52 protein-coding genes, 2 pseudogenes and 5 CRISPR repeat arrays are annotated in these 56,797 nt (G+C 71.7%); of the genes and pseudogenes, 28 read left to right on the top strand and 26 right to left on the bottom strand.

Going from position 1 to position 56,797, the window contains the following annotated elements; translation table 11 throughout:
* Window positions 1–182 precede the first annotated feature (182 nt).
* The 3 genes from ACFV1L_RS21210 to ACFV1L_RS21200 all read right to left on the bottom strand — a co-directional run bounded on the left by ACFV1L_RS21210 (window position 183) and on the right by ACFV1L_RS21200 (window position 2,351).
* On the bottom strand, window positions 183–335 hold the full coding sequence (locus tag ACFV1L_RS21210) for a hypothetical protein (RefSeq protein ID WP_380367932.1): 153 nt from the start codon (window positions 333–335) through the stop codon (window positions 183–185).
* A gap of 899 nt (window positions 336–1,234) precedes the next feature.
* A CRISPR array of direct repeats spans window positions 1,235–1,451; the repeat unit is 31 nt; unit sequence GTCCTCCCCGCGCGAGCGGGGGTCAGCCGGA.
* 238 nt (window positions 1,452–1,689) lie between these two features.
* On the bottom strand, window positions 1,690–2,034 hold the full coding sequence (locus ACFV1L_RS21205; RefSeq protein WP_380367931.1) for a hypothetical protein: 345 nt from the start codon (window positions 2,032–2,034) through the stop codon (window positions 1,690–1,692).
* Window positions 2,031–2,351, bottom strand: a complete 321-nt coding sequence (locus ACFV1L_RS21200; RefSeq protein ID WP_380367930.1) for a hypothetical protein — start codon at window positions 2,349–2,351, stop codon at window positions 2,031–2,033. Before ACFV1L_RS21200 ends, ACFV1L_RS21205 begins: the two co-directional genes overlap by 4 nt.
* Before the next feature lie 1,519 nt (window positions 2,352–3,870).
* On the opposite strand from ACFV1L_RS21200, the gene ACFV1L_RS21195 reads away from it, so the two are divergent.
* Complete coding sequence (locus ACFV1L_RS21195) at window positions 3,871–4,344, top strand: N,N-dimethylformamidase beta subunit family domain-containing protein (RefSeq protein ID WP_380367928.1); 474 nt, start codon at window positions 3,871–3,873, stop codon at window positions 4,342–4,344.
* 277 nt (window positions 4,345–4,621) lie between these two features.
* On the opposite strand, the gene ACFV1L_RS21190 is transcribed toward ACFV1L_RS21195, so the two are convergent.
* The 10 genes and pseudogenes from ACFV1L_RS21190 to casA form a co-directional block, all read right to left on the bottom strand.
* Window positions 4,622–4,789, bottom strand: a complete 168-nt coding sequence (locus ACFV1L_RS21190; protein WP_380367927.1) for a hypothetical protein — start codon at window positions 4,787–4,789, stop codon at window positions 4,622–4,624.
* Between the two features lie 633 nt (window positions 4,790–5,422).
* A complete protein-coding gene (locus ACFV1L_RS21185) occupies window positions 5,423–5,563 on the bottom strand; it encodes a hypothetical protein (protein ID WP_380367925.1) in 141 nt (46 codons plus the stop codon).
* Window positions 5,564–5,677: 114 nt separating this feature from the next.
* Complete coding sequence (locus tag ACFV1L_RS21180) at window positions 5,678–6,544, bottom strand: pentapeptide repeat-containing protein (RefSeq protein ID WP_380367924.1); 867 nt, start codon at window positions 6,542–6,544, stop codon at window positions 5,678–5,680.
* Between the two features lie 425 nt (window positions 6,545–6,969).
* Window positions 6,970–7,486: direct repeats of the CRISPR family, unit length 22 nt; unit sequence CCCCCGCTCGCGCGGGGAGGAC.
* 12 nt (window positions 7,487–7,498) lie between these two features.
* Window positions 7,499–7,867: pseudogene (locus ACFV1L_RS21175) on the bottom strand (CRISPR-associated endonuclease Cas1); the annotation flags it as partial.
* A 68-nt stretch (window positions 7,868–7,935) separates the two neighbouring features.
* Window positions 7,936–8,589, bottom strand: a complete 654-nt coding sequence (gene cas6e, locus ACFV1L_RS21170; protein WP_380367923.1) for a type I-E CRISPR-associated protein Cas6/Cse3/CasE — start codon at window positions 8,587–8,589, stop codon at window positions 7,936–7,938.
* 41 nt (window positions 8,590–8,630) lie between these two features.
* A complete protein-coding gene (gene cas3 / locus ACFV1L_RS21165; protein ID WP_380367921.1) occupies window positions 8,631–11,480 on the bottom strand; it encodes a CRISPR-associated helicase Cas3' in 2,850 nt (949 codons plus the stop codon).
* 202 nt (window positions 11,481–11,682) lie between these two features.
* Window positions 11,683–12,435 carry a type I-E CRISPR-associated protein Cas5/CasD gene (cas5e, locus tag ACFV1L_RS21160; protein WP_380367920.1) on the bottom strand — a complete coding sequence of 251 codons (753 nt, stop codon included), beginning with the start codon at window positions 12,433–12,435 and terminating at the stop codon, window positions 11,683–11,685.
* Window positions 12,432–13,604, bottom strand: coding sequence for a type I-E CRISPR-associated protein Cas7/Cse4/CasC (gene cas7e, locus ACFV1L_RS21155; protein WP_380367918.1), 1,173 nt, complete (start codon window positions 13,602–13,604; stop codon window positions 12,432–12,434). Before cas7e ends, cas5e begins: the two co-directional genes overlap by 4 nt.
* A 23-nt stretch (window positions 13,605–13,627) precedes the next feature.
* Window positions 13,628–14,344: a type I-E CRISPR-associated protein Cse2/CasB gene (casB, locus tag ACFV1L_RS21150; protein ID WP_380367917.1), complete on the bottom strand. Its 717-nt coding sequence runs from the start codon at window positions 14,342–14,344 to the stop codon at window positions 13,628–13,630.
* Window positions 14,341–15,969, bottom strand: coding sequence for a type I-E CRISPR-associated protein Cse1/CasA (gene casA, locus ACFV1L_RS21145; protein WP_380367915.1), 1,629 nt, complete (start codon window positions 15,967–15,969; stop codon window positions 14,341–14,343). The genes casB and casA overlap by 4 nt, the downstream gene beginning before the upstream one ends.
* Window positions 15,970–16,466: 497 nt before the next feature.
* Between casA and ACFV1L_RS21140 the strand changes: the two are divergent.
* Window positions 16,467–16,791 (top strand): annotated as a pseudogene (locus ACFV1L_RS21140) (transposase); the annotation flags it as partial.
* Between the two features lie 32 nt (window positions 16,792–16,823).
* Here ACFV1L_RS21140 and ACFV1L_RS21135 read toward each other — a convergent pair.
* The 3 genes from ACFV1L_RS21135 to ACFV1L_RS21125 all read right to left on the bottom strand — a co-directional run bounded on the left by ACFV1L_RS21135 (window position 16,824) and on the right by ACFV1L_RS21125 (window position 18,710).
* Window positions 16,824–17,237, bottom strand: coding sequence for a hypothetical protein (locus ACFV1L_RS21135; protein WP_380367913.1), 414 nt, complete (start codon window positions 17,235–17,237; stop codon window positions 16,824–16,826).
* Window positions 17,227–17,661 carry a hypothetical protein gene (locus ACFV1L_RS21130; protein ID WP_380367911.1) on the bottom strand — a complete coding sequence of 145 codons (435 nt, stop codon included), beginning with the start codon at window positions 17,659–17,661 and terminating at the stop codon, window positions 17,227–17,229. Before ACFV1L_RS21130 ends, ACFV1L_RS21135 begins: the two co-directional genes overlap by 11 nt.
* Before the next feature lie 488 nt (window positions 17,662–18,149).
* Window positions 18,150–18,710: a Uma2 family endonuclease gene (locus ACFV1L_RS21125; RefSeq protein ID WP_380367910.1), complete on the bottom strand. Its 561-nt coding sequence runs from the start codon at window positions 18,708–18,710 to the stop codon at window positions 18,150–18,152.
* 300 nt (window positions 18,711–19,010) lie between these two features.
* Window positions 19,011–20,809: a CRISPR direct-repeat array (repeat unit 29 nt; unit sequence GTCGTCCCCGCGCGAGCGGGGGTCAGCCG).
* A 937-nt stretch (window positions 20,810–21,746) separates the two neighbouring features.
* Window positions 21,747–23,603: direct repeats of the CRISPR family, unit length 29 nt; unit sequence GTCCTCCCCGCGCAGGCGGGGGTCAGCCG.
* Between the two features lie 245 nt (window positions 23,604–23,848).
* Between ACFV1L_RS21125 and ACFV1L_RS21120 the strand changes: the two genes are divergently transcribed.
* Window positions 23,849–24,982 carry a methyltransferase domain-containing protein gene (locus ACFV1L_RS21120; RefSeq protein WP_380367909.1) on the top strand — a complete coding sequence of 378 codons (1,134 nt, stop codon included), beginning with the start codon at window positions 23,849–23,851 and terminating at the stop codon, window positions 24,980–24,982.
* A gap of 343 nt (window positions 24,983–25,325) precedes the next feature.
* A CRISPR array of direct repeats spans window positions 25,326–27,031; the repeat unit is 29 nt; unit sequence GTCCTCCCCGCGCGAGCGGGGGTCAGCCG.
* 32 nt (window positions 27,032–27,063) lie between these two features.
* On the opposite strand, the gene ACFV1L_RS21115 is transcribed toward ACFV1L_RS21120, so the two are convergent.
* Complete coding sequence (locus ACFV1L_RS21115; protein WP_380367907.1) at window positions 27,064–27,351, bottom strand: hypothetical protein; 288 nt, start codon at window positions 27,349–27,351, stop codon at window positions 27,064–27,066.
* 752 nt (window positions 27,352–28,103) lie between these two features.
* On the opposite strand from ACFV1L_RS21115, the gene ACFV1L_RS21110 reads away from it, so the two are divergent.
* Complete coding sequence (locus ACFV1L_RS21110; protein WP_380367906.1) at window positions 28,104–28,622, top strand: hypothetical protein; 519 nt, start codon at window positions 28,104–28,106, stop codon at window positions 28,620–28,622.
* A 114-nt stretch (window positions 28,623–28,736) separates the two neighbouring features.
* On the top strand, window positions 28,737–29,054 hold the full coding sequence (locus ACFV1L_RS21105) for a hypothetical protein (protein ID WP_380367904.1): 318 nt from the start codon (window positions 28,737–28,739) through the stop codon (window positions 29,052–29,054).
* Window positions 29,055–30,100: 1,046 nt separating this feature from the next.
* Here ACFV1L_RS21105 and ACFV1L_RS21100 read toward each other — a convergent pair.
* The 9 genes from ACFV1L_RS21100 to ACFV1L_RS21060 all read right to left on the bottom strand — a co-directional run bounded on the left by ACFV1L_RS21100 (window position 30,101) and on the right by ACFV1L_RS21060 (window position 40,214).
* Window positions 30,101–30,679: a hypothetical protein gene (locus ACFV1L_RS21100; protein WP_380367903.1), complete on the bottom strand. Its 579-nt coding sequence runs from the start codon at window positions 30,677–30,679 to the stop codon at window positions 30,101–30,103.
* Window positions 30,680–30,683: 4 nt separating this feature from the next.
* A complete protein-coding gene (locus tag ACFV1L_RS21095; RefSeq protein WP_380367902.1) occupies window positions 30,684–31,367 on the bottom strand; it encodes a hypothetical protein in 684 nt (227 codons plus the stop codon).
* Window positions 31,364–32,470, bottom strand: a complete 1,107-nt coding sequence (locus tag ACFV1L_RS21090; protein WP_380367901.1) for a DUF6083 domain-containing protein — start codon at window positions 32,468–32,470, stop codon at window positions 31,364–31,366. Before ACFV1L_RS21090 ends, ACFV1L_RS21095 begins: the two co-directional genes overlap by 4 nt.
* Window positions 32,471–32,756: 286 nt before the next feature.
* Window positions 32,757–35,090 carry a hypothetical protein gene (locus tag ACFV1L_RS21085; protein WP_380367900.1) on the bottom strand — a complete coding sequence of 778 codons (2,334 nt, stop codon included), beginning with the start codon at window positions 35,088–35,090 and terminating at the stop codon, window positions 32,757–32,759.
* Between the two features lie 406 nt (window positions 35,091–35,496).
* A complete protein-coding gene (gene dnaB, locus ACFV1L_RS21080) occupies window positions 35,497–36,990 on the bottom strand; it encodes a replicative DNA helicase (protein ID WP_380367899.1) in 1,494 nt (497 codons plus the stop codon).
* A gap of 109 nt (window positions 36,991–37,099) precedes the next feature.
* Window positions 37,100–38,185 carry a hypothetical protein gene (locus ACFV1L_RS21075; RefSeq protein ID WP_380367897.1) on the bottom strand — a complete coding sequence of 362 codons (1,086 nt, stop codon included), beginning with the start codon at window positions 38,183–38,185 and terminating at the stop codon, window positions 37,100–37,102.
* A 2-nt stretch (window positions 38,186–38,187) separates the two neighbouring features.
* Window positions 38,188–38,394: a hypothetical protein gene (locus ACFV1L_RS21070; RefSeq protein ID WP_380367895.1), complete on the bottom strand. Its 207-nt coding sequence runs from the start codon at window positions 38,392–38,394 to the stop codon at window positions 38,188–38,190.
* A 259-nt stretch (window positions 38,395–38,653) separates the two neighbouring features.
* On the bottom strand, window positions 38,654–39,892 hold the full coding sequence (locus ACFV1L_RS21065; protein WP_380367894.1) for a helix-turn-helix domain-containing protein: 1,239 nt from the start codon (window positions 39,890–39,892) through the stop codon (window positions 38,654–38,656).
* Window positions 39,893–39,899: 7 nt separating this feature from the next.
* Window positions 39,900–40,214 (bottom strand): putative quinol monooxygenase, encoded by a 315-nt coding sequence (locus ACFV1L_RS21060; RefSeq protein ID WP_380367892.1) that lies wholly within the window; start codon window positions 40,212–40,214, stop codon window positions 39,900–39,902.
* Between the two features lie 400 nt (window positions 40,215–40,614).
* Here ACFV1L_RS21060 and ACFV1L_RS21055 point away from each other — a divergent pair, with 400 nt between their 5' ends.
* From ACFV1L_RS21055 to ACFV1L_RS20945, 23 genes are all read left to right on the top strand, one after another.
* Window positions 40,615–41,292: a hypothetical protein gene (locus ACFV1L_RS21055; RefSeq protein ID WP_380367890.1), complete on the top strand. Its 678-nt coding sequence runs from the start codon at window positions 40,615–40,617 to the stop codon at window positions 41,290–41,292.
* A 171-nt stretch (window positions 41,293–41,463) separates the two neighbouring features.
* Window positions 41,464–41,868: a hypothetical protein gene (locus ACFV1L_RS21050; RefSeq protein ID WP_380367888.1), complete on the top strand. Its 405-nt coding sequence runs from the start codon at window positions 41,464–41,466 to the stop codon at window positions 41,866–41,868.
* Between the two features lie 5 nt (window positions 41,869–41,873).
* Complete coding sequence (locus ACFV1L_RS21045) at window positions 41,874–41,996, top strand: hypothetical protein (protein WP_380367887.1); 123 nt, start codon at window positions 41,874–41,876, stop codon at window positions 41,994–41,996.
* Window positions 41,993–42,115: a hypothetical protein gene (locus tag ACFV1L_RS21040; protein WP_380367885.1), complete on the top strand. Its 123-nt coding sequence runs from the start codon at window positions 41,993–41,995 to the stop codon at window positions 42,113–42,115. Before ACFV1L_RS21045 ends, ACFV1L_RS21040 begins: the two co-directional genes overlap by 4 nt.
* 8 nt (window positions 42,116–42,123) lie before the next feature.
* Entirely contained in the window at window positions 42,124–42,261 is a 138-nt protein-coding gene (locus tag ACFV1L_RS21035; RefSeq protein ID WP_380367883.1) for a hypothetical protein, read from the top strand.
* Between the two features lie 67 nt (window positions 42,262–42,328).
* Window positions 42,329–42,454: a hypothetical protein gene (locus ACFV1L_RS21030; RefSeq protein WP_380367882.1), complete on the top strand. Its 126-nt coding sequence runs from the start codon at window positions 42,329–42,331 to the stop codon at window positions 42,452–42,454.
* Window positions 42,455–42,560: 106 nt separating this feature from the next.
* On the top strand, window positions 42,561–42,923 hold the full coding sequence (locus ACFV1L_RS21025) for a hypothetical protein (RefSeq protein WP_380367880.1): 363 nt from the start codon (window positions 42,561–42,563) through the stop codon (window positions 42,921–42,923).
* Window positions 42,924–43,023: 100 nt separating this feature from the next.
* The gene (locus ACFV1L_RS21020) at window positions 43,024–43,461 is read left to right on the top strand and encodes a hypothetical protein (protein WP_380367878.1); all 438 of its coding nucleotides are present in this window, start codon (window positions 43,024–43,026) and stop codon (window positions 43,459–43,461) included.
* A 110-nt stretch (window positions 43,462–43,571) separates the two neighbouring features.
* On the top strand, window positions 43,572–44,165 hold the full coding sequence (locus ACFV1L_RS21015) for a hypothetical protein (protein ID WP_380367877.1): 594 nt from the start codon (window positions 43,572–43,574) through the stop codon (window positions 44,163–44,165).
* 25 nt (window positions 44,166–44,190) lie between these two features.
* Window positions 44,191–44,760, top strand: a complete 570-nt coding sequence (locus ACFV1L_RS21010; protein WP_380367875.1) for a hypothetical protein — start codon at window positions 44,191–44,193, stop codon at window positions 44,758–44,760.
* Between the two features lie 129 nt (window positions 44,761–44,889).
* Window positions 44,890–46,602 (top strand): DUF2637 domain-containing protein, encoded by a 1,713-nt coding sequence (locus ACFV1L_RS21005; RefSeq protein WP_380367874.1) that lies wholly within the window; start codon window positions 44,890–44,892, stop codon window positions 46,600–46,602.
* 301 nt (window positions 46,603–46,903) lie between these two features.
* Window positions 46,904–47,173 (top strand): hypothetical protein, encoded by a 270-nt coding sequence (locus ACFV1L_RS21000; protein WP_380367872.1) that lies wholly within the window; start codon window positions 46,904–46,906, stop codon window positions 47,171–47,173.
* 261 nt (window positions 47,174–47,434) lie between these two features.
* Window positions 47,435–47,971, top strand: a complete 537-nt coding sequence (locus tag ACFV1L_RS20995) for a hypothetical protein (protein ID WP_380367871.1) — start codon at window positions 47,435–47,437, stop codon at window positions 47,969–47,971.
* A gap of 14 nt (window positions 47,972–47,985) precedes the next feature.
* Window positions 47,986–49,143: a hypothetical protein gene (locus ACFV1L_RS20990; RefSeq protein WP_380367869.1), complete on the top strand. Its 1,158-nt coding sequence runs from the start codon at window positions 47,986–47,988 to the stop codon at window positions 49,141–49,143.
* 40 nt (window positions 49,144–49,183) lie between these two features.
* Window positions 49,184–49,558, top strand: coding sequence for a hypothetical protein (locus ACFV1L_RS20985; RefSeq protein ID WP_380367867.1), 375 nt, complete (start codon window positions 49,184–49,186; stop codon window positions 49,556–49,558).
* Between the two features lie 153 nt (window positions 49,559–49,711).
* Entirely contained in the window at window positions 49,712–51,820 is a 2,109-nt protein-coding gene (locus tag ACFV1L_RS20980) for a hypothetical protein (protein WP_380367866.1), read from the top strand.
* Between the two features lie 257 nt (window positions 51,821–52,077).
* Complete coding sequence (locus tag ACFV1L_RS20975) at window positions 52,078–52,755, top strand: hypothetical protein (protein WP_380367864.1); 678 nt, start codon at window positions 52,078–52,080, stop codon at window positions 52,753–52,755.
* 14 nt (window positions 52,756–52,769) lie between these two features.
* Window positions 52,770–52,907 (top strand): hypothetical protein, encoded by a 138-nt coding sequence (locus tag ACFV1L_RS20970; RefSeq protein ID WP_380367862.1) that lies wholly within the window; start codon window positions 52,770–52,772, stop codon window positions 52,905–52,907.
* A gap of 226 nt (window positions 52,908–53,133) precedes the next feature.
* Window positions 53,134–53,718 carry a hypothetical protein gene (locus ACFV1L_RS20965; protein ID WP_380367861.1) on the top strand — a complete coding sequence of 195 codons (585 nt, stop codon included), beginning with the start codon at window positions 53,134–53,136 and terminating at the stop codon, window positions 53,716–53,718.
* 106 nt (window positions 53,719–53,824) lie between these two features.
* Window positions 53,825–54,985: a DNA polymerase III subunit beta gene (gene dnaN / locus ACFV1L_RS20960; RefSeq protein ID WP_380367859.1), complete on the top strand. Its 1,161-nt coding sequence runs from the start codon at window positions 53,825–53,827 to the stop codon at window positions 54,983–54,985.
* Between the two features lie 91 nt (window positions 54,986–55,076).
* Window positions 55,077–55,883, top strand: a complete 807-nt coding sequence (locus ACFV1L_RS20955) for a hypothetical protein (protein ID WP_380367857.1) — start codon at window positions 55,077–55,079, stop codon at window positions 55,881–55,883.
* Between the two features lie 72 nt (window positions 55,884–55,955).
* Window positions 55,956–56,204 (top strand): hypothetical protein, encoded by a 249-nt coding sequence (locus ACFV1L_RS20950; RefSeq protein ID WP_380367855.1) that lies wholly within the window; start codon window positions 55,956–55,958, stop codon window positions 56,202–56,204.
* A gap of 112 nt (window positions 56,205–56,316) precedes the next feature.
* Window positions 56,317–56,769: an NUDIX domain-containing protein gene (locus ACFV1L_RS20945; protein WP_380367854.1), complete on the top strand. Its 453-nt coding sequence runs from the start codon at window positions 56,317–56,319 to the stop codon at window positions 56,767–56,769.
* Window positions 56,770–56,797: the final 28 nt, after the last annotated feature.

Genomic DNA, 56,797 nt, shown 5'->3' with positions numbered 1-56,797 from the left:
CGCCGACTCCCCGTCCCGGCCGCGCCATGGCCTCGTCACGGTCCAGCGACAACCGCACCGCCGCACCCTCGCTGCTGACACCGTGTCAGTCATGAGACTCCGACTTCTCACAGTCGGCCTGACCGTCGCCGCACCTCTCACCCTGACCGCCTGCGACGACGACGGCAGCGGCAGCGCCTTCGCTACCAGCCCTTCGGGACGGCCGCCAGCACCCCTGCGGCAAGCTCCCGGCTCGATGGCTTCAGGGCCCGCTGCCCGTCGGTGAACTGGCGGGAGACGTCGATCTCGACGGTGGTGTTGACGTGGGTGGTGAGGGTGACGCGGTAGCGGGGCATTGGGGGCTCCTTGTCGGCCGGTGGCGGTCGGTGGGCGATGGGCCGCAGCGGTCCGGCGGGGCGGGGCAGGTGCAGCGGACTGCCGTGGTGCATTCGCCGGCTGTTGGCGCGGCGGGCGTCAGTCGGCGGCGGCCGGCGAGGACGCAGCGGCGCGACGAAGTACGACGGTGGGGCTTCTTCCCGTAGCCCTTGCAGGCCGGTCCGTAGTCGCCCCGATGGACGGGCAGACGTCCGCGCTTCGTCAGCTGGAACAGAGCCAGCAGTCCGGACGGGCACCGGAGTCGTGCGGGGGCAGAGGGCGCGGCCGACGGCGAACTCGTGACCGGTGGTACCCGTGCGCTCCATGTCCTCCATCACGGCCAGCCTCTTGAGGGCGCCCTGATCCACCGGAGGCGGCGGCACCGGGCCGAGGAACACCCCAGGACTGACCCCGCCCGACGACAGCAGTCCCGGGCCGGCACGCGCCTCCACGGCCGGGAGCAGCAGAACCTGCCGGGCCCAGGCAGGCTCTGCCCCAGGTCCAATACAAGATCGCCCCCGGACGGTCGCCGGCCCCCGCGCGACCTCGGCCCGGTCCGGCCGCCCGACGACGAAGCAGGCGAAGACGACCACAGCGCCGGCGGTACGCCGAGTCGGCCGTGCGGCGTACCGGTTCTGTGCCACTCGTCGGCGGTGGGGTCTAGGGTGCGGTGCCGTGGACGCCGCTGATCTTGATCGTCAGGCCAGGACCCTGTCCGGTTGCATCCCGCCCGACCTGGTCGCGCAGCTCCTTGAGCGTGGCCACGAACGCGAGGTGGCGTCGCAGGCCGGCCAGGGCGAGTGGTTCTGCGCACGGGCATGGGCCCAGCTTCTTGGCGAGCGCAGCCGCCGACCCGGGCACAGATCGAGCGCAGCACCGTGTCCTCCCCGCGCGAGCGGGGGTCAGCCGGAGAAGGTCTCCGAGGGGCTGGCCCGCGTACGGTCCTCCCCGCGCGAGCGGGGGTCAGCCGGACTCCTCCGCGACGCGCTCGAAGAGTTGGCCGTCCTCCCCGCGCGAGCGGGGCTCAGCCGCTAGAACGGGTTGCCGCCGAGGAGGCCTGGCTCGGTAGTCTTCCCCGCGCGAGCGAGGGTCAGCCGCCAGCTTCCGGCAGTTCCGCCATCGGGTCGTCGACGGCGGCCAGGTTCGCGCCCTTGTCGGTCAGGCCGTCGCCGACACCGGCCGCGAACAGCCCGCCCTCCTTCGAGACGATGTCAAACCGGTTCGCAGCCTTGCTGCCCGGGTGCAGGTTCAGGCCGAGCTGGTCGCCACACTCGGTGATCGCGTCCCGGATCCACCGGCCGTGGTCGTCGGCCAGGTCGGAGGAGTACGAGGCGATCATGATCCGGTGGTCCGGGCGCTGCGCCAGTACCACAGCGGCGCCCACCGGGCCGCGCGCCGCGACTTGCCGTGCCGGGGCGGCATCGTCAGCAGCAGCCGGATCGGCTCCCCCTCGGCGATCCGCTGGAACGCCTGGTCGATCAGGTCCAGGTGCGGGGCCTGCATCTCCCGGCCGTCGGTGAGCAGCGCGGCGAGCGCCCCGGGCGAGTGCCGCATCGCCAACTCCCGCTCCACCGCGGCCAGCCGGGTGCGCAGCGCCGGCGACACCCGGGCGGCGATCTCCCTGCGCCGCTCCACCGACAGCTTCCGGTACTGCTCGACCAGGCGCTCGACGCCGCTCACCCTTCGCCCCGCTCGGCGTCCGGGTCGGTCAGCGCCGCCAGCTCGTCGACGGTCGCGTCGGTAACCTCGATCGGGCCGCCGTCCGGCCCGCTGATCTCCGTGCGCAGCGGCCGGTCCAGGCCCCGCAGCCGGGCCCGGCGCTCCATGATCCGCAGCGCCCGGTCGATCGCGGGCAGCTCGCCGTCGCGCACCGCCCGCCGGTATGCGACGAGGAACAGCCGGTCCAGCCGGGCGTCCTCCAGGGCCCGCAGCGCCTCCACGTCGGCCTGCGACGAGGCGATCCGCTGCTCCAGGGTCTCCGTGATGTCCCGGTTCACGGACCGGATCAGGGTCTCCTCGTCCGGTGCCGGGCGGCCCTTGGCGTACAGCTCGTGCCCCTATCCCCAGCGGGTACGCGATCCGGTCGGAGTTCAGGGTCGGGTCGGCGGCGAGCTTCCGGCCAACGGTCAGCGGGTCGGCGCCGGCCAGACGCAGTTCGCCGGCGTCCGCCCGCCACTGAGCGATGGCGGCGCGCTGAGCTCGGGTGGGGCGGGGCACGGGCGCTGGTCCTCCAGGGATGCGCCCCCGCGCCACCACCCATGATCCCTTATCACGCCCCCCGGCCGGAGCCCTTCCCGCGCCCGAGCGTCCGACCGGCTCGAACGGCCGTCTGCTCCGGCCAGGTCCGTTCAGCACCTCCGACACCGCTGTGTGACTGCTGTCGGAACAGGCTGCCGCACCATCGTCAGCGACCAGCGCCGTGCCCAAGCAGTCGCGATCTGACAGAGATAGACCGCGTCCGATCACATACGGCCCCAGGGCCCGGATCTCACCTGGACCAGCCGCGGAAAACCGAAGCACCGTCAGAGATCTGACGATGCCCAGCCCGCTTGGGGAAGCCCACCACTTCGGCGGCGGTCCTCAGGGACGGTCGGCGGATCCGTTCCAGGCGGCGCGATCAGCGGGCGCCTGCGACGCTCAGCGACGTGAGGTGCGTGGAACGTTCCCGCTGACCTGTAGGCCGTTGCATCCACCACCTACTCACGTGAGTAGGTGGCCCGTCTAGCGCCAACGCCCTCGTGGAACCTGCTACGTATCCCACCCGCGAGTGCGCACGCAAGGGGTTCGACGTATTTTGAGGAACCCCGCCGTGAAAAGCCCTGCCGGAAAGTTGCAACCGGGTACTGTTCGAGACGGCTGCATTGCGGGACTTGCGATGAGGAGCTTGCAGTGCGGCACCTGAATTTAATGGATTAGATTCAGGGATTTTGAGCTTCTCCCTGCCCTCGGGCGGAGAAGGCGAAGGCCGCCCGATCCGTGGAAAGAGTGGGCGGCCCTCGTTGTGGTCGGTCCCCGGCTCAGAGCCAGTGGTCGTAGATCCACATCGCGATGCGGAACACGAGCCAACTGGCCTCTCGGCCGGGGCCCTTCCAGCGGTGGCGTTTACCGTGACGGCCCACTTCTGCTCCTCTCAGCCCGCCGCGAGAGCGCCGTGCTGGCGACATGGCCCACGGCAGGCAGGAAGGAGCAGCGGGCCCGAACGGGCACTGAGCCACCGTGCTGCTGATCCTATGGAGCCCCCGCTCGCTGACTGCACGTCAGGCCAAATCCGCCCGCTGACCGGGGCAATGTGATAGGGACGCAGAGAACCATAAGATCGGTCACACCCAGCAGGACTGTGTCACGCAGCGCCCGTTGCACCCGTGCGCTGCGCAGCGGCCAACCCCAGTCGTCGCGCCGAGGCCGACTCGTGACTCAAGGCGCCGAGCACCCCGCCGAGGACGTCACAGAGGAGGCGGCGGCAAGGTCCGCGCCGTTCAAGGCGTGACAGCGTCAGCGGGTCGCTGAACAAGGCCCGTGCCCGGCACCGCCGCCCTGTTGAACGCGGCGTCGCCACTGTCAAGTTGGCGCCTCCTCCGACACGCCCGCTGCAGCCCTAATTGGCTCACGTCAGCCGCCAACGCGGTCCTCACCCGGTCTGCCCCCCGCTCCAACCAGGTCAGCTTCGACCGGCCCTATCAGTACGACGACGGCGCGGGCCTGTTCCTGGTCTACGAGGCGCCGCTGATCGCGCTCGCCGAGAAGCTCGGCATCCCGCTGTCGTACACCACCTGCATCGACGTCGCCGCCGACCCGAACCTGCTGCACGGCGCCAAGGCGGTGCTCTCGCTCGGCCACGACGAGTACTGGTCGCCCGAGCAGCGCGCGCACATCCGGCCCGCGACGCCGGCTGGGCAGATTCCGGCCAACGGTCTCCGCGCGCAGATCCACGCGGCCTGCGGGACCCGCTCCCGCCAGCTCGGTACAGGCACCGACACCGCCGCGCGCTGACCTCCCGTCATCGGCGAGAGCCAGTTGCCGACTTGAGGCGGCCTGGCGGTGTTGCCCTCGGGAACACCGGGCGCCGAACCTGGCCCGCGCACTCCATATGGGCACGGCCTGAACCCGGCCCTAGCCGTCCCCGCAGACCCTCAGGCCGTCCCGAGGCACCCCAATCCGTGGCTGAACACGTCCCCTGAGCCCCTTTCAATTTCAGGTGACCCCACGCCCTGGGGAGGGGCGCGGGGTCCTGTGGGCCGCTCAGGGAGGCATATAGCAGCTAGAACGGCTACTGCGGAGGCAGGAAGCGCGAAGCGCGGTTGAGGAAGGGAAGCAGCATCGCCAGCACCTTCACGGCACGAGCCCCCCGCTTCTCATCAGGGTGCAGCACGGCAACGAACACGCAGAGAGCAATCAGCGCGAGGAGAACGAAAACAACAATCTGGAACGTAAGCACGGAGTTACCCCAAAGAACTGGTGGTAGCCCGCCGCCTACGTCTCGCCAACCCGAACCGGCTTCGTAGTGCTGGGAATTACGGCTTCAGACTAGGGTCTCGACAGCATCGCCAGGGCTCGGGTCAAACCCATAGTGCGCGTGCATCGTCAGCTCTCACTCAGCTGCTGTTCCCACTGTACCTGGTTCAGCCGCCTCGGCAGCCGCCGGCGGTCCTCGGTGCCGCCGCGGCGGCCGGGTTGTCTCCGAGGTTCAGCCGGTGCAGCCCCGAGATCCGTACCGGGGGCATCGTCGTACCGCCGTGACAGGATGCACCACGCCGCCCTTTGACATCTGAACCGCCCTCAGCCACCAGTCCCGGCAAAGAAAGTGCAAAGCCGCCAGAACGATGCAGGTCGCGAAGTCCTCCCCGCGCAAGCGGGGGGTCAGCCGTCGGCGAGGTCGTGCGCACAGACGCTCCGCCCGTGCGCGCGCCGACCGCCGACTCCCCGTCCCGGCCGCGCCATGGCCTCGTCACGGTCCAGCGACAACCGCACCGCCGCACCCTCGCTGCTGACACCGTGTCAGTCAGAGCAATGCTCGGAGCCTGTGGATCGGCTCGGCAGGGCATACCTTCCCGGGTGATTGATCGATAGGTCACCGAGCAAGGCCGACGTTGCAGTCGGCGACCGCGCGCTCCTCCACGTCGCAGACGGCCAGCTCGGGCCCGGCCCACGTCAGCCGTTCTTCGGCCAACAGCGACTCGACGAGCTCGACGGCACGGTCCTTGGAGATCACGCCCTCATCATTCACCACAGGTCAACCCGGTTTTCGACCGCACCGGCGCACCACCCCGTGAGATCTCAAACGCGGTCTCACCTGGTCACCGGGCGGCTGTGCCCCGAATCTGCGCTAGTCCCTCGGTGCCTCGCCCGCATGATTTGGGCAGGGGGTCCTGGCCAGCTGGTCGAGGCGCTGCTTGACCCTGGGGTCGGCCGAGATCGCGGGAGGCAGTTTGGTTTCGGGGCTCGGGCAGGCGGCGACGACCTGCTCCACGGTGATGGTGGCCTCGGTGAGGTCGGACCATTGGAGCTGGGTCTCGGTCATGACGGCGCCGGGGAAGCTGGCGTACTTGAGGTTGCTGCCGCCCAACTCGGCCCCAGTGAGGTCGGCGTCGCGGAAGGACGCGCCAGCGAAAGGCTCCTTGCCGTACCTGGGGTTGTCCGGTTCGCCGGCCCCGCCCAGGGTGGCTCCCGTCAGGTCGGCTCCGACGAACTGCGCCCCCATCAGGTCGGAGAAACTCAAGCTGGCGGCGGTGAGGTCCGCACCGCTGAAGTCCGCTCCGGACAGGTCGAGGTCGTGCAGGTCCACCCCGTGCACGTCGGCGCCGTGGAAGTCGATGGTGCCTGGATCCAGGTGCCCGTCACTTGGAGTCCTGAGCACCTTGAGGGCCGTGGCGATGTCGACCGGAAGCTCGCTCTTCTTCGCCGGGGCCTTCTCCGGCCGCGGGGAGTGGACACGAACGTAGGCGCCGAGGATCTCCACTACGGCCTGCCGGTCCCGGCCCGAGTCGGTCATGATCCGCTGGAGTGCGTAGATTCCCCCCAGCCGCAGCTCCATCGTCTCCGATCCCAGGTTGGTGATCGCCGCGTTGAAGCGGTCGGTGATCTGCCCCTGCTCCGTGACCGCCAGGGTCTCCTGGGTCTGCATCACCTGCGCGAAGGTGAAGATCAGCGCGATCACGGCGGCCAGTCCCGGCAACCCGGTGGCGAACGCCATGGCCCACTGCATGCGCTCTGCCCGGCGCTCCCGATCCGACGGACCGGCCGCAGGCCCCGCCGGGGGAACAGCGGCCTGGATGGGTACGACGGGAGCAACCGGGCCGGGCGAAACACCCGCGGCCGCCGCTGCGGACGGTGCCTCTTCTGTAGCCGCTGCTCCTTCGTCCGCGAGCGCCGACGCGTGTTCCACCGAACCTCCACCGCTGCCGAGGAAACGCCGCGAACGGCGGCCCCCCGTGTGAACAAGATCCGTAGAGTCTTGCGCATCCCTGCCTCTCCGCGAGGGCGTTTGGAATGGCTGGAACTGATCCGCGACGGTCCGGAGACACGCCCGTTGCCCCACCCGGCCGGGCCCGCTGGGCAGCTGGCCGCGAGCTGGACGCTGCGGCAGACGGGCTGGACGCCGAACCATCGGCCGGCCATCCGGTCCTCCCCGCACGAGCGGGGGTCAGCCGTCGGCCTGACGGAGAGCCAGGAGGGCGATCGGGTCCTCCCCGCGCGCGCGGGGAGGACCTCCTGTCGCACCCTTGCCGCGCCCCTGTCAACGGCAGGCCCCCGCTCGCGCGGGGAGGACATCTCGGCGATCGTGCCGCCGCCGTACACGGCCGGCAGACCCCCGCTCGCGCGGGGAGGACCCGAGATCGCCCGCCGGTTCGCCGCGCTGGGAAGGCAGACCCCCGCGCGCGCGGGGAGGACCTGAATCCCGACTCGACGACCAACTCGATCGGCGGCAGACCCCCGCTCGCGCGCGGAGGACCCTGGCGGGCGATCTCCGAAGCGTCGGAATCCCGGCAGACCCCCGCTCGCGCGGGGAGGACCACCACTCCGCGATCGTGGTGATCGCAGTGGACGGCAGACCCCCGCTCGCGCGGGGAGGACGCCATCGTGATGAGGCCCTCGCTCTCCAGCGCCGGCAGACCCCCGCTCGCGCGGGGAGGACCATCTCGGTGTTGCCGAAGCGCTGGCGGTACATGGCGATGGCGATGGCCATCCGCTGCCGGTCGTCGGCCCAGGCGCGGGCTTGGCGTTCGAGCCAGGTGGTGCTGAGGGATTCGGGGAGGGTGGCGGCGTAGCAGCGGACGCCGCCGGAGCCGGCGATGACGACGGTGGTGCCGTGGCGGGCGAGGGTGGCCAGGGCGCGGGCGGTGATGGAGGTGCCGGGTCCGAGCAGGACGCAGCTGAGGGCGGCGGTGGGGAGGTAGAGGGTTTCGGTGCCGCGCTGGGCGGTGGTGATCTCGGCGCAGACGCCGGTGTCGTCCTGGACGATCCGCACGAGGTCGAGGTAGAGGAAGGAGAGGGAGTCGGCGATGCGGGGCAGCATCGCCACGGTGGGTGCGGCGAGTTTGCGCCGGGCGCCGGCCGGTGTGCCGGAGCGTTGGCGCGGGGGCGTCACCACGTTTCCCTGTGGGGGGCGATGCTGAGCATGCCGCAGCCGTAGGCCTTGCCGCGGCCGATGCCTTCGCGGATGCGGGTGCGCAGGAGGTCGGGGTCGGTGATGTGGGCGGTGCCTTCGAAGAGAGTGCGGGCGTGCTGGACGCGCTGCTTGTCGTGGCGGTTGCCGATGGCGGCGTCCAGGGGGGTCGAGTGCAGGGTGGTGAGGGCGAGGCCGGCGGCTTCGGCCTGGCGGGTCCACCAGTCGTCGGCGTGCGGGCCGTTGAGGGGGACGACTTCGGGGAGGTTGTAGAGGGCGCGGGTGGTGGCGCCGGGTTTGCGGACGGCGTTGGCGGCAATGCGGTAGCGGACGGGCAGGCCTTTGCGCAGGGCGTCGAGGAGCGGGGTGAGGGGTTTGGCGGCCGTGGTGCCGTAGCCGGCGGGGAGTTGGGTGAGGTCGGGTTCGCGGTTGCTCTGCAGCAGGATCCGGTCGCCGTCGTGGCTGGTCTCGGTGCGGAAGAGGATGCCGAGGTGGCGGCGGGGTTCGGTGCTGGGGATGTCGTCGGGGAACAGCGACATGATCCTGTGGTGGAGGTTGACGGCGTCGTCGCCGTCGCGGTGGACGTCGCGGTTTCGCTGGTCGGGGATGATGCGGGTCAGCCAGAGGGTCATGAGGTCTTCCTGGGTCGATCCGAGTCGAGGGCTGGTTGGTATCAGTCATTTCCGCGTTCACGGACGAGGCCGTAGGCGCGGTGGGCGTGGAGGGTGTGGCCGGTTGGGGCTTGGTACTTCCATGTGGCCGGGGTGCCGGTGCGACGGTGCGGCAGGAGCCTGAGGTCGCGTGCGACGGGAGTGCTGCTCCATTCCTCCGGAGTGTGGGTCCGGGAGTCGTCGGAGGGCAGGTAGTGGGCGGGTGCCTGGATGCTGCGGCGCACCAAGTCCTTGACGGTGGCGCGGTCGAGTTGTTGGCCGCCCGAGGGCTCGGGCAGTGGCCTGGTGCGTTGGCGGTTGAGCCAGGCCTTGTCGTTCTCGTCGATGTAGACGGGCAGGAGCCGGACGGTGTCGGCGCCCAGGCGGGTCGTCAGGTCGTCCTCGTCGCCGTCGTAGGTGGTCAGCGGGTAGAGGTCGGTGACGGTGTCGGGACGGGGAATGGTGCGGATGTCGGCGGCGGCCTGCTTGGCAGCGTCACGGCCGGCGAGTTGGCGGTCGTCGTGTTGGGCGAGGGCCTGTTCGGCGAGGGTGTTGTAGTCGGCGTAGACGGTGTTGATCGCCGCGGCGACGTCTTCGGGGACGCGGATGCCGTGGGCGGGCAGTTGGGCGAGGTGTTCTGCGGTACGGCGCAGGAGCGCGGCTTCGTACACCTGCTTGTCGCCGTGGCCCCAGGCGCGGGGCGGGAGCTGTCCGGTGGGGACGAGCACGGTGAGCGAGGGGAGAGGTGCCCAGGCGGGGCGGGTGCCGCGGCCGGTGATGTCGTGGCGGTGGCAGCGGCCGGCACGCTGGAGGAGCTGGGCGAGCGGTGCGAGGTCGGAGACGACGAGATCGGCGTCGATGTCGAGGCTCTGTTCGGCGACCTGGGTGGAGACGACGATGACGGGCCTGGTCGGGCGCGGGCCGGACTTGCCGAGGAGCTTCTTCAGCCTGTCGGTGCCCCTGTCGCGGCGGCGTTCGCTCATTCGCGCGTGCAGCAGGAGCACCCTCGGCCTGCGGGTGCCGTACTTGTGGGTGGTGAGGACCTTGTAGGTCGCCTGGGCGTCACCGACGGTGTTGCACACGACGAGGACGCTCCCGGTGTCGGCCGTCGCGTCGTACAGGGGTGCGAGATGGTCGAGGAGGGCGTGGGCACGGCCGTCGCGCTGCTTCGGGTCGTGGGTGTGCCGGGCGGTGATGGTGGTGATGGGAAGGTCGCGGGCGCGGGTGGTCTTCAGGGCCTCGGAAGCGGTGACGTCGCCGGTGCGGGCGTCCGCGAACAGCCAGCCCGGGTAGGCGGGTTCGACGGTGCTTGGAGTGCCGTGGCCGGCGCCGAAGCGGTAGGCGTTGACGAGGCGTCGGGCGATGCTGCCGGCGAGGGTGGCGGAGAGCAGGACGACCGGGGCTCGGAGTTGTCCGAGCCATTCCAGGAGCCGGACAGTCAGGGCGTGGCCATAGGCGTCGTAGGCGTGGGCCTCGTCGATGATGATCGTCTTGCCGGACATGCCGAGCCAGCGCATGCAGCCAAACCGGGTCGGCAGAGCGGCGATGGCGCCCTGGTCCCAGGTCGCGACGGTGGCGCCGGCGAGCCAGCCGCGGTGACGGCCCCGCAGCCAGTCGTTGGGACGGGCGCAGCCGCAGCGTTCGGTGAGGACGGTGTCGTCGGCGGGGCCCTCTCCGGGGGCGTAGTCGGGGCTGAGCCAGGCCATGGAGTACTGCAGTGTCACGGCGATGGCGTTCGACGCCTGCCTGCCGACGTATTCGGTGACGCGCTCCCACATGGCGTTGGTGGTTGCCATCGTGGGAAGCAGCACGGCCAGCCCAGGGCGGTGGGACAGGGAGGCAAGGACGAGTGCTGCGTACAGCGCGGACTCGGTTTTCCCGTCTCCGGTCGGGGCCGTGATCAGCACGAGCCCGCTGCGGTTGTCCTGCTTGTCGTCGGGCTTGCCGCAGGCGCGGATGATGTCGGGCAGGCGGTCGAGGTCGGCCTGCAACGGGTGGGGGTCTTCGATGTCGGGGAAGGCGTCGCGGAAAGTGGCGGCCGGCTTCCAACGCGGTGCCGACAGTTGGGCCCGGGCCAGTTCCTTCGGGGCGTATGCGGCGGCCCGTTCGTAGTGGGACTGCCAGTCGCTTCGGTCGCTGCGCTCCCACTGGGCCCGGCGTGCCTTCAGCCAGCCGAGGCGGGAGGCGAGCCAGTCCGCAGTGACGATCAGACCGGTCACCACGACCGCGACAGCCGGCTTCGCGATGCAGCGCGGAGCGACGGGCTTGCCGGTGAGGCTGTACAGCAGGTCGGCGATCTCCTGCCGCTCGCGCGGCCAGCCCGGCGCGGTCCCGACCCGGACATCGCCGCCGGACGGATCGGCCAGGTGCTCCCGGTCGAGGGCCCGCCCGTACACCCCGTGGTGGCCGCCGAGGATCTGCGCGACCTGGTGTGCCGAGGACTTGCTCGGCCGGGAGGTACTGTCGTAGCCGTAGCGGGCGAGCAGGTGCGGGGCGACAAGGTGAGTGACCCGTTCGTGAGCGACTGGATCCTGGTTCATCCAGCCTGTGGGCGGTGCGAAGTCCGGGTCGGAGAGGAAGGCCGGGGCGGGCCCGCCCGGTTGGCCCTGGAAGCAGGGGCAGGCCTTGCCGATGTCGTGCAGGCCCGCCCAGAAGCGCACCATGGCGCCCGCTTCGGCGACGTCGACGCCGAAACTCTCGGCGATCATCTGGCGCTGCCCCTCGGACAGGTAGCAGTCCCACAGCTCCCCGGCCATCGCGGCCGTGTCGATCAGGTGACCGCGCAGGGGATAGGGCCTGGTCAGAGCGTCGTCCAAGCCCTTCGACTTCGCCCACGTGCCGCAGTACCCACTGTCGTGCCGTCGAACGGCCACAGCCTCTCTCCTCACTCGAACTTCAGAACTGCGAACAGCGGCACCCCCGCCGCCCCGCCCCGGCAGGACACGCACCAGCAGGGCCCTGCTCCACCGCCCCAGCAGTTGACGAATCACCCGGCTGACGACCCGTTGGCCGGACCGGGGCCTGTCCCGGACCGGGACAGACCCCGGTCCGGAACAGCTCTGCGGGAGCCGGGCCTCACGCGATCGCGCGCCGCCACTCGGTGAGCGCCGCCACGAACTCCGTGCCGTACCCGGCGCACTGCTCGGCCGGATGCAACCTGCTGCTCTCCCACACCGAACGGCTCGTCCACGAACGCCCGACCAGCCCGACATCCGGCACCTGCCGCGTCGCAGGCCGGCCGGGCTCCGCCACCGGCGCCCGCTCCGCGACGTACACCACCTGCACCGGCTGCGCTTCCTGACCCCAGAGCGCTTCCGGCCGGGGCCGGTGCAGCGGCATTCGCAGCAGCAGCTCCTCAACGCCGACACCGTCGGCAATCAGCACCGGTGTCGCCGGCGGGCAGGAACGCCGCCCCAGATAAGGAGGAAAGTGCGGGCACCGCAACGCATCCGCGACCCGCGCGATCGTCACGTCCGGTCCGGTGAGCGCGACCGTGAACGCCGCGTCCGCCAGGTACCAGCTGTCGAACAGCAGCGCGTCACCGCGCCGGCCGCCGCCCGCCGTCACCACCGTCCGCTCCTTCGGCAGGCCACCGCCGACCGTGTGGAAGTCCCGGACCCGCTTCCCGGGCCGGTCCACCCGCACCAGGTGCACCAGCTCCTCCAGGTCCCCGATGTCCGCACCACGCGGACGCCCGAGCACCGCGGCCAGCATCCCCGTGACCCCACTGCGCGTCGGCACCGAATGCGTGCCGCGAACCCTGCCGCCTTTCGGGCCGCCCCACGACTGCAGCGGCCCGGACAGGTGCAGCAGAACGCCACGGCTCAACGCGCCAACTCCAGTTCCAGCTCCAGCGCCCGACGGGTCGTCCGCTCCACCAACTCCCCCAGACTCGCGATCCGCTCCCCCAGGTTCTGCACCCCCGACAAGTCCGCCGTGCCGGCATGCCCGTGCTCGACCAGCGACTCCTTGTCGAAGAAGTCCGCGACGGCCTTCGCGTGCACATCCAGCCGCTCGATGCTCGGCGCCGTCCACCCACTGCCCGCCTTCGCCGTCACCGGCGCCTCGAACGCCCCCGACAGGTTCACCGGCTGATCGGTGCGCACCGTCAGGTACACCAGCGCCGGCGGCGTGAACGGCGCCGTGCTGCGCTGCTTCGCCGTCGGCACCAGCACCGCCAGCTCCCGCAGGAACGCCTGCAGAAACTCCTCCGCGGCCTCCCGGTCACCGCCCATGTTCCCCACCAGCTCGCTGACGTTCACCGACCCGTACCGGTAGTAGGTCCCCGACGTGTGGCCGGCCGACCCCATGTGCGCCGACCCCGTGTCCTCCCCCGGGATGTCGTCCACCGCGGTGAAGAAGTCTGGCTGCTCCACCAGCGCGTGCGTCGTCAGCGTGTGGGCCACGCTCACCGCGCCGTCCACCGTCGACTCCGAGCTGTTCGCCAGCATTCGCCCGAACGCCGCGATCGACGCGTTGCGGCTCGAGAGGATCTCCCGCACCTGTCCCTGCAGCTTCTTGACGAGGGCCTTGTCCTCCTTCGACAGCGACGGCGCCTTCGTCTTCTTGCTCTTGTCGGCTGCCGCCTTCGCCACCGCCTCCGCGTGCGCGGCCACCTTCAACACCGCGTCCCGGTCCGCGACGACCAGGTCCGCCAGCTCCTGTGCCACCTGCTGCGGGACGTACAGCATGACGCTCGTCATCCCGCCCTCGCCGATGCTCAGCCCCTGGATGCCCGACGCCATCACCACGGCCTGGCCGGCCGCCACCGCCTCCTCCTCGTCCCAACCCCGCTCCCGCAGCAGCGCTGCGACCTGCGACGGCAGCCGCCGCGTACGCAGCGCCTGATTTCCGAGCTTCTCCTCCACCCGCACCCGGGTCACGCGCTTCGTGTTCTGCGACGACGTCCGCCCCCGCAGCGCGCCACCGAACTCGACCGTCTTCGGGCTGCCCAGGTCGTCCCTGTTCAGGTTCGACAGCGGGTAGTCGTGCACCACGTGCGCGCAAATGTGAACAGCCATCAGAAAGCCTCCTCGAAATCGAAATCGTCCATGCCACCAGCGGGCACCGCACCGGCGTCGCCGCCCGGCCCGGAACCCTCACCACTGCCGTCGCCGTCCGGCGCCACGCCGTGGGCGAAGCTGAAGAACCAGTCGTTCGCGACCTCCACCCGCCGCTCCGGCCAGCGCCGCACATCCCGCAGCAGCAGCGGCCAGTTCAACGGCACTCCCTCGCCGGCCACCCGCGCCACCAGCGGCCGGCACTGCACCACCAGCGCACCCAGGTCCGACAGCCGCGCCAACCGCTGCAGCCGCTCCTGCGCCGAGTCCTCGTGCAGCACCCCCGAGAGCACCGCCATCCGCAGGGTCCACCCCAAGTTGCCCCGCCCCGGACGCCACACCCCCGCCGCATCCGGCCCGGCCTCCTTGCGGCCGGCCGACACCGACGGCGACTGGGCCGCGAACATCCCCGCGACAGCCCCGTACGCCAGCCGTCCCTCCGAATTCCGCGGCACCAGTCGGGCTACGGGCACCGGCAGCTCCCAGCCGGAGACCATGCCTGCCGACGACAGCACCCGGCGCAGCCGGGCCCGCCCCGCCGGCGTTCCGCACGCCCGCGCGACCGCCTCCATGTATCCGACCTCGTAGGCGATCCACTTCGGCGGCCCCTCCGACCCGCCCGCGCACACATCCTCTGCAGACAGCGCTTCCGTGTCCGCATCGATCACGTCCGTCACGACGCCACCACCCTCTTCTCGCTCGTCTTTCTGCTCTTGCCTTTCGTGTGCGCCCGCTGTTCGGGCACACCCGCCAGCGGGCCTCGCGCCAACTGCACGGCCGCCATCCCCCGCACCGTCGCCGAGCGCACCCCCACCGTCACCTCGTCGAACACTCCGAGGGCCAGCCGCCGAAACTGCGGGGCCTGCCCGGCCGGGTCGGCCACCACCCGCCAGAACTCCGTCTCAGCCCGCTCCATGAACAGCGCGATCCCCGGACCGACGAACCCCTCCCGGTCATCGCTCCTGCGACCGGGGTTCAACAGGTGCCACACCCGGGCCAGCGACTTCCCCAACAGCGACGCCGCCTTCTCCGCCGAAAGCCGAGCCGCGGACACCGCGGACGCCCCGTCAGGGCTGCACTCCTCCACCAGCTCCAGCACCGGCGGCGTCTCCGCCAACACCCAGGCGCTGTTCTTGTCCTGCTTGTCCTGATCCCAGCCCAGCGCCCGCACCCGCAGCGCCCTCCGCACGTCGACCGGGAGGTCCTTCACCGTGTCGAAGACCCGCGGCCGCCGGGTCGTCACCTTCTCGCCCGTCCGCTCCTTCAACAGCAGCGCATCCAGGTCCCGCCACACCGCCCGCCAGTGCTTCGCACGCGCTGGGCCACCGGACGAGCGGTCGATCACATAGGGGTCCACCGCCGCAGGAAGGTCCACGCTCGTCCCCCACGCGATCCGACACCCCACCGTCTGCTCACCGCCCGCACCGGGCGCAAGCAGCACCGCGTGCGCGGACCGGCCGGTCAACAGCGACACCACCCCGCACGGCGCCGCCGGCGCCAGCGGATCCGGCAACTGCTCCGTCTCCCATGGCGCCAGGTCCTCACCCGGACCCGACGGCCACGCGTCGGGTGGCGGCACCGACAGCACCAGCGACTCGAACAGGTTCCTGCCCCGCGGGAACCACCGCATCAACGACCGCGCCGGCCCCGCCTTGCAGGACTTCGACGACCGCCCGCCGTGCGAACGCACCGCTCCCGTTCCCGACGGGCCGAACGCCCGCCACGCCAGCACCCACCCCAGCGCTTCCCCCGACGCCACCGGTGTCGACTCCGGGACCCGGCCGCTCCACATCGCGTTCGCCCCCGACGGGCGATCCATCACCAACCGCCCCGGAGGCACTACCTCGCCCGCCTCCGACGCGAGCCGCGGATCCTGCATGAACGGCCGCACCTCGTCATAGAGACCCAGTCCCGCCGACTCCTTCTCCAGATACGCGAGGACCTCCTTCGGATCGAACCGGCCTTCGGCCAGGACCGTCTCCAACCGGTCCAGCCATCGCTCACCCACGCCAGGTCCTGCAGGACCGAGCTTGCGGCCGTCGAGCCCTGTCACCCGCGCGGCGAACGCCGCCAGCACCGGACGCACTGCCGACTCCACCGGCACCGCGCTGAAGTCCAGCTCACTCAGCAGATGAGCCGCCAGCAGCACGCCCCCCACACCGGTGACCGACTGCCCGCCCGGCACCGCGCCCGGCAGCACAGCCCTCAGCTCGTCCCGCTCCGGATTAGACAGATCGGCCCGCGCGAGAACGCGGATCCACCCACCCGAACTGACAGGAAACCCATCGTCAGCCACCAGCACGCACCTCTCCCGATTGGAAGGCAATCCCAGGGAGAAGGAGTAACAGCAGCCACTGACAGTAAGGGATTTGTGACGCCATGTGATCGAAGTTGTCTCGCGGAGCTCCTTTTTGATCGTTACATCCCCGAGCGCGTTGGTGTTGGCTGTCCGCCCCGCCCAGCACACCCAGGCGGGGACCGCTCAGATGAAGGCGGCCAACCCAACGTCGTGCTCCAGAGCCGGGCACGCTGAGCCGCAGCCACTACGACGCTGTAGTTCATGAAGAATTTCTCCGCGCAGGCAGCGGTCAGCCGTAGTCCAACTCGATGTCGGTGCCATGCGTCGTGCCTTCCCCGCGAGCGGGGGTCAGCCGCAGCTGCCCCGCAAGCCGCAGCGAAGGCAGATGTCGTCCCACGAGTCGTCCCCGACCAAGCGGGGGTCAGCCGAACGACTACGAGATGACCGGCAGCAAGGTCACGTCCTCCCCGCGCAAGCGGGGGTCAGCCGGGCACGCCCTGGTGGGCCCGGTTGACCGTGGAGTCGACGGCGACGGTCCACTCCACCTGGCCCACGTGTACCGCTCTGGGAGATCGCGCCACGGCGCCCCGGTCCGCGCCGCCGGTGCCCGTAAAAGGGGCCGCAGACGGGGACGAACTGGAAGATCCGGGCCGCTCGCAGGCGCGCCAGGCGCTCGGCCGGTCCCGGGGAGGACTGACCGCCAACCTCGCTGCGGACGGCCAGGGCCTACCCCTTTTGGCCGTGCTCACGCCTGGCAACGTCAACGACGCCACTGCCTTCGGTGAGGTTATCGACGGGATCCGCGTCCGTCGCGCCGGCGCCGGTTGCCAACCAGCCGGATGATCATTCAGAAGCCCCTAGCAGGCTCCGGACAACGCAAAGGTCTGAATGTCTACTTGCGGGTTTGCCCAGTTCATCTTGAACACGAAGCGAGGGTTCTGCTGAGCCTCGGCATGACGATAGAGCATGCCGATGGTGCTGGTGCCGCCGACTTCTTCCTTCTGATCCTCAGAGGCAACTTCCTGGGAGGGGGAGAAGGACGTGAACTTGAGCGCCCCTGTGTCAGGCCAGTAGATGGCTACGACTACAGGCGGAGAGTATCGGCGAAGCCTGGCAAAGACATCTTGGATGAGATCCGACTCGAGCGCGGTTACGACTTCGTCCCCTGAGCGGTAACCGTGCTGCTCGAAGAGCTTCCGCATGTCGCGATCGCCGAGGGCCTTGGCCAGAGCAAATCCGGCCTTCAGCCGCAGGGCCCGGTCACCGGCCATCTCGCCACCTCTGCACGTTCGTCTCCCACTCTTCGTACATCACTGCCAACGCTTTGTGGTAGCCGTCGTTCACCACGCTCCAGCGTTCCCCGCCGTCGGGCGGGATCTCAACGATCAGCTGGTGATCGTGGATATCGCGGCCGTCAGGAAGGACAAACTGATGCCGGTGGATCGTGCTGTGGCAGCAGTCGATCCGGGCGACTTCCTTCCATTCTCCGTCATCCCACACCATCTGCATGATGGCGAAGAACGTGATCAAATCCTTGTAGACCTGCATGCGGATCCGGAGTTCATCCGTGTCCGTGATCTCGATGCGGATGTTGGACTCGACCGCCGGTGGGCATGGAGGCGGCTTGTAGTGTGCCGGTTCGCCCGCACTCATGTCCACGACGCGGCCGCGCCGCTTGCCGCCGTTGTTTGCCATCCCACCGCCTGCCCTTGCACGTGAAGCTGGTGGGTCCTTGTTACACCGGGATCCAGTGCCCTTCCGGCAGTTCACCCAATCGTGACGAACGACTCACCCCTTCGAAGGTGCCGTCGAGCTTGCGTTCTAGACCTGAGCATCGGCTATCCCCACGCGAGTGGGGGCGGCCGCTTCCGACTCGGTGCGTCACCAGCCGGGTCCGGTCGTCCCTGTGATTCAGCCAGCGCAGCCCTCGAGGCCCGTAGTCCTGGGGGTATCGCGTCGTACTGCCGTAACAGGATGCCCCGTACACCGCTCCTTGATGTCTGCCACCTTCTTCAAGGCCAGGTATGGCCAGTCCCCGCGCCATCACATGACCGTCCTCCCCGCGCAAGCGGGGGCAGCCGCAGGACTCGCCAGCACGGTCGGCCTTCTCGCGGTCGTCCCCACGGGAACGGGGCCGTCCGGGTTCTGCCCCCGGGCTCAGCTCACTCTCTGGCCAGCCTGATTCACCGGCGCAGTCGTGCCGGGTCGAGGTCGAGGGGGAAGGGGTCGGTGAGTTGGGTGGTTTCGCCGCTTTGGACGAGGCGGTCGGTGTAGTGGCCGCGTTCGAGGTGGCCGAGGTAGAGGCGTGGGGCGGGTTCGAGTTCGAGGCGCCAGTAGTGGGGGATGCCGGCTGCGGCGTACAGCGGCGGTTTCATCTTTTTGTCGGCGACCCGGGTGGAGGGTGAGGCGATTTCGATGGCGACGATGATGTCGTCGGCGTTGAGGGTGGTGCCGGCGTCGGCGGCCGCGGTGGCGTCGGTGATGACGAGGTCGGGGATGAGCAGGCCGTCGGGCACGATGACGTTGACGGCTTCGAGGACCTCGAGTGGGGCTTCGGCGTTGTCGATGGCCAGGCTCAGGAGCATGGCCAGGCGGAGGCTGGCGCGCTGGTGGGGGACGCCGGGGCTCGGGCTCATCAGCAGTGCTCCCCCGACGAGTTCGATCCGGTGGCGGGGGTCTTCGGGCAGGGCCAGGACGTCCTGGACGGTCCACGGTCCGTGGTGCTCGGTAACTGCAACGCTCACGGTCTCCTTCGCCTCCTCTGGTGCCGTCCTCATTGTCCCTGGCGCGGGCTTTGCGCGGTACCGGCTCACGAAGTCTCCCGATCGGGACTGCCTCGTCGCACGCGGCCTGGCGGGCGGCGGCGTCCTCGCGTATCCGGAGGCGTAGCTCCGGCGCAGGCCTCGAGCTCCGCACCGTGGGGCATCGTCGTGCCGCCGTGACACGATGCATTCGCCCATCGGTCCTTGATACCTGAATCTCCCTCAACCACCAGACGTGGCAAAGAAAGTGCAAAGCCGCTATAACGCTGCAGGTCGCGAAGCGTCGTCCCCGCGCGAGCGGGGGTCAGCCGGCGTGCCGGACGGCGTCCAGGAGCAGCTTGCGGTCGTCCCCGCGCGAGCGGGGGTCAGCCGAGCGCGTGGCCATGCTGCGCCAGGTGCTGGACGTCGTCCCCGCGCGAGCGGGGGTCAGCCGTTGTCTCCGCAACCGAGGCGGTCGACGTCCGAGTCGTCCCCGCGCGAGCGGGGGTCAGCCGGCGCGGAACGCGCTGATCACGCTGGTGCTGATGGTCGTCCCCGCGCGAGCGGGGGTCAGCCGAGCAAGGTCGCCCTCGACGACCCCGCCCAGCCGTCGTCCCCGCGCGAGCCGGGGTCAGCCACCCCGGTTGCACCCCGCCGGCGGCCGGGTGCGGTCTTCCCCGCGCGAGCGGGAGTCAGCCGCTCGTCGACATGGCCGCGCACTACGGTGTGGCGTTTTCCCCGCGCAAGCGGGGGTCAGCCGGTCTTCAGGGCCGGTGAACCGCTGCCCCTTGAGTCCTCCCCGCGCGAGCGGGGGTCAGCCGGGGCCGGGCGCAGCCCGCGGATGGGCGGCGCCGTCCTCCCCACGCAGGCGGGGGTCAGCCGTCGGCGCCGGACTCCGCAAACTTGCCGAGCCTGTCCTCCCCACGCAGGCGGGGGTCAGCCGTCGTAGGCGTCGGCGAGCTGTTCGGCCAGCATGTCCTCCCCGCGCAGGCGGGGGTCAGCCGCCGTCGAGGAGGTCAGCCACCGGTGCCCCCTCGTCCTCCCCGGGCAGGCGGGGGTCAGCGGTCACAGCGCCGGCACGCGCGTTCCAGGCGCTCGTCGTCCCCGCGCAGGCGGGGGTCAGCCGCACGGCGTCGCCCCCAGGGCGCACACGCTGGCGTCGTCCCCGCGCAGGCGGGGGTCAGCCGGTGCCCATGGCGCGGTTCATCAACGCGTCCATGTCCTCCCCGCGCGAGCGGGGGTCAGCCAGCCGAGGCCGAGGCGGAGACTCGAAAGGCCGCGTCCTCCCCGCGCGAGCGGGGGTCAGCCGTCCGGCCGCACCGGCGCCAGGGCGGAGGCGAGGTCCTCTCCGCGCGAGCGGGGGTAAGCCGGTCTACGGCACCCAGCCCGGTGCCCAGCCGTCGTCGTCGCCGTGCGAGCAGGGGTAAGCCGGCCCCGATGTGGCGCCGCGGATGCCCGGACGAGTCGTCCCCGCGCGAGCGGGGGTAAGCCGGAGCAGCCCGTGAAGCAGGACGACCACGGCATGTCGTCCCCGCGCGAGCGGGGGTCAGCCCGGGCTCCGCGGCGTCGTAGTCCTCGCCGTAGGGTCGTCCCCGCGCGAGCGGGGGTCAGCCGCCGCCGGCGGCCGGGGCGAACGCGGCGACCCCGCCCTCCCCGCGCGAGCGGGGGTCAGCCGGGGTGTGGCCGCCGAGCATCCACGCCTTGGTAGTCCTCCCCGCGCAAGCGGGGGTCAGCCGAACGTGGAGGCCGTCGTGCTGGAGTGGCTCCGGTCCTCCCCGCGCAAGCGGGGGTCAGCCACTCCCAAGGCCAGTAGTCACCGCCACTACATAGTCGTCCCCGCGCGAGCGGGGGTCAGCCGCGGGCCTCGGCGTCGAGGTCGGCGCCGGACGGGTCGTCCCCGCGCAAGCGGGGGTCAGCCAGAGCACGTCCCTTTGCTCGGAATGGACACCAAGTCGTCCCCGCGCGAGCGGGGGTCAGCCGGCGCCCCGGTGGAACTTCTTCGGCGATGTCGCGTCCTCCCCGCGCGAGCGGGGGCCGGCCGGCCGCCGGGAGCGGCACCAAGGCGGCCGACACGTCGTCCCCGGGCAAGAGGGGGCCAGCCGACCAAGCGGGGCCGCCGCGGAGGCCGGATTGTCTCCGAGGTTCAGCCGGTGCAGCCACCGAGATCCCCGCCGGGGGCATCGTCGTACCGCTGTGACAGGATGCACCACGCCGCCCTTTGACATCTGAACCTCTCTCAGCCGCCAGTCACGGCAAAGAAAGTGCAAAGCCGCCAGAACGATGCAGGTCGCGAAGGGCCCTCCCCGCGCAAGCGGGGGTCAGCCGGGAGAGGTTCTTGCCTATGACCCGGAGGCGGGGTCCTCCCCGCGCAAGCGGGGGTCAGCCGGCGGCACGGCGGCCCCGTTTCGGTCGTGCCGAGTCCTCCCCGCGCAAGCGGGGGTCAGCCGCCGCAGCCGAGGGCGACGAGCACCGTCACCGTGTCCTCCCCGCGCGAGCGGGGGTCAGCCGCCGCGACCGCGCTCCGGGAACAGTTCGCCCGCGTCCTCCCCCGCGCGAGCGGGGGGCAGCCGGCGGCTCCTGCCAGGGAGCCGGGTACTGCGAGGTCCTCCCCGCGCGAGCGGGGGTCAGCCGAGCGTCACCGTCCTGATCTCCTGGCTCGCAGGGTCGTCCCTGCGCGAGCGGGGGTCAGCCGGAGCCCGACCGATGCCGCCCAACCGCGCCGTCGTCCTCGCAGGTGGGGGTCAGCCGCGCCCGGAGCTGCTGGCCAAGCTGGGCATGAGGTCCTTCCCGCGCGAGCGGGGGTCAGCCTGTGGGCCCGGTGTGCGAGCAGGGGTCGGCGGTCCTCGGTGCCGGCGCGGCGGGCAAGTCGTCCCCGTGGTTCAGCCGGGGCGGGCCTCGAGGTCTGCACTCACCGAGGGCATCGTCGTACCGCCGTGACACGATGCACCCGCACACCGCACCTTGATATCTGAACCTCCCTCAACTGCGAGGCATAGCAAAGAAAGTGCAAAGCTTCCCTAACGCTGCAGGTCGCGAAGCGTCCTCCCCGCGCAGGCGGGGGTCAGCCGCGGCCCGGGGCGCAGTCAGGGCGTCCGGAGCCGTCCTCCCCGCGCAGGCGGGGGTCAGCCGGGCAGGCGGCCCTCGCCGATCGGCTACTACCGGTCCTCCCCGCGCAGGCGGGGGTCAGCCGGATCCGGCGCTGCCGGCCCGGTCGCGCCTCTTGTCCTCCCCGCGCAGGCGGGGGTCAGCCGTTGGCGCTGCTGGTGCCGGTCGCGCTGCTGCTGTCCTCCCCGCGCAGGCGGGGGTCAGCCGTCGATGTCCGGCGTGTTCGCGGTCGCGGATGCGTCCTCCCCGCGCAGGCGGGGGTCAGCCGTCGGCCTGACAGCACACCTCAGACATGGGTCGGTCCTCCCCGCGCAGGCGGGGGTCAGCCGCCGCTCAGCGCGCAGCTCGTGGACCCGGAAGCGTCCTCCCCGCGCAGGCGGGGGTCAGCCGCCGTCGGACGGATGCTGCAGCTGGAGCTTCCAGTCCTCCCCGCGCAGGCGGGGGTCAGCCGTCCGCGTCCGCGTCATCGAGGAGCGGCTCGGCGTCCTCCCCGCGCAGGCGGGGGTCAGCCGAATGCTCCGTGGCCGGCGTTGAAGAGGCCGACGTCCTCCCCGCGCAGGCGGGGGTCAGCCGGACGTCGAGCGGGCGATCCTCGTCCGGGACGGGTCCTCCCCGCGCAGGCGGGGGTCAGCCGCGTCCAAAATGCACATATGGCGACCATCTCGGGTCCTCCCCGCGCAGGCGGGGGTCAGCCGTACGTGATCAAGGGCGTGCTGCTGGCGGCGAAGTCCTCCCCGCGCAGGCGGGGGTCAGCCGATCGTGCTCTTGCGGGCGGTGTTGGAGACCGGGTCCTCCCCGCGCAGGCGGGGGTCAGCCGAACGGCTTGGCCACCCGGTTGAACGTCGCGAGGTCCTCCCCGCGCAGGCGGGGTCAGCCGGCCCTTGTGCTGCGCGAGGGCCTGGAGGGTGGGTCCTCCCCGCGCAGGCGGGGGTCAGCCGCGCCTGCGCCAGGCGTACCTGGACACGATGGCGTCCTCCCCGCGCAGGCGGGGGTCAGCCGCTCAGCTCCTCCGGGAGGAGCGACGAGGAGGCGTCCTCCCCGCGCAGGCGGGGGTCAGCCAGCCGGCGTCGCGGACGACCGGGAAGCGGCCGTCGTCCTCCCCGCGCAGGCGGGGGTCAGCCGCAGCCGCCCGCGAACGAGCGGCCGGCCGTGGAGTCCTCCCCGCGCAGGCGGGGGTCAGCCCGAAACGCCATCGTTCACCGCGGTACTGGAGGTCGTCCCCGCGCACGCGGGGGGCAGCCGCCGACCATGCCGAGGCGGCTCATCGCCGCGTAGCCCTCCCCGCGCGAGCGGGGGTCAGCCGGGCTGGAGTGAGCGTGCTGGTGACGCCGCATGGTCCTCCCCGCGCGAGCGGGGGTCAGCCGGGAACGCCCGTGCCGAGCACTGCCATGCAGCAGTCCTCCCCGCGCGAGCGGGGGTCAGCCGTACGAGCCGCTCCTCGGGTGGAGGATCTTCTCGTCCTCCCCGCGCGAGCGGGGGTCAGCCGATGATGCCGTCCGCGGTGTTCCTCACCCCGGCGTCCTCCCCGCGCGAGCGGGGGTCAGCCGCCGAGCGGGGCGGAGAGACTGACCTTGAGCGGGTCCTCCCCGCGCGAGCGGGGGTCAGCCGCTGGCGTTCGCCGGTCCGCTGCTGGTCGCCCGGTCCTCCCCGCGCAGGCGGGGGTCAGCCGCCCAGTTCGGCCAGGAGCAGTAGGTCCAGCGGATCGTCCCCGCGCAAGCGGGGGTCAGCCGGTGCCGGCCTGCTGCCACTCCCTGCTGATGTAGTCGTCCCCGTGCGAGCGGGGGTGGCCTCGATCATCGGCAGGCCCGTTGACCTGACTAGCCGTCAGCACGCCCTCTATTGCTGCCGACTCCGGGCAGGCACAATCGGGAGCACCTTGAGGAGGCTCGTATGGACAGCACCATCGACGTGGAGAACTCCGGTGGGGAGGGCGGTGGCAACGGGGGCGACGGGCATCCGGGGACGCCTTGGACTCCGCCGCCCACGCCGCCGTCGCCGGACGGCACCACCCCGCCTGGTGACGGCGGGCGTCGCAAGTGACCCTGGCCCCCGACTGGATGGGCCGCTCCGGTGCGGGGCGGCCCTTCCCTGTCTCCGAGGCGTGGGCCCCGTCGTTCGACGCCGTCCCCCGCGCACTGTTCCTGCCCGACCTGGTGTGGGCGCATGACATGCGCAGTGGGACAAGCCGGACCGTCGACCGGAACGCGGATGAAGCCGATTGGCTGGCGGCCGCGGCCGCGGACATCCCGATCGTGACGCAGTGGGACGACGGCAACCACCACGGCGCGGAACCGGGAACGGTGCCCACCAGTTCCGCCTCCCAGCCCTCGCTGGTAGCGTCCATGCTCGACGACCTCCAGGTTGAGCCCGGGATGCGGGTCTTGGAACAGGGCACCGGGACCGGATGGAACGCCGCGCTGCTGAGCCACCGGCTCGGCGACGCCAACGTGACCACCATCGAGATCGATCCTGCGGTGTCCGCCCAGGCTCGCACCGCTCTTCACGCCGCTGGCTTCCACCCCCGCCTCGTATGCGGTGACGGCGCGCTCGGCCACCCGCCCGGCGCCCCCTACGACCGGATCATCGCCACCTACGGCCTGCGCCAGGTCCCTCCGGCCTGGATCGAACAGACCCGCCCCGGCGGCCTGATCCTCGCCCCATTCGGCACCCACTACTCCAACGCCGACGCCCTGCTCCGCCTCACCGTGACCGACGACGGCAACGCGTCCGGACCGTTCCTCCAGCCGGCGGAGTTCATGAAAATGCGCTCCCAGCGCCTCACCTGGCCCGAGAACCCACCCGCCGGCGGCACCGTCACCGAGACCACCACCACCGCCACCATGCCCCCACACGGGAAATTCAACCCCTTCCCGTTCGCCGCCGGCCTGCGCCTGCGCGACGTGGTCCACGCCGTCCAACCCCATCCGGACGGCGCCCGGACCCTGTGGCTGTACTCCCTCACCGCCCCGGCCTGGGCCGCCGCGACCTTCCACGACGGCGAAAGGGCCCACCCCGTACGCCAGTACGGCGCCCGCCGCCTCTGGGACGAATTCGAGGACGTCCTCGACTGGTGGCACCGAGCAGACCAACCACGAGTCGAACGCCTCGGACTCACCGTCACACCCACCGGCTGGCACGCCTGGCTCGACAACCCCGAACAACCAATCTGACCAAACCGAACGAACAACCCTCAGAACACAACCCGCGACAGCCGGGCCCCACACCCGCCGTCTACTCCCCGACGCGCAGGAACGACCCCCGCACGTCCCAACCCCGCCCGTGCTTGCCGAAGCAAGAGCCAACCCCCGCACGGTCGGCCGCGTCCTCCTACCTCCCCGCGAAGGCACGCGCAGGCCGCATCCGCACCAACCACAGGCAACCACGCCCGGCGGTAGCGTCGCACCGCCGTGACACGATGCACCCACACGCTGCTCCTTGATATCTGAAGTGCCATCAACAACCGGACACGGCAAAGGAAGTGCAAAGGCGTCATAACCCTGAAGGCCGCGAAGCGTCCTCCCCGCGCGAGCGGGGGTCAGCCGTGGCCGGGCCGGTACCTGCGGAACCCGGGGCCGTCCTCCCCGCGCGAGCGGGGGTCAGCCGCTGGCCGACACCGTGGACCAGTTCATCGCGGGGTCCTCCCCGCGCGAGCGGGGGTCAGCCGTCGAAGCGCGCGTTCATCGCCACGATGGGCAGGTCCTCCCCGCGCGAGCGGGGGTCAGCCGCGGGTCGAGGCCATGAACTGGTCGCACCGGGCGTCCTCCCCGCGCGAGCGGGGGTCAGCCGGGCGGACGGGCCGCCCGGCAGAAACCGAGGAGGTCCTCCCCGCGCGAGCGGGGGTCAGCCGGGTCTCCAGCGGAGCCATCACAGCCGGAACACGTCCTCCCCGCGCGAGCGGGGGTCAGCCGTCCTCCTGGCTCGCGCCGAGGACGTAGCGCTGGTCCTCCCCGCGCGAGCGGGGGTCAGCCGATGCCGCGGGTGGTGCTGGTGACCGCGGTGTGGTCCTCCCCGCGCGAGCGGGGGTCAGCCGTCCCGGGAGGTGCGGGCCGTCCTCCAGGGGACGTCCTCCCCGCGCGAGCGGGGGTCAGCCGGCCGTGGACGGCCAACTGCGGCTCCTGGACGAGTCCTCCCCGCGCGAGCGGGGGTCAGCCGCAGACCGCTCGATCACTGTGCTAGACAGTGCGGTCCTCCCCGCGCGAGCGGGGGTCAGCCGCTGGCCCGCTACATGGTGGATGTGCAGCAGATGTCCTCCCCGCGCGAGCGGGGGTCAGCCGCCGAGGGACAAGACCGTGCAGCGGTTCAGCCGGTCCTCCCCGCGCGAGCGGGGGTCAGCCGGCACGGGCCCGCACGGCGGCGGCCTGGCTGGAGTCCTCCCCGCGCGAGCGGGGGTCAGCCGTGACCACGCCGACGCTGGAACTCCAGGAAATGGTCCTCCCCGCGCGAGCGGGGGTCAGCCCCAGGCCGCGGCCACGGTGCCGATGCTGTCGACGTCCTCCCCGCGCGAGCGGGGGTCAGCCGCCGGCCGACTTCATCCCCCGGTGGAGCAGGCCGTCCTCCCCGCGCAGGCGGGGGTCAGCCGGCCGTCTGGCGCTGCAGCTTGAGCCTCCCGGAGTCCTCCCCGCGCAGGCGGGGGTCAGCCGCTGACGCAGAGCCTGCAGAACGGCAGCCTGACGTCCTCCCCGCGCAGGCGGGGGTCAGCCGTCCGGAGACGGCCAGCGGAGTCAGATCCTTGGGTCCTCCCCGCGCAGGCGGGGGTCAGCCGCTGGCCCACAGGTCTACCAACTTCTCGCGCCAGTCCTCCCCGCGCAGGCGGGGGTCAGCCGGGGGAGTTCGCCGCGCTGGGCACCCCGGCGCAGTCCTCCCCGCGCAGGCGGGGGTCAGCCGAAGGTCTACGTCATCAGCACCGACACCCTGGTGTCCTCCCCGCGCAGGCGGGGGTCAGCCGGTGGCGAGCTTCGCGCCGGTGCGCTTCTTCCGGTCCTCCCCGCGCAGGCGGGGGTCAGCCGCGGATCCGCGGGGAGGTCGTGGCCGCCCTGGCGTCCTCCCCGCGCAGGCGGGGGTCAGCCGCCAAGAAGCTCACCTGCACCGAGGAGGAAGCCGTCGTCCCCGCGCAGGCGGGGGTCGACCAGATCCTCCCCGCGCGAACGGGGGTCAGCCGCCCTGTCTTTCGGTCCGTCAGGGGACGTTGCGGCCCTCCCCGCGCGAGCGGGGGTCAGCCATTGAGCATGAGGTGTGCTTGGGGCGAGGGTAGTTAGCCCGGGTTCACGGCAGAAGGATGTTGGTGGCCGCACTCCAACTCCGACCCGTTGCTGTCGACGACCGTGTAGTCGGCGATTACGTTCATGGGATTGCCGCCTTCGAAGATCCACACAACCAGGCGGTCTGGGGCGGAGACGACGGTGAACTGGGGATCCGGCGCGTCGTCAGTCGGCACAACGGTGAATTCATCCCCGGGCTTCAACCAGAAGTCCTCGCCGTACGGTTCGATGAAGAGGCAGACGAGATCCTCGCCGCCGTTCTGTACTGGGAGTCTGTTCACTGGAGCCGTCCTGGTTGGTGCCGCTCGAGGAGCGCTCAGGATAGTGACCGGGCGCCTGGCCGACCAGAGCCCGCCGGAGCGGCAGGCCGTGCCGCCGCGTCCCCGCGCGAGCGGGGGCAGCCGTGCTCCCTTGACGTGAGCGTGCTCCTGGACGCGTCGTCCCCGCGCGAGCGGGGGTCAGCCGCCGGGCCGTCGGCCGGCCGCCCCTTCGGCGGGGTCGTCCCCGCGCAGGCGGGGGTCAGCCGGTGCCGCCGCTTCGTAGCGGCGTAGAGCGCATGTCGTCCCCGCGCAGGCGAGGGCCAGCCGTCTTGTCGACGTCGATGCCGTCCGTCACGTTCACCATCCCCGCGCAGGCGGGGATCAGCCACTACACCCCGTGCAGGCCAGAGCGGTCGGGATGTCGTCCCCGCGCAGGCGGGGGTCAGCCGGCAGCGTGCCCCAGGATGGCGGTGCCGAGCAGGTCGTCCCCGCGCGAGCTGGGGTCAGCCGCGTGGACGAACGCGGCGTTCGCCTGGATCCACGTCGTCCCCGCGCGAGCGGAGATGGTTCCGTCCGGATTTGGGGACCATCCGGCTCTGATCCAAATCTCGGGGAGTGGTGACGGCCCGTAAGGTACGGCTGAATCGGACGTGCTCAGCGTCCGCGTCGCGCTCGATTCCGGCGCGGTCCGGACCGGTGGGAAGGCGGTGGCTGTCGCGGGGTAGGGTCTCGCCGAATCGATGTGCACAGCGCGTGCAGGCGAAGGAGCTGACGTGAGCGAGGCCGTGTTCCAGGAGGTCGGTCCCGGGACCGTGGATCCCAAGCAGGGCGGGAAGCTTGCGGCGCGGTGGTGGAAGTGGGCACTGTCGGCGCCGGAAGATCGCAGTCCGGTCAGGGACAGGACCGGAGAGCTCGCCGACTGGCGGCAGCCGTCGGACGTATGGTTCCTGGCAGGCACCTACGGCGGCCGAGTCGTGCGGCGATGCCAGTTGCCCGCCGGGAAGCCGATCTTCTTCCCCGTCTTCAATACTCAGCGCCTGGCGTTGGGCTTCCCGGCAAGACCGTGGCGCGTCAATGCATCCAAAGCCGAGGCCGCGCTCAACGGTACTCCGTTGCAGGTGCACGAGTTCGCTTCCAGGCGATTCTGGGCTGCTGGACGCCCGCGCGTCGCATGGGGGCTCTGGTGCACGCTTGATCCGCTCACATCTGGCCAGTACGTCCTGTCGATCAAGGCCACATCGGGCGGATTCTGGGTGGACACGACCTACCATCTGGAGGTGGTTGAGCCCTGATCATCCGTCTGTGAGGCCGGCGGCAGCTCACCCTTCCCCGCTCCGCTGCACCGCCGGGCGACGCAGAGCAAGCGCCCCAGCCCGGGTCGTGCGGGCCACGGCCAGAGCAGCGTGGTGACGGTCACCCTGACGACGCGCGTGGCTGCGGTCAATGACCGGGGCGTCCTCTATCGCGGCTCGGTAGGCTCCCTCGGGCTCACGCAGCCGGTTGTAGTGCCGACGCAGGATGGTCTCCTGTTCCGCGCTGGCTTCGTCGGCCGCGGCTCGGCGGACAGCGGCGTTCTCGCGCATCCGGCGGCGAAGCTCCTGGTAGGCGGTGTGGTCGGCGAGCGGGGGCCGGGCTGGCTGCGCGACGGGTGGGTCGTCCCCGTGGTTCAGCCAGCGCGGGCCTCGAGGTCTGCACTCACCGGGGGCGTCGTCGTACCGCCGTGACACGATGCACCGGCACACCGCCCCTTGATATCTGAACCTCCCTCAGCTGCGTGGCATAGCAAAGAAAGTGCAAAGCCTCCATGACGCTGCAGGTCGCGAAGTGTCGTCCCCGCGCAGGCGGGGGTCAGCCGTCACTTCGGTGACAGGGGTCGAGCCCTAGCTCGTCGTCCCCGCGCAGGCGGGGGTCAGCCGTTGCCGGTGGCCGCCGCCGAGTAGTCCGGGTCGTCGTCCCCGCGCAGGCGGGGGTCAGCCGTCGCCCTCGGCGGTCGCTCCGGCCGCCGTCACGTCGTCCCCGCGCAGACGGGGGTCAGCCAGCGAATCCCCGCCTCGCCCTCGCCGTCGCGGTGTCGTCCCCGCGCAGGCGGGGGTCAGCCGGCCATCTTGGGCCCGATGACCGGTCACGACCTGTCGTCCCCGCGCAGGCGGGGGTCAGCCGGGCCTCGGCTGCATCCGCACCACCACGACTCGGTCCTCCCCGCGCAGGCGGGGGTCAGCCGGTGAGAACAGGGACGCCGTCGATCGCACCGGGGTCGTCCCCGCACGAGCGGGGGTCAGCCGCAGGGGTTTACCCACCTCCGCACCGAGGCTCCGTCGTCCCCGCGCGAGCGGGGGTCAGCCGTGGTCAGGGCGGTGGACTGGTTGTTCGTCGCTGTCCTCCCCGCGCGAGCGGGGGTCAGTCGAATGCTGGCCGTGAGCTCCGCGAGACGATTGTGTCCTCCCCGCGCGAGCGGGGGTCAGCCGCCGCCCATCTCCGAGCCCGCGTCCGGGAGCTGGTCGTCCTCGCGCGAGCGGGGGCAGCCGGTCGCGTGCAGCGAGCGCACCTTCCTGCACGTGTCGTCCCCGCCCAGGCGGGGGTCAGTCGTTCCAGCGCTGGGACGAGTACATCGGCGGCATGTCGTCCCCGCGCAGGCGGTGGTCAGCCGCTGACAACACGCGAGAGCTGGTCGACGAGCCGGTCGTCCCCGCGCGAGCGGGGGTCAGCCGTCGCCGGATGCTCAGTTCCCGTGAAGCCGAAGCGGCGGTCCTCAACAGCCGTTCTTCGCCGGTCAGGCCTCAGGGCCTCTGGTCATGGCGCTGAAGACCAGGTACTCCTCGAAAGCCGTACGGGCACTGGGGATACGGGTGAGTACCGCTTGCGGGTCGGGATGGCAGCGTGGGCATGGAATGTTCTGGCCGACCCCGGCCTGGGACTTCCACATCGTCCACCTCGCGGCGGTATGGACGCATAGTCTGCACCACTCGGGCTCCCCTGGCACGGCTGGGGCTTTCTTCCCGCACTCCTGACAGCGGGCGCTGCGGTCACCGACCTGGACGAACCGCCGACCCAGTTCGCCAGTGGGCTCCCCGTCGTTGCAGGTTCCGCACCACTGCACCACGACCTCCGCCACCACCGGCGGGGTGGCGCGGACTGCGAGGACGGAGGTCAGTGGGCCGGTGACGGTGCTGCCGTCGAGCGCGGTGAAGACGAACCCCGGGGCCTGCCCCGGTCCCTGGTTGCGGCTGCGGCTGCGGCCGCGGTGCCGAGGCGCAGGGGCGGGGGTGTCGGCGGTGTAGGTGCCGGTGCGGACCTTGTGCCAGCCGTCAGCCAGCAGGACCTCGGTGACGACGGCGAAAAAGGCTTTCATCGGTTCAGGACTCCGAAGGCGATGGTGAAGCGGCGGACCAGGTGTTCGGATGGACGGTCTCGTCTTCGCGCAGACGCCACCGGGGAGCCGCCTCGTACACCCGCTCGTCCTCGGGCAGCACCTCGGGCTCGCGCAAGGTGTAGGGCGCCGGCACATACGTTCCCGGTTTCCTCTTCGGCGCGACCGGAACGCCGGGTAGAGATCTGCGGTCCCGGGGAAAACCGTTGACCTGGCGCATCCGAGCCCGAATCGCGGCCGCCGCTCCCGCGACAGCGGCAGGACTGGAGCGCCGGCCGTCCGGAACGTCCTCCGCACGCATATGGAACTCGCTACGGGCAGGCAGGCACCGGCCACAGGTCCGGGCGCTGGTCAGAAGCACACCGTCCTCGCAGTCCGGATTTGGGCACTTACTCGGGGCAACCAGCGCTATGGCGATCTCGTCGGCCCGCTCGCGCAGCTCGGAGCGGGTGAGGTTGGAGTAGCGCAGGAACCAGCGCTGCTCGACGCGGTTTCGCAACTGCGCAGGAGTCCGATCGCCCTGCTGGATCTGCTCCCAGATGATTTCCGGGACTTCGCGAGGGAGCCCGCCCTCGTACCGATTGAGGACGGCGCACAGGACCGCGGGGTAGGCCTCGGTAACCCATACGACAGGGTTGGTGCCGGGGCGGAAGTAAGGGGTGGAGCTCACCACTGGGGTCCTTCCTGCCGCTCCCAGGGCCTGCGGTGGGGCTTCTGATCGCTGCTCTGCTGCCAGCGGCGGTGGACTCCGACGCGGCGGCGCTGGGTGCGTTCGCAGCTGTAGCAGAGCCAATCGGGTCCAACGGCGACGACTGTGGTGTTGCTGCAATAGCCACCAGCACAGTTAGTGGTCCGGGGTGCTGCCGGGGTGTCGTCGGCCGGGGTGGGTGCCGGACGGGCATAGCCTTCGGGGCGCCGACGGATGATGAAGCGGCCGTGCCGGTCGGCGTTGAAGTCGACGAACTCGTTGGGCACCGCGTCGGGGGCGTTCCCCCCGTTGTGTTCCGTGCAGCGCTGCTGAATCCAGCGTAGGGCGTCGCGGTAGTCGAGGGGGGAGAGTTCCCATACCCACATTGCGCCCCGGGGACCGCGGTTACGGCGTCCGGATGGCGCGGGGACGGGGATCTGCTCCCAGGCACCTTCTGCGATGTCGAACAGGGTTCGCTCACACCGGTCGTCAGTGTTGTCGTCCCAGGCGATGCATCGGACATCGTCGATGCGGCAGGGGGCGATGCGCAGTCGGCCACCCCAGGCGAGGACATGGCGTCCTGTCGGGGCTTCAGCTTCGGGTTGAGGTTCCGGTTCGACCTCTTGGGCCGCGTCTTCGTCGACGTCTTCGTCGATGGGCGGGGTGAAGGTGCCGTTCTCAATCATTTTGCGGGTTCGTACTGCCAGTGCCTGGACCATCGGCAGCATCACTGGGTCAAGGCCGGTGTGGTCGACGTTGGGGCAGACCGTGGGGTGCGGGATTCGGCACCTCAGGTCGACGCGGCCGTAGCTGCCGCGGCGGGCCACCCCGCCTTCGACCGACCAGCGGTACTGGAAGGGGACGCGTTTGGCGGGGAACTCGCCGTGAAGCATGGGGATGCGGCCGCCGTCGGCCCGGTCGTACCACTCGACCGGATTTCCGCAGCGGTTGCACGTCCCGGTGGCGTCTGCCCGGAGTGTCTTCGACGGGCTCCAGGGGTCGAGCCGGGCAGCAGTCAGTCCCCTTGTCAGCGGCAGTGGCATCGTCAGCGTCCCTCGCAGACGGGTGATGTGACTGACCATCATGCACTGTGTTGTGGCCGGAAGTTGCATCGTTGCCGATTCGAGGCCCAGGGCCCTGGGCCGGACCGCAGCGACAGCCCGACGCCTTCGCCCGGCGCTTTGTCGTCGCGGAACCGGCGGTCCGCCGCTCGGTCTGCGGTGGAGCAGGATCGGACCTGGGTCAACGGGGCGGGCGACGGTTCTTCAGCACGTCGTCCAGCCCGGGCGTGGTGCCCAGCCCTATCGGGCATCGTGGCGGGGAGGTCGACGAGCCGGCTGCGCCCTGGAAGGCGACAAGGGGCTGTCTCTCTCAGCGCAGCGAGGGCGGTAGCTCGAAGTCGCTGCCGACAAGCCACAGCCCGGGGCACTGATCGGTGCCCGCGCTGTGCGCCATCCGCAGGACTTCTACCGGATCGGTCTCTTCAGAGATGACCTGCTCAAGGCTCTCCTTGAAGGTCGCCCATTCCTCAACGGACGGCCAGGCCGTCCAACGCTTCGGTTCGACTTGCGAGCGGCGCCAGGCCCGGAGCCAGATCGTCGCTGCGTCGTGTCGAAGGTCTCCAGACCCTCGGACGTGTCGAGATACGCCCCGGGCCAGCCCAGCGGAGCTGGCCCTCACAGCCTCCTCGATAAGCGGGAACGAGTACCCGGAGTTGAACATCGCCTTGACCTCCGCCCGTACGTCAGCGCCCAGCTGAGCACGCGAGGCGGGGCTGATCTCCTCCAGATCGAGTTCGATGAACTGGTCGTTCAGCAACGTTACGTAACGGTTGGACAGCTCGACTACGTCGGGATCGTCGAGGCTTCGCATCCGCCGGATTGGCAGCGGTTCTTCCTCTTCATAGCCTTCCGGTGTGGCGGTTTCCCCCACGTACGGTGCTCCCGGGAATCCGTCCAGACCGGAGGGGGCGAGCAGCAGCACTCCAAGCTGGGTGATGATCCACGCGGCCAGTTTTTCGGCGTCGGCTTCGTGGCCAATGGTGTGCGGGACTGCGGCAACGACAGCGAGCGCCGCCTCGCGCCGTCCGATCACCGGGGCGAGCCCGCCGAAAAGGACGGTGAGTTGGAAGGACGCGTGCGCTACGGCCCCGAGACCAGCATCTGGTTCCCCGGTGTCGGCCCAGCGCTCCTTCAGCCGGCTGAGGGCTGCGGGCATGTCGTCAGGGTTCCAGTGGCCGGGGTATGCCGAGAGCCAGGTGAGCGGGAACGTGATCGGCGAATTCGGAGACGCTGCTTGCGGCGGGGTGGTCGGGGCGGGCGGTTCGGGAGCGGGAATGGGTAGCTTGTTCTTGAGTTGGGGCAGGCTGGTGTCGATCGGGTTGCTGTCGAAAAGCCCGTAGAACAAGGTTCGGGTCATGGCGGTCGGCCCCCGGCCGCTGATCTCGTTGAAGGGCTTGATCAGCCAATCCGCTTCCGCGACTGCACGCTGGGACTGTGTCTCAAAGTGGTTGACGGCGTGAGTGGTCATGTTGGCCCGCGGCGCGCGAGGGTTCGCCTGGGCAGCTTCGGCCGCCGCTCGGGTAGCCCGCCAGACCAGGTTGTAGATCTCACCCAGGGGCCGAAGCCCCGCTACCTTCAGCGATGCCTCATGCAGCCGGACAGCGTGATTGTCCGGTACGGCGGGCAGAAGCAGGTGCTCGAGACGCCACCGGAAGTACCGCAGCGCCTCGGCCGCCACCAAGTCCTGGGCGATCTTGAGGAGGCCGTCCTGTTGACCGGCAGTCAGAACGCGGATGTCCAAGACCATCGTCAGGAGCGCGTCGAGGGACTCGGCCGACTTGCCCAAACTGGGGCCGTGAGGCGCAAAGTAGCAGGCCCGAGAGGGGTAGAAGGATCCGGTGAGAGCCGGGGGCACGACGGCGCGGGGGTCACCGGAAGCCTGGGCGAGGGCGTCTTCATAGGAAGCTGGCTCCCAGACGAAGGCGTTTAGCGGGCTTGAGGGGTGGATTGCGAGCAACCCTGACCGAACCAGCTCTCCCATCAAAGGACCGTGGGCATCGGGGTCCGGGTGGAGCGGTACCGGCCAGGAATCGATGCTGGCCACGGGTGCGGTGTTCGGCGCGTAACGCAGAACGGCGAGCGCTCCAAGCAACTCCCTGACGGAGGTGTCTGGGATCTGATCCTGGGACGAAGGAAATACCGCTGGGTATTGCATTTCGACGACGGACCGCTGCTGCTGCCTCCACAATTCGTGTGCCCTGTCAGCGACTTGCCGCGCTTCGGCCGCAGCCCGCTGCGCCTGAACCTTAGCCAGCCGGGTGGGGCTGATAAGGGCGCTTGCCGCCGATGTCAGAGAGGGGGTGCAGTCCACGCAGTCCGGGGTGCCGTTGAGGCAGACCTGTTGGAAGGCGCTGCGCGAGGTGAGGGTGAGGGGGCCAGCGCACTTCGCGCAGGCTCGTCCGGGAACGGTGGCGCGTACGCCGGCTGCGGCCACGACGTAGTGCTGCCGACCCCAGCCAGCGGTATCGATCGCGCTGGTTTTCTCGGACCAGACGGGCACGGGCGGGTCTTCGGTGAAGCCAGCCAGCGCCCAGTAGCGTTCGCCGAGTGCCACGAGTACCGGCGGGGCCTCGTCGACGGGATGGACCTCCGGCATGAGTCGGGTGAGGTCGTCCAAGTTCAGTGGAGTCTCTGCGTCCGCCATCGTTGCACTCTAGTGGCCCACCGTGAATCTCTGCTCGTGGTCATGCTGTTCAGCACCCGAAGGTGAGTCACCCCGCCTTCTGGCAGCTGGGTTACCAGCCGACTGTTAGCCGCTGCTGCCGCAGGGCCTTGGCCTGGAACGCAGCATGCTCGAACTCCTTAGGACGCATCGCCGCCCAAGTGGTCGCGCCGGTTCAGCGCGTTGTACGTCGCTCGGTTCCAACCCAGGCTCAACCGAGTTCGGCTTTCCCCGGCCGGGGCCCCGGCCGTTTCGCGTGGCTCCTTGAGTGAATCGCTAGATCGTCTTCTGCAGAGCGATCACCACCCCGGGCAGCGGGGGGCATGTGTCTGGAGGCCCGCCAGAGGCTCTGGCGGGCCTCCAGGGCGCTTGCTGGGGCTGCTATGGGTCAGGTGACGTCGCGGGTCATGTCGACGAAGCGCGAGTAGTGGAGCTGCGCGGCCAGGGTGATCGTCGCGGTCGCACCGTTTCGGTGCTTACCGACGATCACGTCGACCTCGCCTGAGCGGGGGTGCTCCTTGTCGTAGGCGTCGGGCCGGTGCAGCAGGATGACGATGTCCGCGTCCTGCTCGAGTGAACCGGACTCGCGCAGGTCGGCGACCATCGGCAGCTTGTCGGTGCGCATCTCGGGGCCGCGGTTGAGCTGGGCCAGGACGATGATCGGGATACCGAGTTCCTTGGCCAGCAGCTTGATGTTGCGGCTGATGTCGGAGACCTCCTGCTGACGGCTGTCCTCGCCGCGCCGCTTGGCCCCGCCGGTGATGAGCTGGATGTAGTCGATGACGATCATCGCCAGGTCGGGCACCCGGTGCTTGAGCCGACGGCACTTGGCCTGGATCTCGGGCATCGACTTGGCCGACTCGTTGATGTACAGCGGGGCCTGGCTGAACCGCTGCGCCGCGACGGCCAGGCTGTCCCAGGACTCCTCGGTCAGGGTTCCGGCGCGCAAGTGGTGCAGCGCGACCTTGCCCTCGGCGGAGAGCGTGCGCATGTTGAGTTCGCTGATCGACATCTCCAGCGTGATGAACGCGGCCGGCCTCGCTGCGCCCTCGATCAGCTGGCCCGCGGAGTTGCGGGGCATCGTGCAGGCCCGCGCGAAGTCCATGGCGATCGTGGACTTCCCGTGTCCGGGCCGGGCGGCGACGATGATCACCTGTCCGGGCTGCCAGCCCTGGGTGAGGCGGTCGAGGTCGGCGAAGCCGGTGGGCACGCCGCTGATGCCCTCCTGGGAGCCGGCGGCCTGAATCTCGTCCAGCGTCGGGCCGACGGTCTCGCTCGGCAGCAGGAAGTCGTCCTCACGGCCCCTGGCCTCGACGGCTCCGGCGAGTTCGGCGGAGGCCGCGGCCGCGATGCCGTCGATTTCGCCCTGCCCGGCGTAGCCCATGGCGGCGATGCGGGTGCCGGCTGTCACCAGGCGGCGCAGCACGGCCTGGTCGCGGACCTGCTCCGCGTAGTAGTCGGCGTTGGCTGCGGTGGGCACCGAGTTGACCAGGGTGTGCAGGTACGAGACCCCGCCGACCTTCTCCAGCTCGCCGCGCTTCTTGAGCTCGTGGGCGATGGTGAGGGGGTCGGCGGGCTCCTGCCGCTTGTGCAGGTCGAGGATCGCGCGGTGGATCGTCTCGTGAGCCGGGCGGTAGTAGTCGTCGGGGCTGAGGATCGCCGAGACCTCGATGATCGCGTCCGGGCTCAAAAGCATGCCGCCAAGGACGGCCTGCTCGACGACCAGGTCCTCCGGCCGGCCGCCCGGCGGCACTCGCTCGATGTTGGTCGCCGGCTCGGCCTGGGGCGCCTTCCGGCGGTGCCGCGGCTGCTGCGGGACGTCCTCATCGGTCGCGTCGCTCCAGTCGATCTCGTCCGGGACCTGCTGGCTCGGTACGCTCACGGTGGATTCCATGGGGTTTGCTCCTGGGATTCGGCCCGCGGCTGCCGGGGCGGCCTGGCGAGGTATCACCGGCAGCCGCGCTGTGTTGTTCGGGGGTGCAGGGCACCGATCAGATGTCGCGCCTGTTCAGGGCGTTCAGCAGCTCCGCGACCCGGGCCGGGGCGGGGACCGGTTTGAAGTCCGGCTCCTCCTTCGGCATCTGCTGCGGAGGCGTCGACTCCCCGGTGCTCTGGCCTGGAACAAAGCCCAGCACGATCTCAGCCAGCGGCAGGTTGGGGATCCGGTCGCGCTCCAGGATCGAGCCGTAGTTCTTGATGCCGCCGGGGTTCTTGGTCAGCTGCCCTACGAGCAGGCGACGGGTGCGGTCGTCCAGGGTCGTGATCCGGGGCCAGCCCTGATCGGCCATCGCTTCCAAGAGGGCTGGAGCGAGGGACTTTGCCTTCGGCCGTCCGATCGTCCACGGAGCGGGGAGCAGCTGGAGCAGCCGGACGGCGGCCGTGGTTTCCTCGGGGTCGAAGACCATCTCCTCCTCCCGAGCCCCCACCCCGGTGGGGCCGGTGGGGTTCGAGCGGGGGTTGGGGGAGGAGGTAGTTACCTCCTCCTGGAGGTGTGGAACCACGTTGATTTTCAACGTGTCGGCCTGAACTGCACAGACGTTGGATTCCAACGCGCCGGATTCCAACGCGTGAGTCTTCGACGCGTTGGAAATTGCAGTGTCGGTCTGACCTGCACAGACGTTGGAAATCGCAGTCTCGGAACCGGGCCGCTTCGACGCATGCGTTGGATTCCGCACCATAGGCCTGACCTGCGACGATGCCTCGACGCCTCGGGTACCCCGGGAGACGTAGGCGCTGTTGTTCGCCGGGTTCCGGTAGACCATGAACTTCCACTTCGGGCGCTTGGTCTTCTCGTCGTAGCCGTCCCGTACGTGGCTGACGTGGCCGGCCCTCTGCAGGCGGCTCATCACCCCGCGCAGGCGGCTCTCGCCCATCTTCCAGCCGGTCGCCTGGAACTCCGCAGACAGCGCGAGCATGCCGGACGGCTGGCCCGGGTCCCGCAGCAGCAGGCGGATCAGCACGCCGTAGTCCTCGGGCTGGAGGCCGGGCGAGTACGCCAGCGCGTACGGGACGACGACCTCCTCCGGAGGCTCCCAAGCCCGCTGGACCGAGGCGCTCGCGAACTCGGGGCTGGACATCCTCACCGGGACACCTTCGATCCGGCATCGAGTCCCAGGAACAGCGCAGCCTGGACGATGTGGTGGTGCCTGCCCTGCATCAGTGTGTTCTTCACAGGGGCATTCGTCTCGCACTCGTCCTGTGGACAGTGGAGCTGGACCTGTGGGGTGGCCGACAGATTGGTTGGCAGGCCGGTGTTGTCACGGCCGGTGCGCGGGGTGGAACTCACGTGGCGCTACCTCTCGGGGGTGAGCGCGGCCCTCGCCGGTATCAGGGGTAGGCCGAGCGCGCGAGTGACGGGTGTCTCTCGCCCGTTGCCACCAGCGCCTGGTACCGTCGGGACAGCGTTACATCTCTCGCGATAGCGGCCCCCTCGCCAAAGACGGGCCGCTTTCGCATTTTCTGGACTTGTGGTGCCCGATATCGGGTATGAGGCAGAGCCTAGCCTCGGAGAGGGCCAGGCCTTTGTGCTTCTGGAGTGGGTCCGTTCATCCAGTGGCGTCGGCCCGGGCTGCGAGCTCTAGGAGCTCGGTGGGCGCGGCACTGCCGGCGATGAGCACTAGCTCTCGAATCGTGCTGCGCGACGCCACATGCGTGCGGACCGTTTCAGGGGCCAGCAGTTCAGCCTGTAGCAGGCATTCCAAGGCCTCGCCGGAGTGGCGCCGCTGAGCGTGTGCTCGGCCGAGATCCATCAGCAGGCGCGCCTGACGCTCGGGAGACAGAGTGCTTGCGTCGATTGCGTTTCCAATGTCGATTGCCTCGCCAGCATCGCCGAGGTCGACGGCAGCTGAAACCGCTTGGATCTCCACGTTGGTGGGACCGAACTCGAGGTTGAAGTCGTTCCGGTCCTCGCTGAGTCGGGACGCGATCGTTCGTGCTGAGGCCAACTCCTTTCGTGTCGATGCCCTCTCGCCCGCGCGAGCATGGATGAGGGCCAAGACCAAGTGGAGAGACCCTGCGACCGACAACACTTCCGGGCTAGCGTCGGGCGCAGCGGCCCTTTGGCGTATCGCGCTGACTGCGGTCTGCGCGGCATGTTCCGCCTGGTCCAGCCGGTGAAGCCTTACGAAGGCCTGCGAAAGCCGGAAGATGCCAGCGAGCACGTCCAGCGGTCTGCCAGATTGTTCAGCTGCGCGGATCGAACGGTCAGCGGCTACCCATGCAGCGTCGGCTTCGTTCTGTCGAACGAAAGCGGCCGACAGCGCTTGATAGGTTCGAGCTAGCAGCGCCTGAGCAGCCGGGCGCTCGGCGACGGGCAGAATCCGGCAGGCCCGTTCGAGTTCTGGAAGCAACTCGTTGAGGCGCTGGCTGAGCTGGCTGAATCGGGACGCGTGCATGAGGTTCCAGACCTCGGCCACGGCGGCGTCAAGGTCCGCGAGGTCGCGTACCGGATCCTCGGAGGTCATGAGCAGAACGTCGAGCGCCGGGTGTCCTGAGATCAGCAGCCGGGCACTGTCGAGGTCGTTCGGCTCCTGATCCGACTCGACGGGGGGAATGTTGAGTCGTGTAGGGGCATCGGGACGCAGGGCCTGAACCGAGACTCCGAGTCCATCAGCGAGGCGCTGTAGAACATCCAGCCGTGATACGGGCTGGACACCGCGTTCGACCTGCGAGAGCCAGCTCGCAGTGCGGCCAATTCGACTGGCCAGCTCATTCTGCGTCAGCTGTCGGTCGGTGCGCAGTTCGGCGATTCGCTTGCCGAAGGCCTGGTGAGAGGTCTGTCCCATGCTTGCCTCATTCCGAGGTCGGGCGCTTGCTGGCCAGCTCGTCGAGAAACGTCACCTCGAAGCTGTCCAGGTACTGACCGCGCTCTGCCAGAAAATACTTCACGTGCGGTTGCTCCTCGTGAAGCTCGAAAGCCGCTCGGTTCGCGTAAAGCTCGTAGAAGACCCGAACCAGCGGGTCCCCCTGGTCGACGTGGCTGGCGTACACGAGGGTCTGGGGCTCGTGTGCCCGGATGCCGTTCAGTGCCTGCTCGACAAGGCGGTCGAACGCCGCCGCCGCCTGCGGGTCTCGTAGGCGGAAGCGGACGATCAGCCCGAATCCCATGGCTGCTCCTCTCTTGGTCGCACTAGCATTGCATACTCGCAAGCAAACTGCGACTAGCAGTGCAAGTCCTTGACTCGCAGATTTTCTGTGAGTAGCTTCTGTGGTGTTGCACTGCGGGGTTGGTCCCCCAGGGCTTCGAGCGCCGTGTCCAAGCGGTCGCTGTCGAGGCGGTCTTGATGGGTCGTCCGACATGCAGGCCTATTCGCGTTGGCGGAGATCGAGTTGAGCCCACCCGCTCCTCGAGATCCGCACAGTCGCTGTGGCCGAACACATCGAGCTCCACCTACAGCGCTGCTGTGCTGTCTGTCCGTCAGGACGCCGGCTGACGCCGGGCCTGGCGGGCGGAGAGGGCAGCACTCCGCTCTCTCGAACGCCCCCTTCTCCCCGCCAGGAGGCCCTGATGCCCGCTCGCGTCCGGACCAAGCGCCGCTCCGCTCTCCCCCCGATCCGCCTCTCTGCGTTACGTCCCAGCACCTACAACCTGCGCTGCGGCGAGGTCCGCACGATCGTCTGCCCGGACTGCCAGACCTGGCAGCGGATCATGGGCGACACCACCCTGACGATCCGCGACCACGTCTCCACCGACCTGTCCGGCGCCGAGCTGACCGCCGGCCAGCAGGACCGCCGCTGCACCTCGGCCCGCCGGATCGTCGAGGTGGACCTGACCGCCGACGAGATCGCGCGCTGGCAGCGGGTGCAGGACCGGCGGATCTCCCCCGACGCGATGCCCGCCGAGTCCCGCCGCGGCACCACGGTGCTGAAGAAGACCCGGACCCCGCTCCAGCCGGCCGTGCTGCACATCGCGCAGGGACGCCCCGCGCCCTCCGAGGTTCCCGCGCCGACCGCCGCTGAGCGCACCGCGAAGTGGGCTGAGCGGTACCCCGTGGCCGAGACCGTCGACATGGTCCGCCGGGCCACCTCCCACGCGCTGCACGCGGACACCCGCCGCCGCCTCTACGGTCCTGACCTCCAGGTCGAGGAGCGCGACACCCGCGAGGCCTCCCGTGCGCTGGCCGAGCGTCGCACCGAGGCGGCGATCCGTCAGGCCAGCCCGCTGCGCAGGTACGCCGCCGCTTGACCCTGAATCACCGCACGGCCCGTCACGGCCGCCGCCGACCTCGCACACGACGGGGTCGGCGGCGGCCGTGGTCGTCCGTACGACCAGCACACAGCAATGAGGCCCTCGGGGCGGTACCCCCGAGGGCCTCAGTCGGTCGCACCATCCACCCGTAGAGAGAGGACCACGACCGTGGACACCATCATGCACCGTCACGCCCCGGACCTCGACGCCATGTACGACCGGTACGCCGGCCGCCTGCGCGCCGCCGCCGCCGAGCAGCTCGCCGCGATCAGCCCGGCCGCCGCGGACCTCGGCGAGGACCTGGCCGAGCAGGTCTGGGACGACGTCGCCGCCGGCCGCTACCCGGAGGGCCGCCGCGGCCTGGACGGCCTGCTCGCCCTGCTGCTCGACAAGGTCGGGTCGGTCCGCCGCCGGGCGGCCGCCAGCATCGAGGCGATCCGCGAGGTCGTCATCGACCTGGACGACCTGACCGACACCGAGCCGTCCGCGTCCGTCACCACCCTCCGGCCGCCGCTCCCGGCCGTCGTCTCCGCCGCCGTCGCCGACCTCCGCGTCCTGCCCACGGCCGTGTGATCGCGATGGCCTCCGAAGCCCTGATCAAGCTGCTCGCCGCCAAGGCCGCCGCCGCGGCCGCCAAGGCCGCCGCCCGCGCCGCCGCCGACGCCCTCAAGGCCGCCACCTCCGGAGGACCCAAGTCATGACCAGCCTCGACCCCGCGGCGTGCCGCTCCTACATCGGCGGCGGAACCCCCGTCCCCACCCCGCCCGCGCCCCCCGCGCCCCCGGCCCCGCCCGCGCCGAACCCGGGCGGTGACAAGTGACCGGTCGCGTGCCCAACTCCACCTACGACACGGACCTGATGCTGCGGATCTCCCGCCAGGCCACCGCCCGCACCGTGAACCGCCGGCCGGACGAGGCCGCCCCGCCGCGCCCGGCGCCCGTGACGCAGCCGCAGACCACGGAGTAGCACCCCGCTACCCCATGCCCCTGATCCGTGCCACCGACCGGTGGCACTTACCCGAGAGGAATCGACCATGGCTCGCTACAACGACTACTACCGCGAGGACGCCACCACGGACGAGGTGCACCAGGCGATCGAGGACAACGACGACGCCGAGTACGCCGACTTCTGGCGCGACAAGGACAACGGCGAGTTCTGACCGCCCCTCATCCGACCGCCACCGCGCCGCCGCGCCCACCCCGGGCGCGGCGGCGCTCCTACGACCAACCGACCTGGCACTCCGACATCTCCGGGAGGAGATCAGCATGTCCGCCAGCACCGTCACCGTCCCGACCTTCCAGAGCCTCGCCCTCCGCCACGGCAAGTGGCTCGCCTCCATCGCCGTCCGCGGCGGCGAGTTCGAGGCCCCGACCGACCCGACCTCCGCCACCGGCGAGGACCTGGTCGACATGACCCGCGCCGCCTCCGCCTTCCTCGACGAGCTGAGCGCCGACTCGCTGGTCATCGACCACGAGGACAGCGTGGACATGCTGAACGCGGCGGCGGCCTGCCTCACCGCCGCCCAGGACGTCGACGGCGACGCCCGCTCGGCCCTCCTCCGCCGCGCCGACGAGGCGCTGAAGTGGGTCGAAGACCTCGCCGAGGAGCTCGCCCTGGAAGCCGACTGACCGAACCACCCCGCTCCTCACCCCGACTCCCCCTGCGCCGCCGCGCCCACCCCCGGGCACGGCGGCGCTTCCTCTACCCCCCGCTGCTTGGAGGCTGTTCGTGAAGCACCGCGCCCGCACCGCCACCCCCGCCCGCCGCACCTACTACGACGCCGTGTCCTACCGGCGGTGGGTAGCGCGGCAGATCGGCCCGCGCCGGGTCGGCGGGATCTACCGCTCCGGCTACTCCGGCGCCGTCTACGAGGTCCTCGCCGTCGACCCCGGCCCCCGGACCGGGACCTGGCCGGTGTGGCAGATCACCGTCCGCATCCTCGGCGGGACCCGCGCCATCGAGCACTGCACCGGCTGGGAGGACCGCGACCGGGTCCTCGCCGAGCCCGGCGAGGAGGCCCTGCGCTACTGGGCCGAGCACACCCTCGCCGCCCCCGCCCTCACCACCAGCCCGACCGCCGGCGCGCTCCTGGAGCAGCGCCACCTCCTGGACGAGGTCGCCCACCCCGACCTCACCGCGGCGTTCCGCGCCCTGGCCGCCGCCTGACCCGCACCGGACGGTGTCGTTCGCCGCCCCGCCCGCCCCGGACCGCCGGGAGCGGGCGGGGCGGCGTTCGTCGGCGCCCGACGCACCACCCACGAGAGAGGACCACCCCGATGCCCCTCCCCGCCTGGACCCTCCATCCCCTCCCCTCCGACCAGCCCTTCGCGATGTCGACCGCCGCCCTGCGCCGACTCCTGGCCTGGCTCGACGACCCGCAGCAGCGCGAGGCATGGCGCTCCGCCCGCCGCAGCCGCGAGATCGCGCTGATCGAAGCCGAGCGCACGCTGGCCGCGGCCGAGTACAGCGGCCGCCGGCAGGCCGACCCAGCCCGGATCGTCGAGCTGCGCGAGAGCACCGCCGAGGCACGCGGCCTGGCGGGCCTGACCGCGCTGGCCGAGGACGTCGCCGAATGCAGCCGACTGCGCATCACCGCCGCCCTCCGCCGGCCCGGCACCGACAGCGCCGAGACGGTCGAGGAACTCACCACCCAGATCGAGATCGCCACCCGCTGCGTGAACGAGGCCCTCACCACCGCCCACTACGCCGACCCCGCGGAGGCGCACCGCCACCTGACGGCGGTGCTGGACACCCTGACCAACCGTCACCGCGCCGCCCGGGCCACCGCCTCGGTCGAAGACCTCGAGGCCTGGGCCCAGGACCTTGAACTCGCCCTCGACATGGCGCAGCTGACCCTCTCGCAGGCCTGAACCCGCCGTCGTACAGGAGGACACGATGCTCAAGCTCATCACCGCCGGCGCGTTCGCCGACCTGGTCCGGCGCGCCGAGACGGCCGAGACCGCCCTCGCCGACGCCAACCGCAGGCTGGAGAACGTCGCCGTCCAGCAGGAGAGCGCCCCGGAACGCGAGCGCGGGGACGAGGCGGCCGAACTGCGCGCGGAGTTGGCGGACGCCCGGCTGCGCCTGTGCCAGCGGAACGCGGAGCTGCGGCTCGGCGAGCTCGTCTTGGCGGAGGCGAAGGCGCGGCTGGTCGACCGCGACCGCGAGGTCGCCGAACTGCGCGCCGAGCTGCAGCGGCCTGCCGCCGGCTGCCCGGCCGATCCGGAGCTGCCGGAGCACACCGTGCTGACCTGCCGCACCGTGGGCGGCGGCCTGGTTGCGGTGATCGCCCGGCCGGACGAGAGCTTCACCGACGGCCGCTGCGACTACGGCTACCAGTGCCTGGCGTGCGGCGACAGCAACAGCGGCGCCTACCAGCCGGGCGACGGCCGGCGGTGGGCCAACGAGCACGCCGGCATGTGCCGGGCGGTCCCGACCGGGGGCCGCCGCCAGCGGCTGACCTGAGCCTGTTTCGGGCCCGGCCGCCCCCGCTTCGCCGACGACGGCGGCCGTTTCGGAAGCACCCCTGGTGCGTTTCGGGAGCAGCCGCCGCCGTTTCGGACCCACCTGATCCGAGCCTTCCGGAGGCATCCAATGACGCTCACCGCACCGCCGCCGACGGCGGCCCGCACCCTCCCGGCGCCCCCCGCGCCGGGCCCCGTTTCGCTCCCGACCGACGCCGTTTCGGCAACGCCCTCCGGAATTTCGGACGCGCCGTGGGCGGTTTCGGAGACGCCCGCCGAGCGTCCCAAGCGCAACGTGCTGATGGGCGCCCTGTCGGTGCTGGCCGCCGCCGGCAGCACCCTGGTCGGCGCCATCGGCTTCCGCATGTCCTACGACACGCTGCGCCAGGTCGCCCAGGACCACTGGGGCTTCTCGCAGGACCTCGCCCAGTGGTTCCCGGTCGGCGTCGACGCCTCGATCGTGGCGTTCCTGGCCCTCGACCTCTACATGATCCGCAAGAAGACGCCCTGGTCAGCGCTGCGTTTGGCCGCGCACGTGATGACCGTGGCCACGATCTGGTTCAACGCGGCCGCCCAGGGTTCGCTGTGGGACGACCCGGTGCGGGCCGCCTCTCACGGCGTCATGCCCGGGCTGTTCGTCATGGGCGTCGAGGCGGCCCGCCGCCTGGTCATCCGCAAGGCGCAGCTGGAGGACGGCACATCGGCCGACGGGGTGCCGCTGCACCGGTGGCTGTTGTCCCCGGTGAAGTCGGCGCGGATGTACCGGCGGATGCGCCTGTACGACGTGCGGTCCTACCCGGAGATGGTCCGCCGGGACCAGGAGCTCATCGCCTACGAGCTGTGGCTCAAGCGCAAGCACGGCGGCGACCTGTCCAAGGCCAGCGATGAAGAGCTGCTGCCGATGAAGATGGCGCCGTACGGCTACACCGTCGCGAAGGCGCTGGCCATGCCCGCCGACCAGGACCGGGCGGCCGAGGAGCGGGCGGAGGAGGCCGAGCGCCGCCGGCTGGAGGCGGAGACCCGCCGCAAGAAGGCGGAGGCCAGGGCCCAGGCCGAGGCGCTGCGCGCGGACGGCGAGGTGCAGAAGGTCAAGGCCGAGATCGAGGGCGAGACCGGGCAGGCCCGGGCGCACGCGAAGGCCCAGGTCACGGCCGCCGAGCGGGCCGCTGCGGCGGAGGAGGAGGCGCTGGAGACGGCGCTGGTCGCCGAGGCCCGCGCCCGCACCGCTGCTGCCGAGCGGCAGGAGGCCGAGGAGCGCGAGGAGAGGGCGGCGGCGGACCTGCGGGCGGCCGAGCTGGAGCGCCTCGCCGCCGAGGAGCGCCGGCAGGCCGCGGAGGCGGACCGGGCCGCGGTCGCCGAGGCGCAGGCCGTCGAGACGGCGACCATCGCCGCGGCCCGCCAGACCGCCGCCGAAGCGGACCGGGCCGCTGCCGAAGCCGAGGCGGCTGCCGCCGAAACGCGGCGCGCCGCTGCCGAAACCGAGCGCCTGCAGGCGGAGGAGATCGCCCGCCGCGAGGCAGCGATCGCCGAGGCGCAGCAGTCGGCGCTGGCTGCTGCCGAAGCCGAGATGGCCGCTGCCGAAACGCGGCGGGCCGCCGCCGAAATCGAGCGGGCCGCGGTCGAAGCGGAGGACGTCGCCAAGCTCAAGCCGCGCGAGCGGGCGGTGCGCAAGGTCGCCCGGATGATCCTCACCGCCCACGCCGCCAACCCGGACTCGGCCTCGGCCGAGCAGGTGGTGCCCCTCGCCGAAATCCAGGCGGCGCTGGATGTCTCCTCACCCGCCACCGCTTCCGAGTACCGGCAGGAGGCCATCGAACTGCTCGCCCAGGGCTACCGGCCCTGAGCGGCCCGCCACCCGCAATCCACGCACGGCTTCTCCGGTGGCCACCAGGGCGCAGCAATCGCCCTGGTGGCTGCCGAAGGCGCCGAAGCGCCGAGCACCACGGTAGCGGTCCGGCCACCACCGGAGGCGATCGCACCGATTCAACCCCCTATCACCGCAGGTCACTGCCGTGCTGCAAGGAGAAGTTGTTCGTCCTTCGGCTGTTCGTAGTCGTCCCCGACCACCCGGTGCGGGTGGGTGCGGGGGCGGTCACGGCCGTCCGGCCGGCGAGATCGAGGTATCGCACGAGAAGGAGGCAGCGGTGGGCGACACCGCACAGCCGCCGGCCTGGCGGCGCAAGAGAACCGAGAAGCGCAGCGAGGAGCGGGCCCGAAGGGTCGGCGCCCACGCGGCGCGGCTTCGTAGTGAGGCGGCGTCGGGCGGTCCTTCGGCACTCGCTGCGGCCGAGTGGAACATCCTGCGGGCGGTGGTCAGTCGGCTGCCGGAGGCCGTCCGGGAGGGCGAGTGGATGCAGATCGCCACCGCTCTGCAGAGCCTGTCGGCGAACCTGGCGAAGCGTCACGGCAAGTGACCGTCAGCGGAGCCGTTTGCGAATTTCGCATCGCGTATTCGCATCCGCACGCGTATTTGCCCGCCCCCAATGCGTAGGCGGGCGCGCGGGCGCGCGCGAGAGTACCCGCCCACGTTGCGTAACCGCAAGGGGCGGCGAGCGCGGCCTGCCGGGCCGTCACCGGGCCGTCCTACGGGGCGAGTTCGGGGGCGCGGCGGTGGTCGGCCTGCATATCCAGACAGAGATCAACATGTAGATCAACTAGCCCCCTGGGAGGGGATCATGACCGGGATCGAGACGACGGTGGCGGCCGGTGTGGGCGTCGCCAGCATGGCGCTGTCGGCGGCGCTGCAGGTACTCGCGAGCGGCGGGCAGACGCTGACCGCCGGGGCGGGCAAGCGCCACGGCGGCCTCGGCGGCGGGCGGGCGTCGGGGGCGATGAAGAACGCCCTCGCGAAGCTGGAGATGCCGCACCTGCACATCGCACTGTTCACCGCGGGCGGGGTCGGCCTGGCCGGCACCGGGCTGGGGCACCTGATCAACGAGGGCGTCACCTGGGCCAACGACGCGGTCGCGAACCTGATGACCGACTGGGTGGGCATCGGATTGGGCTGGCTGGTGTCCCTGGGCGCGGCGGTGGTGCTGCTGATCGACGTGCGCGACGACCGCTGCAGCTCGCGCACGCTGGCGCTGGCCGCGTCGATGCCGTTCTTCGCGACCGCGATCCCTGGCCCGGTCGGCCACGGCGTGGCCGCCGCGGTCGGCTGGGTCGCGCACTTCGTCGCCGGCATCGTCGCCGGCGCGTTCGGCCTCCAGTAGAAGGGGAGCGGCAGATGGAACTGCTCATCGCGATGGCGTTGGCGTACGCGCTGGGCGGCGGGGTCACCGCCGGCCGGGCGACGGCCGCGCAGCACACCAAGACGCCGAAGGCGCCGAAGCCGATCGACCGGACCGAGTCCGGGAAGAAGATCGCCCAGGGTGCGATCAACTCGGTTGCCCGCGTCTACACCTTCACCTCCGGCGCGCGGGAGGGCTGGCGCAAGGCGTGGCCGGAGACCAAGGCGGCGATCAGTGAGCGCCGGGCCAAGGTCAAGGCCGACCGCGCCGCTCGCAAGGCCGGCGCCGCGGCAGAGGCGGAGATCGTGGACGCCGAGATCGTCGAGGACGAGACGGTGAACACCGGCGGCCCGACCGCGCCGTCCGGTGCGGACGTGGACGCGGAGGCGTCGGCGCGGCTCGCGGCGGCGGTGGCCGCCGCCGAGGCGGAGGCCGCCCGTCTGGAACGTGAGCGGGCGGAGCGCATGGCCCGCTGGGACGCGGAGGACCGGGCCCGCGAGGAGCGGGCCAAGGCCGCCACCCCGCCGGTGCCGCCCAGGCCGAAGCAACCGCCGACCGCTGGCACCGCACCGGCGCCCGCCCCCGCCCCCGCCCCCGCCCCCGTCCCCGCCGGCACCGCGTCGGCGGGGGCGGTCCCGTCCCCGGCCCCCTCCCCGGAGGCGGGCCCGCACCTGCGGATCGTCAAGGACGACCCCACGACGCCCGCTCCCGGCACCGGGAGCGGGACTGCCACCGCACCGAGGAGCAGCATGAGCAGCACCCTGCCCACCGCCGCGACGCGGGTCACCGAGGTGACCGGCGTCGACTCACTGATGCAGTACCTCGCCCAGCTCTCGCGCTGGGCGCGGATGGAGAAGGACGACGCGGCCGCGGCCGTCACCCGCCTGAGCGGCCTGCGGGCCAAGGCCGAGCACGCCTACAACGCCGCCGCGGCGGCCAAGTACGACGCCAAGACGCTCGGCGAGCTCGCGGCGATCGTCGAGAAGCTCACCGAGCTGAAGACCTCCCGCGAGGAGGACCTGCGCACCTCCGACCTCGCCGAGCGCAACGCCTCCCAGGCGTCGGCGAACGTGTGGGGCCGCCACGGCGGCATCCAGGAGGCGCGCAACGCCTCCGACGTCGACATGGCCGAGACCAGCACCTACGGCGACTGACCCCAGGTCAGCACCGAAGAGCAGAACTGCGAGGAACCGAATGGCAGAGATCACCTACAGCCAGATCCAGGAGAACCTGGTGCAGCTGGCGGTCGCGACCGCGGTCGAGGAGGCCGCGGCCCGCGACCGCTTCGAGCGCCTGAACACCAAGGTCGTCGAGGCGGAGCGCAACTACCACGCCATCGAGCGGCTCGGCTTCGACCCGCTGACGCTGAACGACTTCCAGCAGGTCGGCGGCGCGCTGGTCGGCCAGGCCCGCGCGGTCGCGGCGGCCGCGAACTGCGCGATCGAGCTCAACGGCATGGCCCGGGCCGCCGGGCTGGCCATCGAGCGGCGCCACGGCGGCTTCGACCGGGCGGTGGCCTCCGCGCCGGTCCCGGCCGCCAACCGCGAGGCCTACAACAACCGCATGTGACCTCCCGGTCGGACACCGCCCGCCCGCCCCGCCGCTCCCGGCGGGGCGGGCGGTTCGGTGTGCGGCCGAGGTGCCGCATCCGCACCTGCCCCACCCACACGATCCGCGCCGTCATCCGTGTTCGCCCGTTCGCACTGCTGGAGTCCTCCCGTGATGAAGTCCCCCACCGTCCCGGCCGGGACGGACACCCCCGCCGCCACCGGCGGCGCCCTGCCGCGCCGGATCGCGCGCGGCACCTGGCGTCGTCTGCACCGAAACCGCCGCCACCTGCCCCCGCTCGCGACCTCCGTGGTGCTGGCCGGCTACGGCCAGGCCCTCACCCACGCCCCCCACGGCCTGGTGGGTGCGCTCGCCGTCGACGCCGCCCTCCCGGCCGCGGTCCTCGTCGCGCGCACCTGGCGCAAGAAGGGCCCCTACACCCGCACCGCCGCGAAGTTCCTGCACCGGCACCGGGTCCTGCCGACCCCGCCGAACCGGCCGATGCGCCGGGCCGAGCTGGTGCGCACCTCCGTGGCGGCGGCTGCGGCCGGGACGTTGCTGACCGCGATGCCGCTCACCGGCACCGGCCCGTTCCAGGCGCCGATGACGGGGCTGTGGTGGCTGGCGCTCACCCCGGCCGCGGCGATCCCGTGGTGGTGGCGCCGCCGCATCCGCGCCAGCGCCGAGCCGCTCGGCGCGGAGCAGCGCGTCGCGGTGTGGGAGGCGAAGGTCGGCTCGACGCGCGGGGCGCTGCCCGGCTCCAAGCTGCTGGAACCCGTCGACACCGGCGACGGGGCGTGGGAGGCGCTGATCGAGCTGGACGGCGGCCGGCAGACCACCGCCTCGGCGATCGCCGCGACCACGCTGATCGCCTCCGCCTACGACCTGCCGATCTCCTCGATCGCCGTGGACGGCGTGCCCGGCGGGGCGGCGTCCCGGGCCAAGCTGCTGGTCTACGACAAGAACCCGCTCAAGAACGTGCCGGTGTTCCCCGGCCCGGAGGCGCTGGACGTGAAGACCGGCATCGCCCGGCTCGGCCTGCACATCGACGGCGGACCCGCCCAGTACCAGATGTGGCGTCCGGGCTGGGGCGCGGTACACACCCACATCTCGGGTGCGACCGGCTCCGGCAAGTCCGCGCTGCTGCGGTCGCTGTTCTCCATCGAGCGGCACTCCGGCCTCGTCACCAGCTGGGGCGGCGACCCCCAGGAAGGCAAGTCCTTCGGGTTCTGGCAGGACTACCTCAGCTACTTCGCCCCCGGCGTGGACGAGTGCATGGCGATGCTGATCGCCGCCGACACCGAGCTCACCCGCCGCTCCAAAGCCTCCGCCCTGACCGTGTGGTACGACGAGGACGGCGACCTGATGTACGGCGACACCGACTGGTCCCCCACCCCCGAAGAGCCGCTCATCGCCGTCACGATCGACGAGTGGCAGGACGTGTGGGGCAACTACCCCGAAGCCCTCGACTACGCCGTGCGCATCGCCATCCTCGGCCGCAAGGTCGGCATCAAACTGCGCCTGGTCACCCACCTGCCCACCCTCGACTCCCTCGGCACCCCCAAGCTGCGCCAGCCGCTCACCGCGGGCAACAACATCGCCTTCCGCACCACCGAACGCTCCGCCGGGTACGTCATCAACCTCCCCGCCGACCCGAACGACATCCCCTCCACGTGGCCCGACGAGCCCGGCGTGCCGACCTCCGGCATGGGCTACCTCAAGGGCGTCGAGGAACGAGCCGCGATGTTCCGCGGCTGGGCCCCGGAGAAAGCCGGCGTCGCGACCCGGTGGGCCAAGCGCGGCACCCCCGCCGTCGTCTCCGCCGAGGCGGCCGAGCACATCGGCCCCGCCTACACCCAGTGGCGCGACCGGCTCGACGCCCGGCGCCGCGGCGAACTCCCGCCGGTGCCCGGCGTCACCGACGAACCGGCCACCACGGCAGCCACCCCGGCCGGCAAGGCCAAGCCCCAGAAGAAGGGCTCCACCGCGGGCACCGTCGCCCCGGCGAAGGCCAGCTTCGGCAAGCCCCCCGCCGGCCCCGGCTTCGACCAGCTGCTCACCGCCACCACCACGGGCAGCACCCCGGCCCGCGGCGACAAGAAGAAGGCCGTCCTCGCCTTCCTGGAGACCGAGGGGCAGGCCACCACCGGCATCATCGCCGCCCAGCTGACCATGCCGCTGTCCACCGTCTCCTCCACCCTCAAGCGCGCCGCCGAGAAGGGCGAGGTCGTCGACCTCGGCCACGGAGCCTGGGCCCACCCCGCCGCGCTCGCCGCCGCCTGACCCACCCTGCCTGCCGCCCCGACCCCGGGGCGGCAGGCACCCGCACGCTCCGGAAGGACCACCGTCATGCTCGCCCCGCACGCGGCCGCCCCCGTCCGGGCGTTGCGCACCTGGGTGCCCGCCGCCCGCTGACCCGGCCTTTCCTGGGGCCGCCGGACCCGCCCGCCACCCGGGCCGGGCCCGGCGGCTCTGGAAGGCGCCGAGCCGCCCCCACACCCCGCTTCCCCACCGCACCCAGCCCCTCGAAGGAGCCCCCGGTGAACACCCCCGCCAACGCCTCGCACACCGCCGCCGACCGGGCGGCGGACCCCCAGATCAACATCCTGGAGACCGGCTACACCCCGGTCATCCTCGACGGCCAGATCCTCGCCGTCCCGCTGCGCCCCACCCTGGACGGCCCCGAGTTCGTGCCCGCCATCGTCGGCGGCGAGGCCGTCGCAGTGCCTGTCCACAACCCGCTCGCCATCACCGCCGCGGCCGCGCAGCCCCAGCCGCAGCCGCAGCCGACCCCGGCCGCCCCGGCCGCCCCGGCCGCCCTGGCGCAGCCGGCGGCCGAGCAGGGCATGCCGCTGGCGGTGCGCCAGTACCTGCTCGTCGGCTCCCTCACCGCGCTCGCGGCCAGCGGCGCGGTGTGGGTGCTCGGCGCCGCCGTCGCCGAGGTCGCCCCGCACGCCGACAAGCTCGGCGAGGTCCTCAAGTGGGCCGCCGTCCTGGTCGGCGCCGTCGTCATCGGCACCGCCGCGCTGCTCGGCAAGCTGCGCTCCGTCACCTCCGGCACCACCAGCGGCAGCGGCAGCGGGGCGAGGGCCACGGCCACCGGCGACGGCGCGAGCGCGACCGGCACCGTCCTGGCCCTGGTCCACCGCACTCACCAGACCAACATCGGCCGCCAGTCCGCCGGCTGGCGCGGCTCCATCACCAACAACAACGGCTGAGGGGGAACCCGCCCGTGCGCAACGCCCTGCGCCGCCTCGCCCGCCGCCCTGCCGCGGCCCGGCCGGACGACGCCCTGCCCGCCCTCCACCAGGCCACCCCCGCCGAACCGGCCGACCCCGGCCCCGGCAGCGAGACGGACTGGTGGACCTGACCCGACCACATCACCGTCCACCCGCTCCTGCTCGCCGTCGAACAGGACGCCGACGCCGCCTGCGCCCGACTCCAAGGCGCCGCGGACCAGTCGTGAGCCCGGACGACCGGCCTCGCCGCCGGAAGCGCCACGCGCCCGCCCCGCCGAACCCCGGCCGGGCGGGCGCGGCGCGTCCGGGGACGGGACCGGCCGCCCGGCCGACACCACGATCCGCCTGGAGGACGTCGTGAGCATCACCGTCACCGCCGACCCGGCCAGCCCCGAGGAGAGGGGCGCCGCCGCGGTCACCGCCATCGTCGAGGCCGTCAAAGCCGCCGCGCAGCGCCCGCACGTCGACCGCGCCGTGTGCTGGCGGATCACCGGCACCCCCTACAGCGCCGCCCGCCTCACCGTCGCCGACCTCGCCGCCCGCATCGCCGAGATGCCCGAGCAACTGCCTGTGCTCCTGTACGTCCCGGACGTCGACTGCCGCGACGCGGTGCCGGTGCGCTCCACCACGTGGGACGGCGCGCTCGTCCTGCACACCACCGAAACCGACCCGGATCCGGACATCCTGCCGCTCGACCCGGCCCCGGCCGGCGCGCACACCGCGGCGACCGGCCGCCTCGCGCGCACCGGCCAGCTCACCGCCGCCGACCTCCGCGCGGCGCTGGCAGGCCTGCCCGACCACGCGCCCGTGATGGCCACGGTGCCCGGCTGGGCCGGCACCGGCGACCTGGTCGTCGAAAGCGCCGACGACTACGGCACCTGCCTGGTCCTGGACACCGACTACCCCACCTGCGACCCGTACGGCGAACACGAGGACGACTGACCCGCCCGCCCCGACCGACTCGCGCCAACGCCGCCCGTCCCCACCCCGGTGGGGCCGGGCGGCCGCACATCCGACACCGCCGATCCCGCACAGTGAAGGACACCCCGTGAAGCTGCGCCTGTTCGCCGCCCCGTTCGCCGACGCCGTCGCCCACGTTGCCCGCGCGCTGCCCGCCCGGCCGCCCGTCCCGGTGCTGGCCGGCATCCTGCTGGCCACCGGCGAGAACGGCCTGACCCTGTCCGCGTTCGACTACGAGACCTGCGCCACCGTCACCACCGACGCCGAGATCGCCGACGACGGCCGGGCCCTGGTCTCCGGCCGCCTCCTGGGCGACATCGCCAAGGCCCTGCCGAAGTCGGCCGAGGTCGACCTGGAACTGGCCGGCACCCGCCTTCTGGTCGCCGCGGGCAGCGCGAAGTTCGAGCTGCCGCTGCTGCCGCTCGACGAGTACCCGGCGCTGCCCGCCGCACCGGACACGGTGTTCACCGCCCCTGCCGACGCGTTCGCCGACGCCGTCGCCCAGGTCGTCGTCGCCGCCGGCACCGACGACACCCTGCCGGTGCTGACCGGCGTGCTGCTCACCCTCGCCGACGACGGGCGGCTGACCCTCGCCGCCACCGACCGGTACCGCTTCGCCGTCCGCGAGACCGACGTCCGCCCCACCGGCACCGTTCCCGCCGAGACGACCGTCCTGGTCCCCGCGAAGTGGATCTGCGACGCCGCCAAGGCGCTGACCGGGGAGCACCCGCTCCACGCCGGCTGGCACGACGGCCAGTTCACCCTCTCCGTCCCCGGCGGCCGCGCCATCGGCACCCGCCTGCTGACCGGCGAGTTCCCGAAGTACCGCAGCCTGTTCCCCAGCGCGGCCGACGCGACGATGACCCTCACCGTGCCGGTCGCCGAGACGATCGCCGCACTCAAGCGCGTCGCCCTGGTCGTCGACGACAAGCGCCCGGTGCGCCTCACCCACCAGGACGGCCGGCTCCTGCTGGCCGCCGGCGACGACGACGGCGCGTCCGCCGCCGACCACGTCTCCTGCAACGCCTCCGGCGGCGTCGCCGCAGTCGAGGGCTGCGACGTCGCGATCAAGCCGAGCTACCTGATCGACGCGCTGCAGGCGCTCACCGAGCCCGAGGCCCGCCTCCACCTGACCCACCCTCACAAGCCCGTGCTCGCCCTCGGCTGGACGGGAGACGGCGTCGAGCCCGACTACGAGCACCTGCTGATGCCGATCCGCCTCGGCTCCACCTCCACCGCCGCCTCCTGACCACTCCCAACGAACTCCGGCCGCCGACACTCCTCGGCGGCCCGAGCGCCGCCCCGATCCCGTCCGCCAGCCGAAAGCCGAGGAGCAGACCGTGAACCCCAGCACCCCTGACCAGCCCCCGCACGACCGCGACGACGACCTCGTCCACCCCTCCCGCGGCGACGGAGCGAGCGAGCACCCGGACATGATCTGGCACCGGCCCGACTCCGCACGCCGTCGGTGGCGCGACGCCGTTCCGGCCCCGCTTCGGGACCTGCCCGACACCGTGCTCGTCCTGGTCGGCATCGCCGCCCTGGTGGGCGCGGCGCTCCTCGTGACCGGCATCGGCCGGATGCTGCTGGCCGCCGCCCGCTGGTGCGCCGACCCGGCACACCTCGCCCGGCCCGCCGCGCAGATCTGGCACACCGTCAACGACCCGATCCAGCAGAGCCTGGACGCCCGCAGCGCGGGCCTGCCCGCCGGCGCGGGCGTCCTCCACAACGCGTGGGCCGCCGCCGGGGTGGTGATCCTGCTGATCGCCCTGCGGCGCGGCGCGAGCGTCGGCGTGCAGCTCGGCGCGCTCGTCTTCGGCGCGCTGACGGCGGCGATGGTGTGGGACGGCACCGCGGGCCCCGGCCGCCCCGTCGCCGCCGGCCTCGCCGTCCTCGTGTGGGCGGTGCTCGCCGCGGCGGCGCTCACCGGCTCGTGGATCACCACCCGCACCACGGTGATCAACCAGGTCCCGCCCACCCCGGCGCCGGCCGTCACCGTGGCCGTCCCCGAACCGGTGCCGGCACCTGTCCACATCGACGTCACCGTTCCCGAGCCCCGCATCGAGGCCGTCGTCGTCGACGTCCAGCACCTCGTCGTCGACCGCGACGGACGGCGGACCAACCCCGCCGACCCCGACCGGACCTGACCCCGCAACGGGCGGCGACCGCACCGGCCGCCGCCCGCACACCCATCCCCTCCACCACGAAAGGCAGCCGCCTTGTCCTGGGCCATATCCCGCGACCAGCAGATCGCCGCCCTCTACGAGAAGCTCCATGCCCTGTCCGCCACCATCGGCGGCCTCGACCCGGGCAGCGCCGCCCGCAACGGCCTGCAGGCCGAGGCCGACGCCGTCTGGGCCGAGATCCAGCGACTCAAGACCGCCCGCGGCATCTCGCCCCGCCCGGTCCTGATCGTCCTCGCCATCACCGCACTCGCCGTCTGGATCCTCCTCACGCCCGGGCACTGACGCTGCCCACCACGACGCCCGCCCGCCGCACCCACCAGGCGCGGCAGGCGGGCGCCGTGGTGCGCGGCGCGGCCGCCCGGCCGACACCATCCACTCCCCGGAGGACACGTTCATGACCGACACCATCACCACCGACAATGCGCACGGAGCCGCCGAGGCGATCCGCTACACCGCGGACGTCGTCGCCGTGCGGCACGGCCGCGTCCTGCTGATCGAGCGCGGCCACGACCCGTACGCGGGCCTGCTGGCCCTGCCCGGCGGCCACGTCGACGCCGGCGAGACCGCGCTGGCCGCCGCCGCGCGCGAACTGCACGAGGAGACCGGCGTCCAGGTCGACCCCGCCGACCTGGTCTTCATCGGCGTGTACGACGAGCCCGACCGCGACCCGCGCGGCCGCTACGTCGGCGTCGCCTACCTGGCCCGCGTCCCTGCCGGCACCGAAGCCGTGGCCGGAGACGACGCCGCCGCCGTCCAGTGGATCCCGCTCGACGCCCTGCCCCAGCGGCTGGCCTTCGACCACGCCCAGATCCTCGCCGACGCCCGCCGGGCCATCTCCGGGCACTGACGCTGCCCGCCACGGCGCCCGCCGGCCG

This window comes from Kitasatospora sp. NPDC059646 (assembly GCF_042734615.1).
In the GTDB taxonomy this organism is placed as follows: Bacteria; Actinomycetota; Actinomycetes; order Streptomycetales; family Streptomycetaceae; genus Kitasatospora.
Note: the sequence above shows the minus strand (reverse complement) of the source record. Positions and strands in the feature narration are given on the sequence as shown.

What these genes read in the sequence shown, in the direction of transcription:
- ACFV1L_RS21210 (WP_380367932.1), bottom strand. Translation starts at nt 335, where the DNA reads ATGCCCCGCTACCGCGTCACCCTCACCACCCACGTCAACACCACCGTC.
- ACFV1L_RS21180 (WP_380367924.1), bottom strand. Translation starts at nt 6,544, where the DNA reads ATGGCGTTCGCCACCGGGTTGCCGGGACTGGCCGCCGTGATCGCGCTG.
- cas6e (WP_380367923.1), bottom strand. Translation starts at nt 8,589, where the DNA reads ATGACCCTCTGGCTGACCCGCATCATCCCCGACCAGCGAAACCGCGAC.
- ACFV1L_RS21135 (WP_380367913.1), bottom strand. Translation starts at nt 17,237, where the DNA reads ATGGCCGGTGACCGGGCCCTGCGGCTGAAGGCCGGATTTGCTCTGGCC.
- ACFV1L_RS21130 (WP_380367911.1), bottom strand. Translation starts at nt 17,661, where the DNA reads ATGGCAAACAACGGCGGCAAGCGGCGCGGCCGCGTCGTGGACATGAGT.
- ACFV1L_RS21100 (WP_380367903.1), bottom strand. Translation starts at nt 30,679, where the DNA reads ATGAAAGCCTTTTTCGCCGTCGTCACCGAGGTCCTGCTGGCTGACGGC.
- ACFV1L_RS21090 (WP_380367901.1), bottom strand. Translation starts at nt 32,470, where the DNA reads ATGATGGTCAGTCACATCACCCGTCTGCGAGGGACGCTGACGATGCCA.
- ACFV1L_RS21085 (WP_380367900.1), bottom strand. Translation starts at nt 35,090, where the DNA reads ATGGCGGACGCAGAGACTCCACTGAACTTGGACGACCTCACCCGACTC.
- ACFV1L_RS21075 (WP_380367897.1), bottom strand. Translation starts at nt 38,185, where the DNA reads ATGTCCAGCCCCGAGTTCGCGAGCGCCTCGGTCCAGCGGGCTTGGGAG.
- ACFV1L_RS21065 (WP_380367894.1), bottom strand. Translation starts at nt 39,892, where the DNA reads ATGGGACAGACCTCTCACCAGGCCTTCGGCAAGCGAATCGCCGAACTG.
- ACFV1L_RS21060 (WP_380367892.1), bottom strand. Translation starts at nt 40,214, where the DNA reads ATGGGATTCGGGCTGATCGTCCGCTTCCGCCTACGAGACCCGCAGGCG.
- ACFV1L_RS21055 (WP_380367890.1), top strand. Translation starts at nt 40,615, where the DNA reads ATGCCCGCTCGCGTCCGGACCAAGCGCCGCTCCGCTCTCCCCCCGATC.
- ACFV1L_RS21045 (WP_380367887.1), top strand. Translation starts at nt 41,874, where the DNA reads ATGGCCTCCGAAGCCCTGATCAAGCTGCTCGCCGCCAAGGCCGCCGCC.
- ACFV1L_RS21040 (WP_380367885.1), top strand. Translation starts at nt 41,993, where the DNA reads ATGACCAGCCTCGACCCCGCGGCGTGCCGCTCCTACATCGGCGGCGGA.
- ACFV1L_RS21030 (WP_380367882.1), top strand. Translation starts at nt 42,329, where the DNA reads ATGGCTCGCTACAACGACTACTACCGCGAGGACGCCACCACGGACGAG.
- ACFV1L_RS21025 (WP_380367880.1), top strand. Translation starts at nt 42,561, where the DNA reads ATGTCCGCCAGCACCGTCACCGTCCCGACCTTCCAGAGCCTCGCCCTC.
- ACFV1L_RS21015 (WP_380367877.1), top strand. Translation starts at nt 43,572, where the DNA reads ATGCCCCTCCCCGCCTGGACCCTCCATCCCCTCCCCTCCGACCAGCCC.
- ACFV1L_RS21010 (WP_380367875.1), top strand. Translation starts at nt 44,191, where the DNA reads ATGCTCAAGCTCATCACCGCCGGCGCGTTCGCCGACCTGGTCCGGCGC.
- ACFV1L_RS21005 (WP_380367874.1), top strand. Translation starts at nt 44,890, where the DNA reads ATGACGCTCACCGCACCGCCGCCGACGGCGGCCCGCACCCTCCCGGCG.
- ACFV1L_RS20995 (WP_380367871.1), top strand. Translation starts at nt 47,435, where the DNA reads ATGACCGGGATCGAGACGACGGTGGCGGCCGGTGTGGGCGTCGCCAGC.
- ACFV1L_RS20990 (WP_380367869.1), top strand. Translation starts at nt 47,986, where the DNA reads ATGGAACTGCTCATCGCGATGGCGTTGGCGTACGCGCTGGGCGGCGGG.
- ACFV1L_RS20985 (WP_380367867.1), top strand. Translation starts at nt 49,184, where the DNA reads ATGGCAGAGATCACCTACAGCCAGATCCAGGAGAACCTGGTGCAGCTG.
- ACFV1L_RS20980 (WP_380367866.1), top strand. Translation starts at nt 49,712, where the DNA reads ATGAAGTCCCCCACCGTCCCGGCCGGGACGGACACCCCCGCCGCCACC.
- ACFV1L_RS20945 (WP_380367854.1), top strand. Translation starts at nt 56,317, where the DNA reads ATGACCGACACCATCACCACCGACAATGCGCACGGAGCCGCCGAGGCG.